The following is a 56,186-nucleotide window of genomic DNA, read 5'->3' on the forward strand; positions in this document are numbered from 1 at the left end:
TGCCGGCGGTCGGCGCGCCGGAGCCGGTGACCAGCGACGTACCGACACCGTAAACGTCGACCGGTGCGGCGCCGAGCGCGGCGATGGCAAACTCGTCGAGGTCGCCGGAGAGCACGATTTTGGTGTCTTTGGCGCCAAGTTCGTCGAGCTGGCGGCGGGTTTGCATGGCGAGTACGCCCAGGTCGCCGGAGTCGATGCGGACCGCGCCGAGCTGCGGGCCGGCCGCCTCGATGGCCGCCTTCACGCCGGCGTTGATGTCGTACGTGTCGACCAGCAACGTGGTGCCGGCGCCGAGAGTCTTGATCTGTGCGGCGAAAGCCTCACCCTCGCGGTCGTGCAACAGGGTGAAGGCGTGCGCCGCGGTGCCCGCGGTCGGCACACCGTATCGGCGGCCGGCCTCCAGGTTGCTGGTCGCCGAGAAACCGGCCAGGTAGGCAGCACGAGCGGCGGCCACGGCCGAATGCTCGCCGGTGCGCCGCGACCCCATCTCGATCAGCGCGCGGTCGCTGGCCGCGTTGACCATCCGCGCCGCCGCCGATGCGACCGCGGAGTCGTAGTTGAGCACCGACAACGCGAGCGTCTCCAGGATGACCGCCTCGGCGAACGTGCCGCGTACGGTCAGGATCGGCGAGCCGGGGAAGTAGAGCTCACCTTCGGCGTAGCCGTCGATGTCGCCGCTGAACTCGTAGCTGGCCAGCCAGTCCAGCATCGGCTGCGCCACGATGCCGCACCGCTCCAGAAACTCCAGCTCCGCCGCGCCGAACCGGAAGCGTTGCAGCTCCTCCAGCAGCCGTCCGGTGCCGGCGACCACGCCAAACCGGCGGCTCTCGGGCAGCCGCCTGGCGAACACCTCGAAAACGCAGTCCCGGTCGGCCGTGCCGTCGGCCAGCGCGGCGGCCACCATGGTCAGCTCGTACTGGTCGGTCAGCAGCGCGGACGTGCTCGGATCGGTCACGTCGCACAGACTAGCGAGCGGTCCGGTCCCCGCGCTGGTCATGTGGCCAGCGGCATGTCAGCGTGGTCGCCATGTACGAGCCGATGGCGACGCATCTGGAGACCGAGCGGCTGACCCTGCGTCCCTGGTCGGAGAGGGACGCCGGCGACTACCGCGCGTTGGTCGCCGAACGGGGTGACGGGGTGCCCACGGTCGAGGCGATCCGGGAACGCATCGCGACCCTTCTCGCGACATCGGCGCGCAACGGGATCTCGCTGTTGCCGGTGTGCCGCCGCATCGAAGGCGATGTCATCGGCTATTGCGGCTTGACTGTCGGCCGAGCGACCGTCGAGGAACCAGAGATCGCCTACGAGCTGGTCCGCCGCGCGCATGGTCGTGGCTATGCGACGGAGGCGGCTCGCGTCGTGCTCGACGCCGCGAGCGCCACCGGTCGCGGGCGGTTGTGGGCGACCGTACGCCCGTGGAACGCGCCTTCGCTCCGTGTGCTGGAGAAGCTCGGATTCCAACGCGATCACGTCGACACGGATGAGAAAGGTGAGGTGGTCTGGCTGACGCGTACGCTCAGTCGTGGCTGATGCCGCCGCCGCGGTTCATGACGACGACGCCGAGCACGATGAGGACGATGGCGATCGCCAGCATCACATATGGCATCAAGGCGCTCCTTCGATCGGCTCGCCGCAGGATGCACGCATGGTGGCCATGCGTGCATTCCTACCCGGCGGGACTGGCGGGGGACCGGGCCTCGCGTACGAAGGACAGCACGGCGAAGGAGCCGAAGATGATCAGCGCGTCGAGCAGCACGGCCTGTGTCCAGGATCCGGTCAGGTCACGCAGATAGCCACCGACGGCCGGCGACAGTACGGCGCCCATCTCGCCGATCAGGTTCTGCATGCCGAAAGCCGACCCGCGGTATTTCTCCGGCGCCAGCTCCGCGAGCATGGCGTGGCCGATCGGCTGCAGTGCGTTGAAGAACAGGCTGGCGACGAAAATCAGGACGCCGGCGACGATCGGGTTCGGCTTTGGGCTGAACAGCAGGTATATCCCGAAAACCAGCGTCAACACGCCTTGGATCGCGGTGAAGGCTAGCAACATCGGCTTGCGGCCCCAGCCGCGGCGTGCGGCGTAGTCGGACAACCATCCGCCGGTGGGAAAGCCGAGGATGCCCGCGCCGGCATTGAAAGCCGCGACGACCGCCGCGTAGAGAAACGAGGTTTTCGAGACGTCGGCGATGATCGCGACCGACCAGAAGCTGAAGAACCAGAGATTCCACAGTACGGCGAAATAGGACAGATAGATCATCACCATGCTGCGGTTACGCAACACCGGGCCGATGTCGATGCGGCGAGCGCGCAGGATGACGACGACGAGTACGAGCGCCAGCAGCACCTCAAGGCCAGCGATCGGCAGCTCGGTCAGGCCGATGCCCGTACCGATGAAATACACCGCCATCACCGCGACCAGGCCGACGCCGGCGTTGGCGAGCAGGGCGAGCGTGGCGCGGCCGAGCGGCATCGGCCCTTGGCGGCGGAAATAAAGGAAAAGTCCGAGGCCGACGCCGAGCGTGACGATGCCGAGCAGGAGGAACGGCATCCGCCACGCCTGCGCCTTGCCGAGCGCCGCGATGCCGGCCGCGATCATGCCGGGCGCGAGCAGGATGGCCAGCGTGATGCCGATCGCCAGGCCGGTGATCACCAGTCCCAGCGCGAAACTCAGCCGCCGTGGCGGCACCTGCTTGGCGAGCAGGCTGCGGTCGTTGGAATAGTACGCACCTTCGCCGAGGCCGGTGAGCACCCGCATCGCGACGAACACGGCCAGGCCGGTGATCACGCCGTTGAGCAGGGTCGCCACGCCGGCCCAGACGATGCTGACGACGATGATCGTACGGTGGCCATAACGGTCGCCGAGATAGCCGCCGGGAAACTGGGTGAGCATGTATCCGGCGAAAAACAGGCCACCGATCAGGCCGCCGAGGGTGAACGGCAACCGCGCCTCGGCCATGAATCCGATGTGGTTGTTGATCATCCAGGTGACCACCGGGCCGGTCAGCGACCGGTCGGCGGCACTGAACGTCCAGCCGAGCAGCAGCCAGCACGCGAGGACGTACCAGGACCGGTGGCGGGTCTGCGGCAGTGCGGTCATCGGGCCTCCGCGGTCGTACGAGCCCCGATGGTAAGCGCTTTCGACAGCTGTTTCCCAGTGCCGCAACCGATCCTGGCCAAACGTCCTGCGTTTGCCTGAGCCTCTTACGTCTGGCCGCCGTCCTTGGCGTCCGAGCTGCGGACGAACCCCTTGTCGACCATCCACTGCAACGCGGTCAGCGTCGGGTCCTGCCCCTGCACGGTCACCTTGGTGGTCAGCTTCAGGCTTTCCTCACTGGTCAACGCCTTGGAGATCGGCGCGAACAGGTCGGCGATCTGCGGGTATTTCTGGAAAACCTCGGTGCGTACGACGATGGCCGCGTTGTAGATGGGGAAAAACTGACGGTCGTCGTCGAGCAGTTTCAGTCCGAGGCCGCCGATCCGGCCATCGGTGGTGAAAACCTCGCCGAAGGTGCAGGCCCCCTGGTCCGTACGGTTGTAGACCAGGCCGGTCGCCATCGTCTGGATGTTCTGCGACGGGTTGGGCACCTTGAAGCCGTACGTCTTCTCCACGCCCGGGATGCCGTCCGGCCGCGCGGCGAACTCGCTCTCCACACAGAAAGTCGCCGCCTGCGGGTTTTCCTTGATCAGTCGGCCGATGTCGGAGATCTTGTGCAGGTTGTATTTCTTCTGGTTCTCCGGTGTCACGGCGAAGGCGTACGTGTTGTCCAACGGCGCCGGTGGCAGCCAGGTGATGCCGTTCTTGGCGTCCGCTTTCTTGACCGCCAGCCACTGCTGGTGAGAGTCCTGGATCGGCTTTGCCTGCTGCAGATAGGAAAGCCAGCCGGTGCCGGTGTATTCCCATTCCAGGTCCACGCCACCGGCCAGCAGCGCGCGCCGCTGGCTGTCCGACCCCTTGATGTTCGTACGGTCGATGACGCCGGCGCCGGCGGCCTTCAACGCGATCACCGCGATGGCGCCGATGACGAGCTGCTCGTCGAAGTCCTTCGAACCTACGACGATCGGCTGGCCCTTCAGCGCCGGGATTTCCTTGATGGAGGCCGGCTGTACGTTGGCCACGTACGCCGATCCGGTCTGCAGACCGCAACCGGTCAGCGCCAGGGTCGCGGCCAGCACCAGTGCGACCGGTGCCGCGAGGACGCGCAAAGCCGGTGATCGCAGTCCGGTGACAGGTCGCATGTCACAGCCCCTTCGGTGTCAGGAAACGCTCGACGATGCCGCCGATCCAGTCGATGAACAGCGCCAGCAACACCGCCAGCACGCCACCGGTGAACAGCAGGATCGGCCGTTGCAACGTGATGCCGACGCTGATCAGGTCGCCGAGGCCGCCGGCGCTGACGAAGGTGCCGAGGGTCGCCACGCCGACGACCAGCACCAGCGTCGTACGCAGGCCGGCCAGGATGTACGGCACGGCCAGCGGCAGCTCGACCCGGGTCAGCACGCGCCACGGCGTCATGCCGATGCCGCGGGCCGCCTCGATCAGAGCGGGGTCCAGCGCGTCGATGCCGGTGATGGTGTTGCGCAGCACCGGCAGGATGCCGTAGAGGACGCAGGCTGTGACGGTGAGCCAGAAGCCGAAGAAGCCGGCCTGCACGAACAGCACGGCCAGCAGCACCAGCAGGCCGATCACCGGGATGGCCTGGCCGAGGTTGGCGATCAGCGTGATCGGCGCGGCCAGGAAACGCAGCGGCCGGCGGGTCAGGAGGATGCCGAGCGGGATGCCGATCACGATGACCAGCGCCGCCGAGGTGATGGTCAGCAGGACGTGCTGCCAGGTCAGCCAGCCGATCTTGGCGCCGGTGATGTACTGCAGCTCGATGGCGTCCTTCGGGATGGCGAAGGCGTACACCAGATACGCCACACCGAGCACCAGCAGCGCGACCGGCGTGAACAGCAGCCGCCGGCCGCTCTGCCGGCGCGGCTCCTCGCCTCTGGCGACCTCGGCCGAGACGTCGGATGGGTCGAGAGTGGTGACAGCCATCAGCTCTCGCCTTCTCCGCTGTGGTTCTCCTGCGCCTCGCGGATCTCGGTGATCTTGTTCATGATCTGGTCGATCCGTACGATCCCGACGTACTCGCCGCGCTCGCCGGTGACCGCCGCATAGCCGCCGCCTTCGGTGAGGATCGCGTCGAGCGCGTCGACCAGCGTCGAGCGCCGCGCGACCGTGTCGCCGACGTGGTGGCCGCCGGAGCGGATGCTGCCGGTGGCGTTGGCGAGGTTACGCGCGTGCACCCACTCGGCCGGACGCTTGTTCTTGTCCAGCAACAAAAGATAGCGCTCGGAGCCGATCAGTTTGCGTGCCTCGGCGGCATCGACGCCGACCTGCGCGGTCGGCACCGTACCGAGCTCCAGGTCGCTGACCCGGCGCAGGCCGAGCTGCCGGATCGTCGCGCCACCGCCGACGAAACCGGCGACGGTGTCGTCGGCCGGCGCGGCCAGGATCGCCTCCGGCGTGTCGTACTGCAGGATCTTGGACTGGTTGCCGAGCACCGCGATCCGGTCGCCGAGCTTGATGGCCTCGTCGAAGTCGTGCGTGACGAACACGATCGTCTTGCCCAGCTGGCTCTGCAGGTTGAGCAGCTCGTCCTGCAGGTTGCCGCGGGTGATCGGGTCGACCGCGCCGAACGGCTCGTCCATCAGCAGCACCGGCGGGTCGGCGGCGAGCGCGCGCGCCACGCCGACGCGCTGCTGCTGACCACCGGAGAGCTGACGCGGATAGCGGTGCCGGAAGGTGTCCGGGTCCAGGCCGGTCAGGTCGAGCATCTCGTCGACCCTGGCCCTGATCCGCTGCTTGTCCCAGCGCAGCATCGTCGGCACCTGCGCGACGTTTTGCGCGATGGTCATGTGCGGGAACAGGCCGACCTGCTGGATCGCGTATCCGATCCGGCGGCGCAGCTCGGCGGCCTCCAGGCGGGTCACGTCCTGGTCCCCGAGCATGATCTTGCCGGAGGTCGGCTCGATCAGCCGGTTGATCATCTTCATGGTGGTCGTCTTGCCGCAGCCGGACGGCCCGACGAAGACGACGATCTCACCGGCGTTGACGTGCATGGAGAAGTCGTCGACGGCCGGTTGTTGCTGACCGGCGTACCGCTTCGTGACGTGCTCGAGCTCGATCGGCGCGCCGTGTACGGCACGGCCGCCGTCGTTCTTGCGCTCCACGACGGTGGACTCAGACACGGATCCCCCTTGAGATGGTCAGCCGGCCGATGATGATCAGCACGATGTCGAACAGGATGGCCAGGATGGCGACGCCGAGCGTGCCGGCGAGCGCCTCGCTGACCGCGTTGGTGGCGCCGATCCGGTTCAGGCCGCCGAGGATCTGGTTTCCCAGGCCGGGACCGGCGGCGAAGGCGGCCAGCGCGGCGATCCCCATGGTCATCTGCGTGCTCACCCGGATGCCGGCGAGGATCGCCGGCCAGGCCAGCGGCAGCTCGACCAGCGCCAGTACGCGCCACCGCGGCATGCCGATGCCCTGTGCGGCCTCGGTCATCGCCGGGTCGACACCGCGCAGGCCGACGACCGTGTTGCGGACGATCGGCAGCAGCGCGTAGAGCACCAACGCGGTGACCGTCGGCCGTACGCCCAACCCGAGGAACGGGATCAGCAGGCCGAGCAACGCGAACGAGGGGAAGGTCAGGATCGTGCTGGTGCTGGCCACCGCGATGTTGGTCAGCCGCTCGCTGCGGTAGACCAGGATGCCGATCGCGACGGCGATGACGATGGCCAGCAGCATGCTCTGCGCGACCGCGCTGGCATGCATGGTGCTGTCGAAGATGAGCTGTTGGGAGCGGGATGTCAGATAACCCCAGAATTCCCCCAGAAAACCGCTCATCGGAGTTTTTCCATTGTCCGTATGCGCATATGCACCACCTCTGCTCGGTCGGGGGGTGTTTCGCACCCTAACGGCGTTGGTCCACCTTGTCGTGTCGAGTTGACCGCAAAACCAGTCGTAACCGGACATAGCAGGTGGCGAACCGGCGCTGCCGCACCGAGCGGCGGGTGGCACGATGGATCCGATGGCTACGTTTCCGCGGACAACCGCAACCGTTCCCGGCGCGCCGGCCGGTGCCACCGCGACCGCCGAGCCGGACGCCGTGGTCTTCGAGGACACCACCGCCGAGGCCGACCCGCCGTGGCTCACCATCGTGTGGAACGATCCGGTCAACCTGATGTCCTACGTGACGTACGTGTTCCAGAAGGTTTTCGGCTATTCCAAGCAGAAAGCGACCCGGTTGATGCTGGACGTCCACCAGAAGGGACGCGCCGTCGTGTCGCGCGGCAGCCACGACGAGATGGAGGCCGACGTGGCGAAGCTGCACGCGTACGGCCTGTGGGCCACCGTCTCGCGGGACAGCTGAGTGCTGGGTTTCCACCGCTCCGGTGAGCGGATCGTCGCGTACTTCGACGGCATCGAGGCCGAGGTGTTCCGGCACTTCGCCGGCCAGATGCTGATGCTGCTCGGCGCCGACCCGGACGACCCGGCGGCCAGTGGGGTGCCGGACCCGTTCGAGCAGCTGGCCGGGCTCGGCGAGGTGACCGAGCCGCCGGAGGACCCGGCGCTGCACCGGCTGCTGCCGGACGCGTACAAGGACGACCCGGAGGCCTCCGGCCGCGCGCGTGCCTTCACCGAGGACGCGCTGCGCGCCGGCAAGGTCGAGCGGATGCGGATGTTGTACGACGGCCTGCCCGAGGACGGCGGCGAGGTGTCGCTGACCGACGAGCAGGCCGACGGCTGGCTGCGTGCGCTGACCGACCTGCGGCTGGTGTTGGCCGTACGCCTGGAGATCGAGGACGACGAGACGGCCGAGGAACGGCTGGAGGACGCCTTCGCCTCCGCCGACCAGGCAGTCGCCGGCACCGCCGCCATGTACCAGTACGCCGGCCTGCTGTCCGAGACGCTGGTGTCGGCCCTGATGGGGACGACTCCCGACTTCTCCGACGACGACCTCTGACCCTCTGTCACGTACGGCGTGGTCGCATGGCCACCATGCGTGCGTCCAGCGCACGCATGGTGGCCATGCGACCAACCCGTACGTGACGGTGTGTGTCACACGAGGGAGAGGGAGCAGGGGTGGGCCTGTAGCCTTGCGTGTTGTGCTGAAGCTGACGCGGCAGGTGTACGACGCGATCGTCGCGCACGCTCGTAAGGACCACCCCGACGAGGCGTGTGGGCTGGTCACCGGGCCGGCCGGCAGCGACCTGGCCGAGCGGGTGATCCCGATGCTCAACGCCGAGCGGTCGCCGACCTTCTACCGGTTCGACGACAACGAGTGGAACAGGGTCTATCAGCAGATCGACGACCGCGACGACGAGATCACCGTGGTCTACCACTCGCACACGGCGACCGAGGCCTATCCGTCGCGTACGGACGTGAGCTATGCCGACGGCTATGCGCAGCTGCTGCCCAACCCGCACTATGTGCTGGTCAGCACGCGTGACGCGGAGACCGTCGAGTTCCGCTCGTACCGGATCGTGGCCGGCGAGGTCACCGAGGAAGACGTCGAGATCACGGAATCATCCGACACCTGAGTGTTGTTGCCGCCTGTTAAGTAGTCCGAAAACCGAGGAGAACGACCGGCCATGGCCATCGAGGTACGCATCCCGACCATCCTGCGCACGTACACCGGCGGCGCGAAGACCGTCAGCGGCTCGGGCGACACGCTCGACGCGCTGCTGACCGACCTCGACGGCCAGCACGCCGGCCTGCGCGGCCGGCTGATCACCGAGTCCGGTGACCTGCACCGCTTCGTCAACATCTACGTCAACGACGAGGACGTACGGTTCACCGGCGCGCTGGAGACCAAGCTCAGCGACGGCGACTCGGTCACCATCCTGCCGGCCGTCGCCGGCGGCTGAGCTCGCGATGGCGCGCTACGAGTCGCTGATCGCGGCCCTCGGCGACACGCCGCTGGTCGGCCTGCCGCGGCTGTCGCCGAGCGCGGACGTACGACTGTGGGCCAAGCTCGAGGACCGCAACCCGACCGGCTCGATCAAGGACCGCGCGGCGCTGTTCATGATCGAGGCCGCCGAGCGCGACGGCCGGCTCCGCCCCGGTGCGACGATCCTGGAGCCGACCAGCGGAAACACCGGCATCGCGCTGGCCATGGTGGCGCGACTGAAGGGTTACCGGCTGGTCTGCGTGATGCCGGAGAACACCTCCGAGGAGCGCCGGCAGCTGCTCACCATGTACGGAGCGGAGATCATCGCGTCGCCGGCCGCCGGTGGCTCCAACCAGGCCGTCGCGATGGCCAAGGAGATCGCCGGCGACCATCCGGACTGGGTGATGCTCTACCAGTACGGCAACGAGGCCAACGCGCGCGCTCACTATGAGACGACGGGTCCGGAGCTGCTGCGTGACCTGCCGACGCTCACGCATTTCGTGGCCGGTCTGGGGACGACCGGCACGCTGATGGGCACCGGCCGGTTCCTGCGCGAGAAGCTCCCGGACGTGCAGATCATCGCCGCCGAGCCGCGCTATGGCGAGGCCGTCTACGGCCTGCGCAACGTCGACGAGGGGTTCGTCCCCGAGTTGTACGACGCGTCCGTACTCACCAGGCGGTTCTCCGTCGGTGGCCGGGACGCGCTGCTGCGTACGCGGCAGTTGATCGAGGTCGAGGGCATCTTCGCCGGCATCTCGACCGGCTGCGTGCTGCATGCCGCCCTGTCGATCGCATACCAGGCGGCGAAGGAGGGCCAGAAGGCCGACATCGCCTTCGTGGTGGCCGACGCCGGCTGGAAATACTTGTCCACTGGCGCGTACGCCGGGACGATCGCCGAGGCCGAGGCCGCCCTCGAAGGCCAACTCTGGGCCTAGCTTTTGCCGCAACGCCGCGTTACTGGCGCCAGCTGCCGGTAACGAGGCGTTGCGGCATTTTTCAGCAGGTGGTGCCGCGCGGTGGAAGGTGCCCGGTGGTGAGGTAGCTGTCGACATGCGCGATCACGCAGGTGTTACCGGTCGCGTAGAGCTCGTGACCCGCGCCGTCGTATCGGACGGTGGAGCTGCCGGGCACGCGTCCGACGATGCGTGCGGCCACCGCGTAATCGCTCCAACTTCCGACGCCGAGCAGCGGCGCCAGACCGGCCGGCAGCGGCGCCGGCGGTGCGCTGACGCCGACCGGCCAGCCGCTGCAGTACACCTGCCAGGTCAGCTGCGCCGCGCCTGCGAAGTTCGGGTCGATCCGGTTCAGCCGCGCCCTTTCGCTGGCATACCGCGCATAGTCCGGCCGCGGCCAGTCGCGGCATTCCGAGGTCGGATAGCCGTTCGGATACGGGTGTGCCGGATCGACGACGAAGCCGGACGGATCGCCGGCCGTGGTCCGCTGGATGGCGGTGGCCAGCCTCGTCCAGTCTGCCGGGCCGGCGGCGAACTTGACCGCGTCGCTGGCCAGTTCCTGAAGCGTGCTGCCGTCGAAGTGCGACCCGTTGGGGCCTGGCAACGGCTTGCGGTCGGCGTCGCGTACGGCTCGCTGCCACTGGCCCGCGATGTCCTGGCCGTGCATGGCGCAGGTCGCGGTTTTCCCGCACCAGCCGGTGAACCGCTGCCACGCCGGCAGGATGTCGGCGGTCGCCGCCTCTGTCGAGCGCCAGTAGTCGGCGCTGTGGTCGAGCGGTCCGTCGAGCACCATCGTGCGTACGCGGTTGGGAAACTTTTGCGCGTACACCTGGCCGTAGACGCTGCCGTACGAGCCCATGTAAAGGTTCAACTGGCCGGCCCCGAGCGCTGTCCGGATCGCTTCCATGTCGTGGACGTTGCTCGCGCTGTCCATGTGGTCGAGGATGTCCGGGTCCTGCGCGCGGCAGGCGTCGGCGACGGTGCGACTGTTGGCCTGTGCTTGGCGGAATTCCTTCGCGTCGCGAGGAAGTGGCGGCGTTCGGCGCAGCTCGACGGGGACCTTGGACAGGCAGCTGAGATCGAGCGACGGTTTGCTCAGCCCGGGATAGCCGCGTGGATCCCAGGTGACGACGTTCATTTTGTGTCGCAGTTTCTCGAACGGGAACGGGTCGATGGTCGTCTCGTAGTCACGCATGAACGAGATGCCGGCTGCGCCGGGGCCGCCGAAGTTGACCAGTACGGTGCCGGCGTCGGGGTCGTCGGCTTTGAGTCGTCCGAGCATGAGGGTGACCTTGCGGCCGTTGGGGTTGGACCAGTCCAGCGGTACGGTCAGCGGCGCGCATTGCATGCCGATCTTGCCGCCACCGCCAGGACAGTCGCCCCAGTCCAGCGACTGGTTCCGTACGGGTGTCACGAGTGCCGCGGCGAGCGCGGCGATGGCGAGGATTGTCTTCATGCGATGGCCTCAGCAGGTTGTCGTCGCTGGTGGCAGCGAGCCGGTGATGAAATAGGTGTCGACGTGGTCGATCACGCAGGCGTTGCCCGTCGCGTAGAGCTCGTGGCCGTAGCCGTCGTGATAGATCATCCGGCTGCCGGGCAGTTGCCGGATGATCCGATTGGTGGCCGGAAAGTCGCCCCAGGCGCCGACGCCGAGCACCGGTGGCAGGCCGGCTGGCAGCGGCCGCGGCGGATTGACCACCGATCCCGGCCAGCCGACGCAGCTCAGCGCGAACGGGATCATCGTGCCGGCCGCGCCGAGGTTGGGGTCGATCCGGTCCAGCCGTGCCGAGAGCGTGGCGTACTGCCGATAGTCGAGCCTGGGCCACTCATGGCATTCCGACACCGGATAACTGCTGATCGGGTACGGATGCGCCGGATCGGCCGCGAAGCCGGAGCCGTCGCCGGCCGTGCCATCCTTGATCGCCTTGGCGAATGGTGCCCATTCGGCGGGGCCGCCGCCGCGGATCATGACACCGGTGGCGACCTCCTGGAGCGTGGAGCCGTCGAAGGCAGCGGTCGGTGACACCGGCAGCGCGTGGCGGTTGGCCCGCGCGATCAGACTCCGCCAGGTGGCCGACACGTTCCGCCCATGCAGCGCGCATGCCGTGTCGGCGGCGCACCAGTCGGCGAACCGATTCCAGCGGACCAGGTTGTCACCGGCGATTCGCTGCTGGGTCGACGCGTAGTCGGTGGTGTGGTCGCCCGTGCTGTCCAGCACCATCCGGCGGACTCGCATCGGATATTCGCGCGCGTACGACTGGCCGTAGACGCCGCCGTACGACCCCATGTAGAGGTCGATGTTGTCAATATGCAAGGCGTCGCGGATCGCGTCCATGTCACGAACGTTGGCCGCGGTGTGCATGTTGTCGAACAGTCCTGGGTCCTGCGGCCGACATGCGTCGGCGAGCGCCCGGCTGGTGGCCTGCTGCTTGCCGAATTCGGCCTGGTTGCGTGGCAAAGCCGGCATGCGCCGCGTCGTGTCTGGCAGTCGGGTGACGCACGACGAATCGAGCGACGGTTTGCTCAGCCCGGGATAGCCGCGTGGATCCCAGGTGACGACGTTCATTTTGTGTCGCAGTTTCTCGAACGGGAACGGGTCGATGGTCGTCTCGTAGTCACGCATGAACGAGATGCCGGCTGCGCCGGGGCCGCCGAAGTTGACCAGTACGGTGCCGGCGTCGGGGTCGTCGGCTTTGAGTCGTCCGAGCATGAGGGTGACCTTGCGGCCGTTGGGGTTGGACCAGTCCAGCGGTACGGTCAGCGGCGCGCATTGCATGCCGATCTTGCCGTCACCGCCAGGACAGTCGCCCCAGTCCAGCGACGAAACGCTCGTCGTCGGCGTCAAGACCGCCGCGGTGAGCGCCGCGGCGGCGAGAAGTTTGATTATCACGGCAACCAAGCTGCCGCACCGATCGTCGGGGCACATCGGAGCGCGAGCGGACGTCCGCCTCTGACCGTGGTCGGAGAAACCTCCGCCCCACGTCAGAGGCGGCAGCTGACCTCGGCGGATATCGTCGCCTGGTGACCGAACCGACCGGCCGCTCGCTGCGGATGCGCGAGCTGGTTGCTATCGACGCCGCGGTCGCGCTGGCGTACGCGCTGCTTTCGCCACTGTCGCCTGGCCCGCGGCCGGCCAGCTGGCTGACCTGGGTGGTGGTCGCCGCCCTGGCCGTCGCGATGGCGGCGCGGCGGCTCGCGCCGGTGCCGGTTTTCCTTGCCACCTTTACGGTTTCCATCGGCGCCCACTTGGTCGGCGCGATCACCGACCCGTTCTTGGCGGCGGCGTACGTGCTCTATCTGGTGGCCGTGAATCGTCCTGGTCGGCACCGATGGCTGACCGTGACGGTTGCCGCGCTCAGCTTCGTCGGTCTGGTGTTGGCGCTGATCAGCGGGGGTAGGGCGGTCGTCATCCAGATCGCCTGGGTGGTGCTCGGCGGGGTCGCGCTGGGGATGGCGTGGACGCTCGGCCGGCTGGTACGCGACCGGCGGCTGGCTCGGCGGCGCGCGGCCGAGCAGCTGGCTGAGCACGCGGTCGTGGACGAGCGACTGCGGATCGCGCGAGAGCTGCACGACATCGTGGCGCACAGCATCGGCGTGATCGCGGTGAAGGCCGGTGTCGCCAACCACGTGATGCGCGTACGACCGGAGGAGGCCGAACACGCGTTGCGGGACATCGAGACGACCAGCCGCAGCGCGTTGACCGAGATGCGGCAGCTGCTCGGCCTGCTCCGCGGCCCCGATCCGGTGGAGCTGCCGAAGCTGTCCGCGCTGCCGGCGCTGGTCGAGCGTGCCGAGGCGGCCGGCGTACGCGTGCGGCTGGCGGTCGACGGCGTGGCGGAGCTGCCGGAGGGGTTGGAGCTGACCGTCTATCGGATCGTGCAGGAGGCGCTGACCAACGTCGCCAAGCACGCGGCGCCGACGTCATGCCAGGTCACGGTGGCTGGCGACGGCCGGCAGGTGCGGGTTTCGGTGACCGATGACGGCGTACGTGCCGGGCTCGGCGAGGATGGCCACGGGTTGGTGGGGATGCGTGAGCGCGTACTCATGTATGGCGGCACGTTCGCGGCCGGTCCACGTCCGGAAGGCGGCTTCTCGGTGAGCGCGCGGCTGCCGGTGCCGGCATGATCCGGGTCCTCGTGGCCGACGACCAGGCCCTGTTGCGCGGCAGTTTTCGCGTACTCATCGACACAGCGGGGGATCTGGTCTCGGTCGGCGAGGCGGTGACCGGCGCGGAGGCGGTGGCGCTCGCGCGGCAGGACCGGCCGGACGTCGTACTGATGGACGTACGCATGCCGGAGATGGACGGCATCGAGGCGACCAGGCTGATCTGCGCCGAGCTGCCGGACGTGCGCGTGCTGATCCTGACGATGTTCGACCTGGACGCGTCGGTGTTCGCGGCGCTGCACGCCGGCGCGAGCGGCTTTCTGCTCAAGGACACGCCGCCGGCCGAGCTGCTGGAGGCCATCCGCGTGGTCGCCGCCGGCGACTGCCTGCTGGCACCGAGCGTCACGCGGCGCTTGATCGCCGAGTTCGTACGGATGCCCGCCCGGCAGGTCGCTGGTCTGTCCGGTGTCACCGACCGCGAACGCGAGGTCTTGGCGCTGATCGCACGCGGCCTGTCCAACACCGAGATCGCCACCCAACTGGGCGTCGGCATCGGCACGGTGAAGACGCACGTCGGCCACCTCCTGGCCAAGCTCGCCGCCCGCGACCGAGCCCAACTCGTCATCACCGCGTACGAAACCGGCCTGGTCACCCCCAAGGCGCGCCACTAACTACCCGCTACAGCTCGAAACTGTCGTACCCTCCTGCCAATCTGGGCCCCCACCCAGATCGGGCGGGGGGTGGGTTCGCGTGGCAACTTACCTAAGTTCGGAGTTGATCTTGAGCGGCGCCGCGTAGCGCGGATGTAGCGCTAAATGTCACTTTTGCGCGGTTGGTTTTTGGTCGCATGGCCACCATGCGTGCGTCAAACGCACGCATGGTGGCCATGCGACCATCCGGTCGGCGGCCGGCTGGGGGAGTTATGCGGCGAAGACGAAGCCGAAGTAGATGAGCAGGATGAGGCTCGAGGCGCCGAGCAGGATGTAGGGCACCTTGTCGCGGGTGATGGTGACCAGGGCGGCGATCGCCAGGGCGATGCCGAGGAGCCCGCAGATCGGGGTCATGACGAGTACGGCCGTCATGCCGCCGCGGCCGCTGAGCTGCAGCATGACCATCGCGGCAGCGGTCACCAGGCCGACGAGGGTCACCGCGAGGGCCCACAACGTGACGCCGATCAGCTTGAGCGGCTCCGGTCGTACGTCGTCGTCACCGAGCAGAGGATGGACGGCCGGTGGTGTGATCGGCGCCGGCGTGACCCGAGCGGTGCCGGCGGCTGGAGCGGCGAACTTCTCGGCTCTGTCCGGCTTGACCAGACTGACCTTCGACTCGGCGTCCTGTGTGCTGTCGAGGGGCGCAGAAGGGGAACTTTCGGTCGAGAGGTACGTCATAGTCCTCATTGTGCCTGTGTTCGGGCTGAACACCAGTTAGGCACACATGACGGCGGTCACGACGGATAGCCAGCGGGTGGTGGCCGTCGCGTACGCTCGCCAGGTGGCGTCATCCGACCTGCCGATCGGAGTGTTCGACTCCGGTGTCGGCGGACTCACCGTTGCGCGTGCCGTGCTGGACCAGTTGCCGCACGAGCAGATCACCTACGTCGGCGACACCGCCCACGGGCCGTACGGTCCGCGCAAGATCGCCGAGGTCCGCGCGTACGCGCTGTCCGCGATGGACGCACTGGTCGAGTCCGGCGTGAAGACGCTGGTGATCGCCTGCAACTCGGCGAGCGCGGCCTGCCTGGCCGACGCGCGCGAGCGCTACGACGTGCCGGTCGTCGAGGTCGTGCTGCCGGCGGTACGCCGCGCGGTCGCCGCGACGCGAAGCGGCCGGGTCGGCCTGATCGCGACCAGGATGACCGTCGCCAGCGGCGCATACCAGGACATGTTCGCCGCCGCGCCCAACGTCACGCTGACCAGCGCGGCCTGCCCGGCGTTCGTCGACTTCGTCGAGCGCGGGGTGACCAGCGGCCGGCAGATCCTCGGCATGGCACAGTCGTATCTGGAGCCGCTGCAGCGCGCCGAGGTCGACACGCTGGTCCTCGGCTGTACGCACTATCCGCTGCTCGCCGGCGTGGTCGGCCTGGTGATGGGAGACGGCGTCACGCTGGTCTCCAGCGCCGAGGAGAGCGCCAAGGACGTCTATCGCGTGCTGACCGAGCGCGACCTGCTGCGGCCCGAGTCGGCGCCGGCGCCACGCCACCGGTTCCTCGCGACCGGCGACGTCGAGCTGTTCCACCGCGTCGGCCGGCGCTTCCTCGGCCCGGCGATCGGCTCGGTCGGCCACTTCGACGCGCTCGCGAAGGCCGCCTCGTGAGGCTCACCGTGCTCGGATGCGCCGGCAGCTATCCCGGCCCCGACTCGCCGTGCTCCTCCTACCTCCTGCAGGCCGACGGCTTCTCGCTGCTGGTCGACCTCGGCAACGGCGCGCTCACCAACCTGCAGCGGCTGCACGGACTCTTCGACGTCGACGCGGTCATCGTCAGCCACCTGCATCCGGACCACTGGGTCGACCTGTGTCCCTACATGGTGGTCCGCAAGTACGCGCGCCGCCACGACCAGCCGACGCTGGAGCCGCTGCCGGTGTACGGACCGGCCGGCACGCAGGAGCGGCTCGGCGCGACCTGGGGTGACCCGACCGCGAGCAGCGGCGTCTTCGACCACCACGTGCTGACGCCCGGCACGGTCAAGATCGGGCCGTTCGAGGTGACCGCCGCGCTGATGAACCATCCGGTCGAGACGTACGGCCTGCGGATCGAGCACGACGGCCACGCGCTCGCATACTCCGCCGACACCGGACCGACCGACGCGCTGGTCGACCTCGCCTCCGGCGCCGACACGCTGCTGTCCGAGGCGGCCTTCCTCGATGAGCCTGGCAACACGCCGGACCTGCATCTTTCCGGCCGGCAGGCGGCCGAGCACGCGACCGCCGCCGGCGTACGGCGGCTGCTGCTGACCCACCTGGTCGCGTGGAACGACACCCAGCGCACATACGCGGAGGCACGCGCGTCCTTCGACGGCGCGTTGGACGTCGTACGCTGCGGCTCAATCTACGACATCTAGGACACGAGGCGGCGGCGAAGGCCGCGTGGCAGGATCGTCGTCATGTCAATCAGTGGCGAGGACATCGAAGTCGAGGAGACCAAGCTTCCCGGCATCGGCCTCCGGCACGATTTCATGACCCGCCGGGGCCGCCGGGTCGGTGTCGTGTCGCACCGCAACGGCCGCCGCGACCTGGTGCTCTATGACCCCGACGACCCGGACGCCTGCATCTCGACGCTGGTGCTCAGCAGCGACGAGGCCGACACGCTGGCCGAGTTTCTCGGCGCGCGGCGGATCACCGAGCGGCTGGCCAACCTCAACGAGCAGGTGTCCAGCCTGCACACCGACCGGCTGCGCGTGGCCAACGGTTCGCGTTACGACGGCCTGCGGCTCGGTGACACCCACGCGCGTACGCGCACCGGCTCCTCGATCGTCGCGGTGGTGCGCAAACCGGAGGCGTTCCCGTCACCGGATCCCGACTTCGTGCTGCACGGCGGTGACGTGCTGATCGTGGTCGGTACGGCAGAAGGCATCGCCGGCCTGGCCGAAATCCTCGCGGAGTAACCGCGTGCACGACGGCATAATCCTGGTCGAACTGGGAGCGGTGATCTTCGGCCTTGCCGTGCTCGGCAGGGTCGCCGGCCGGTTCGGACTGTCCCCGATCCCGCTCTATCTGCTCGCCGGCCTGGCCTTCGGCAAGGGCGGCATCGCGCCGCTGTCCACCAGCGAGTCGTTCGTGGAGGTCGGCGCGCAGATCGGCGTCATCCTGCTGCTTTTGTTGCTGGGCTTGGAATACACCGCCAGCGAGCTGGTCACCAACCTGCGCCAGCAGGCACCGGCCGGCGTGATGGACATCGTGCTCAACGCCGCGCCAGGCGTGGCCATCGGCCTCATTCTCGGCTGGTCGGTGCCGGCCGTGGTGGCGATGGGTGGTGTCACGTACGCGACCTCCTCCGGCATCACCGCGAAGCTGCTGACCGACCTCGGCCGGCTCGGCAACCGCGAGACGCCGATCGTCCTTTCGCTGCTGGTGCTGGAAGATCTCACGATGGCGGCGTATCTGCCGATCCTCGCCGCGGTGGTCGCCGGCGCCGGCCTGGTCAGCGGCGCGATCTCGCTCGGCATCGCGCTGCTCGCGGTCGGCGCGGCGTTGGTGATCGCGTTGCGTTTCGGCCGGGTGATCAACAAGCTGGTTTTCTCGGGTGACAACGAGGTCCTGCTGCTCGGCGTCTTCGGCCTGGCGCTGCTGGTGGCCGGTTTCGCCACCGAGCTGCAGATTTCCGACGCGGTCGGCGCTTTCCTGGTCGGCATCGCGCTGTCCGGCAAGGTGGCCGAAAACGCCCGCGCGTTGCTGACTCCGCTGCGCGACCTGTTCGCCGCGGTGTTCTTCGTGTTCTTCGGCCTGAGTACGGACCCGACCAAGATCCCGGCCGTGCTGCCGGCGGCGATCGCGCTCGCCGTCGTCACCGTGCTCACCAAGGTCGTGGTCGGCTGGTGGGCCGCGCGCCGCGCCGGCGTCGGTCCGCGCGGCCGCGTACGCGCCGGCACGATCATCGTCTCGCGCGGCGAGTTCAACATCGTCGTCGCCGGCCTGGCCGGTGGCGCCGCTGTCGAGCCAGGTCTCGCGCCGCTGGCCGCGGCGTACGTGATGCTGATGGCCGTCATCGGTCCGCTGATCGCACGGCTCGGTGACCCGCTCGCGAAAGCCGCCGGCCGGATGGTCGAGCGGCGCGAGGCGCGTACGAAGGCGGAAGCGGCCGTGGAGACCAACTGACCCGCTGTTCGCCCCTGTTCGTCTGGGGGCCACCGGCATGACACGCCAAACATGACTCCGCGTCACCAGTCGCCAAGCGTTCAACAGCGTGTCGAGGACGCGACACGCGTACGTGGCCGGATTTGCGACATTCGCCGTCACCGTTGGACACATGCGAGTGGCGATCGTGACCGAGTCCTACCTGCCGGATGCCAACGGTGTCTCGCACTCGGTGCAACGAGTGGTGGAGCACCTGAACCGGCAGGGCCACCAGCCGCTGGTCGTCGCTCCGGAGCCGGCGAGCAACGAGCCGATCCAGCAGCAGTGCGTGGTCGTACGCGTCCCGTCGGTGCCGATGCCGGGCTACGCGTCTTTCCGCATTGGCCTGCCAAGCCGCAAGCTCGAGGCCGCGCTGGTCGCACACCGCACGGACGTCGTCCACCTCGCCTCGCCGTTCGCGCTCGGCGCGCATGGCGCGTTCGTCGCCGAGCGGCTCGGCCTGCCGTCGGTGGCGGTCTACCAGACCGACGTTGCCGGTTTCGCCGGCTTCTATCGGCTTGGCGTCGGCCGCGCGGCTGCCTGGCGCTGGCTGCGCCGCGTACACGCCGCCGCCGGCCGCACGCTCGCGCCGTCCACGCCGGCGGTCAAAGACCTGCGCGACCACGGTGTGCCGCGCGTACACCTGTGGCCGCGAGGCGTCGACGGCGAGCGGTTCGCGCCGAGGCATCGCAGCGAGCCGCTGCACGACACGTATGCGCCCGGCGGTGAGCTGCTGGTCGGCTATGTCGGCCGGCTCGCGCCGGAGAAGCACCTGGAGCTGCTCGAACCGGTCACGCGGATGCCCGGCGTACGGGTCGTGATCGTCGGCGACGGGCCGGCGCGCAAGGCGCTGGAAAACCGGATGCCAACCGCGGTCTTCCGCGGCGAGCTGCATGGTGCCGAGCTGTCGGCGGCGTACGCGAGCCTCGATCTTTTCGTGCACACCGGTGCGTACGAGACGTTCTGCCAGTCGGTCCAGGAAGCGCTCGCGTCCGGCGTTCCGACCGTCGCGCCGGCCGCCGGCGGACCGCTCGACCTGGTCAGGCCGGGTCAGACCGGTCTGCTCGTACGGCCGGATGACGCGACCGCGATCGAGGAGGCGGTCGGCCACCTGCTGCACCACCGCGATCAGCTGACCGAGTTTGCCGCTGCTGCGCGCGAGTCCGTGCTCCATCGCACCTGGTCGTCGATCAATGCCGCGCTGATCGAGCACTACGACGCGGTGCGCTTTGGTGATCAGGAAGTGCGTGCGGCATGACGGCGGAGGAGCCCGACGGGCATCGGCCGGCCCGGATCGTACGGCTGGCGAGCTTCGTCGGTCCGGCGTCCGGGGGACTGCGGACGGCCTTGCGAGAGTGCGGTCGCGGCTACATCGCCGCTGGTCACGAGCCGGTCCTGATCGTGCCGGCCGGCCGCGCGAGCGACACCGAGACCGACTATGGCCGAGTGATCACCGTGCCGTCGCCGGTGGTGCCGGGGACCGGTGGCTGCCGGCTGATGGTCTCGCGTGGGCGCATACGTCGGCGGCTTGCGGCGCTGCGGCCTGACCGCGTCGAGGTGCACGATCGCGTGGCGCTGCGCTGGGTTGGTGCGTGGGCTCGCGCGCGCGGCATTCGGTCGGTTGTCGTGTCGCATGAGCGGTTGGACGCGGCGCTGAAGCCATGGATTGCCAACCGGTCCGTACGCCTCGCCGACCGGCTCAACCGGCGGACGGCGCGCGCCTTCGACACGGTCGTCACCACTACGAGCTGGTGCGATGCCGAGTTTTCGCGGCTCGGCGTCACCAACCTGCGGCGCGTACCACTTGGCGTCGACCTCACGCACTTCCACCCAAGCCACTACGACGCGGCGCTGCGCGATCGGCTGGCCAGTCACGGTGAGCTGTTGGTGGTGCAGTGCGCGCAGCGTGCGGCCTACGCGATTGAGGCGCTGCGCAACCGAGGCGTACGCGTGGCGCCTGTTGCCGCTGGCGGCGACCTCGCTCGGCTGTTGGCGACCGCGGATGTGGTGATGGCACCCGCGTACGCGTCGGCCGCGCTGGAGGCACTGGCCTGCGGCACGCCGGTCGTCGCGCCGGACGACGGTGCGCTCCGCGAGGTGCTCGGCGACGCCGGCGTGGTCGTACGCGGACTGGACGACGTCATCGCCGAGGGCGAGGCCTTCGCGGACGGGTTGTTGCAGATCGCCGCCTTGCCGCCGGCCGCGCGGAGACTGGCGGCGCGCCGGCAGGCCGAGCGGTTCGGCTGGCCGGCGGCGGTGCGCGCGATGTTGCGGGCACACGGGTTGTCGATCGACGTGGAAGTTTCGTAGGAGGAACAATGCGGTTTGTGGCCCTCGGAGACAGCACCACCGTGGGGCTCGGCGACCCGCTGCCTGGCGGTGGCTGGCGCGGCTGGGCCAACCTGCTGGCCACGGCGATGGACGCGACCTTCGTCAACGTCGCCGTCAACGGCGCCACCTGCGCCGATGTCAGCGGCCGGCAGCTGGAGAGCGCGCTCGTCCAGCGGCCGCAGATCGCGTCGGTGCTGGTCGGAGTGAACGACACGCTGCGCGGCAACTTCCGTCCGGAGGTGTCCGCGCGGCACCTGGAGCGTACGGTCGCCGAGCTGCGCCGCGCCGGTGCCGTCGTACTCACCGCTCGGATGCCGGACCCCGGCAAAATGCTGTCGCTGCCGTCCGCCCTCGCCCGCCCCCTCGCCCGCCGGATCGCCGAGGTCAACGCCGCCGTCGACGAAATCGCGCGCCGCTATGGCACCGTACATTTGGACCTCGCCGGCGACCCGCGCGCGTACAAGCGCCCGCTCTGGAGCGTCGACCGCCTGCATCCGTCGGAAGTCGGCCACCGCCACATCGCCGTCGAATACGCCACCGCCCTGACCGCCCGCGGCATCGCCGTACCCGGCCACCTCACCACCGACCCTTCCGGCGGCGCCCTGGTCACCCGCCGCGGCCAGATCTGGTGGCTGGCGACCCGGGGGACCGCCTGGATCATCGCGCGTAGCCACGACCTCGTGCCACAGCTGGCCGGGTTGGCCGTCCGCGAGATCTGGTCCGACGTACGGCTGCGGTTTGGTGGCCGGCCGAGTCCGGCCGCTCCCAGCTGCGTGGCTGAGTGGCTGTCGCCGATGCCTACGGAGTTGGCTCCCGGCGATGACGACCTGGCGGCCTCTCCGAATGCGGCTTGACTTGGTGTTGGTCGGGTCGAGGTGGTCGGGTTTCTGTTTGTTGGGTTTTTTTTTTGGGGGGTGTCCCTATGAATTTGTCAAGCCGCCGTAGCGACTGTGGCTGGTTGGGGGTGCCGGAACTGGGTTTTGTTGCGGAGCATGGCGTAGAGGACGTCGCAGCGTCGGCGGGCGAGGCAGATGAGGGCGGCGTTGTGTTTCTTGCCTTCGGCGCGTTTGCGGTCGTAGTAGGCGCGGCTGATGGGGTCGTGCAGGGCGGCGAACGCGGAAAGGAAGAACGCGCGCTTGAGCTTGCGGTTACCGCTTCGAGCGGGGTGTTCGCCCTTGATAGAGGAGCCCGAGGCGCGGGTGACTGGGGCGATGCCGGCGTAGGCGGCCAGGTGCGCGGAGGAGGCGAACGCCGAGGCGTCACCGATTTCCAGGAGGATGCGGGCGGCGGTCCTGACCGCGATGCCAGGCATCGAGGTCAGGACCGCGGCAAGAGGGTGTGCATCGAGAATCTCCTCGACCTCGTGTTTGACCTGTTCGCGTTGCGCCAGAACGGTTTTCAGGCTGTCAGCCAGGCGGGGCAGCACGGTGTCGGCGGCGGTGGTGCCGGGAACAATGACGGTCTGTTCGTCCAGCGCGGCCCAGATCGCGGTGACGAGTTTCTCGCCGATGCGGGGCGCGTGGGTGGTGGCGATCGCGGTCAGCGTGCGTCGTCCGGCCCTGCGAATGCCGGTGGGGCCGCCGCACCGGGACAGGATTTCCAGGACCGCCGGGTGCGCGATCTTCGGTCCGATCGCGCCTTCCAGGGCGGGGTGGATGCCGGTCAGCAGGCCGCGGATGCGGTTGCCGATGCGGGTGGCCTCGCCGGCCAGATCGTCATCGAATCCGACCAGGACTTCCAGTTCGGCCAGCGTGTCGTCGCCGACGTCGACCTGTCGCAGCGTGTGCGGCAGGGATCGGGCGGCGTCGGCGATGATGAACGCGTCGCGGGCGTCGGTCTTGGCGTGGCCGGGATACAGATCCGCGATACGGCGCATGGCCAGGCCGGGCAGATACGCCACCTGGTGCCCGCAGGCGCGGGCGACCGCCACCGGCAGGGCGCCGATGGTGGCGGGCTGATCCACCACGACCAGCAACCGGCCATGTCGGGCGAGTTTGTCGAACACCGCCCGCAGCTTGGGTTCACTGTTGGGCAGCGGCGCATCGTGCAGCCGCTTACCAGCCGGGTCCAGACCAACGGCGTGGTGTTCTCCTTTGCCGACGTCCAAGCCGAGGAACACGCCATATTCGCTGTTCATCCACCGTGTCTTTCGTCGCGTCGCAGGCGGTCGCCAGTCAGGCATCGACGGCCGGCACCCACGTTACGACGAGACCTACCCGACGGCGGCCGTGTCCCTATCAGCGGTCCCTCGATGCCACCAGGCTCGGTGACACCACCCCCCGGATCATGCGAACGACTGGGGACGTTAGTCATGCCGAACCTGGCGACCACAACTCCCTTGATCAGGAGCCACGAAAAAGGTAACGGGGGGTCGCCTTCGCGGCGGGCGCTCCTGCGCGGAGGGCGACCTCAAGGGGAGGGGCGCGCGGGGTTTCGCTGTTGGTCCGGTTGGGTGCCGCGGGTGCGGTTGTGTTTGTGGTGTGGACCAGGAGTGTGGCTGGTCGCCGGAGCTGCGGTGGCGTCTCGGTGGGTGGCGTGAAGGTCCAGTATGCGGGACGCGACGGCGTGTGGAGCGCTAAATGTCCGGCTTGTGAGGGTCGCGGATGGCATGAATGTCGAGTTACTTGCGTTGGACGCAAGGAACAAGGCTTTCACGCCACAGTGATCCCCGGACGCTGTGACGGGTGTGACTACTGAGGCTAGTAGTGCTGTTGTGGCTACCAGGCTGCACCAAATGTCTATTTCGATGTCTTGTTAAACAAGTGTTACGCAGCCGATCCGCCTCACCCGCATTGCCAGCCACAGTAGCCACATCAGCACCACCCGGACGCTGTGACGGCGTCCATGCCGACGGTTGCTTCCCACACGTGACCGAGCAAGCCCAGGAGACCCAGCCCCGCACGAAATCGCAACAAACAGGAGACGCACCACCTCCCCAACGCAACAACCAGAAATCCCACCCTCCAGACACAACAGTCAGACGCACCTGTGATTCAGGCGATGAGGACATCCCGACCACGCCCGCACATTGATACGTTCGACCGGTGACGCAGCCGCATCCGGTGGATGAGCATTTTCGGACCGTCGTGCGTACGTTGCCGGCCACGCCGGCGGTTGGGCGCAGCCAGCCGATACGTGACGACACCGGGCTGACTGGTGACCAACTGCTGCAGCTCTTCGACGCGCAGTTGGCCAGTCGCCACCTTGACCTCGCCGCGCGGGAGCTTGGCGCGAGCCGGAACGGGTTCTATTCGATCGGCTCGTCCGGTCACGAGGCCAATGCCGGTGTCGCGGCGGCGCTGCGGGTGACGGATCCGGCGCTGCTGCACTATCGTTCCGGCGCCTTCTATCTTGCCCGCAACCAGCAGAAACGCAAACTTGAAGACGGCATCCGCGACGTGCTGCTCGGCGTCGTCGCGGCGGCGGATGAGCCGATTGCCGGTGGTCGGCACAAGGTGTTTGGCAATGCGGAGCTGGCGATCATTCCGCAGACGTCGACGATCGGCTCGCATCCGCCGCGGGCGCTTGGGGTCGCGCTGGCGATCGAGCGCGCGCGCAAGCTCGGCGTCGATTCGCCGTGGCCGGCGGATGCGATCGCCGTGTGCAGCATCGGTGACGCGTCGTCCAACCACTCGACAACGGTCGGCGCGCTCAACGCGGTCGCGTACACCCGCCATCAAGGCATGCCGGTGCCGCTGCTGATCGTCTGCGAGGACAACGGCATCGGCATCAGCGTGCGTACGCCGGCCGGCTGGGTCGAGGCGGCCAACGCCGGCCGGCCGAGTGTCCGGTACGTCTGCGCCGACGGACTCGACGTGGTCGCAACGCACCAGGCCGCCGCGGAAGCGGCCGACTGGATACGCACGCGCCGCGCGCCGGTTTTCCTGCATCTGAAGACGATCCGGCTGATGGGTCACGCCGGCTCGGACGTGGAGTCGGGCTATCGTACGTCCGCCGAGCTGGCCGCCGACCTCGACCGCGACCCGCTGCTTTCCACCGCTCGCACGCTTTCCGCCGCCGGTGTGCTGTCGCCGGAGGAGATCGTCCAGCGATACGAGGATATTCGCGCGATCGTACGCGACATCGCCAGCGAGGCGGTGAAAAAGCCGAAGCTGACGACCGCCGCCGCGGTGATCGCGCCACTCGCGCCGCGCCATCCGTCGTGGGTCGCGGCCGAGGCAGCACAACCGTCGCAGCCGGAGTCGGACGAGCCGCTGACGCTCGCGCAGTCGATCAACCGCGCGCTGGCGGATGTCCTTGCGACACGCCAAAACACGCTCGTCTTCGGTGAGGACGTGGGACGCAAGGGTGGCGTCTACGGAGTCACGCGCGGCCTGCAGAAGCAGTTTGGCTCGGCGCGGGTTTTCGACACATTGCTGGACGAGCAGTCGATCCTCGGCTTGGCGCTCGGCGCCGGCATCTCCGGTTTCGTTGGCATTCCAGAGATCCAGTATCTGGCCTATCTGCACAACGCCGCCGACCAGATCCGTGGCGAGGCCGCCACCCTGCAGTTTTTCTCCAATGGACAGTACAAAAACCCGATGGTCGTGCGGATCGCCGGCTATGGATACCAGAAAGGCTTCGGCGGTCATTTCCACAACGACAACGGCGTCGCCGCATTGCGCGACATCCCGGGTCTGGTGATCGCCTCGCCGAGCCGCGGCGACGACGCGGCGGCGATGCTGCGTACGTGTGTCGCGTCGGCGGCGGTCGACGGCTCGGTCAGTGTTTTCCTTGAGCCGATCGCGCTTTACCACACGCGAGACCTGCATGTCGAAGGCGACGGCGAGTGGATGACGGCCTATCCATCGGCCGGCAGCCACGTGCCGCTCGGCAGCGCGCGGACGTACGGCGACGGCACCGACCTGACGATCATCACCTTCGGCAACGGCGCGCCGATGAGCCTGCGCGTCGCCAAAAAGCTTGCCGATAGCGGCAAAAACGCGCGCGTGGTCGACCTGCGGTGGCTCGCGCCGCTGCCGGTCGGCGACATCGTCGCGGCGGCCGAAGCCACCGGTCGCGTGCTCGTCGTGGACGAGACGCGCCGCACCGGCGGTGTCTCCGAGAGCGTCGTGACGGCCCTGGTGGACGCCGGTTTCACCGGCCGGATCGGCCGCGTGGCCAGCGAGGACAGCTTCATCCCGCTCGGCGCCGCGGCCAACCTCGTGCTGCTGTCGGAGGACACCATCGAGCGGGCCGCGGCGCGGCTGGTCAGCTGACCCGCACGCGTACGTCGTTGACGATCTGCTGGTCCTGGCCCGCTCGGTCGGCGCCGCCGGAGGCGGTCATCACCAGCTGCCGGTCCAGCGGACCGCCCTGTTTGCTGTGGAAAAACCGGCTGACCGCCAGCACATAGCGGCCGGTGCCGATCGACGTGGTGACGTTTTTCGCCTCCGCGAAGGTCGACTGGCTGTCCGGCGCGATCCAGCGCTGGCCGAAGGTCTCGATGTCGGCGCGCTGCTGCCGCTGCTGCGCCGCCGCGCAACCGCTCGGACACGCGCGGAACGTCAGCCGTACTCGCGGCCGCTGGTCGCCCTGGAACTGGTCGTCGATGCACGACACGACCGTCGTCGTCGCGTCGCTGGAGAGCAGCAGGCAACCCCATGAATCCGGTACGCGGAAGGAAAACGGCACGCCGCGCAAGCTGATCGTGCGGGTCTTGTCGGCGCTGGTGAACTTCTTCCACGACGCCGGCCAGCCGCCCTTGGTCGGCGGCTCCGGCGCCGGCGACACACTCGGCGCCGGCTGGCTCGGCGTCGCCGACGGCGTGCCTGACGGCATCGGATGATCCATCGGCGCACCCCAGCGCGCGTCGCTCGGATCGGTGCTTGGGTCGCCGGAGCCGCTTTGCGTGAGCAGGACCGCGCCAAACGCGCCACCGGCCAGGCAAAGTACGACGACCAGGCCGATGATGATCATCAGTGGCAGCACCGGCCGGCTGGCCGGCTTGTCGGTCGCAATCCCGGCGAACGGATCGGGTGGCACCAGGTCGGCCTCCGACATCGGCACCGGCGCGGCCAGCTTGATCGTCGGGTCGAAGTCGCGTACGAGCTGGTCGGCGCCGGTCGGGTTGCCCAGCGCGGTGGCGACCCAGGGCCGGTCGGCCTTCGGCTCGGCGGCGAGTACGCCGACGCCGTCCTCCTCGCCGGTCGCCACGATCCGGACCAGCTCGGCGAACCGCTTCCGGTCCTCCGGCAGCGCCTTCTCGGTCAGCCGCGCCACGATGGCGTGCCGGCCGCCGGCGTCCTTGGCCAGGAAGATCTCGCCGAGGTCGCCGGCACCGAGGCGGTTGGTCAGCTGGTATGACCCGACGCGCAGGTCGGAGCTCCGGTTCGTCGTCACGAAGGCGACCGTACGGCCGAGCCGCCGCGGCCGCCGCCCGGGGCCGGACATCTGGCATGAATCCAGGATGGTCAGAGCTTGAGCGCGAAGTGGTGCAGGTCCTTGGGCCGGCTGCCGTAGGTGCCACCCCACTCCAGGCCGGCCTGCAGCGTGAGCGCCTTGATCAGCGCGAGCATCGGATCGCCGGCGACACCCGCCGTGTGCGCGAAGAACCCCTTGGTCGGATCGCGGTGGCTGCCCTCGCTCAACGCATGCGCCTTGTTGACCGCGGCTCGCTCGGCCTGCCGCTTCTTCATCTCGGCCTGCCCGGCCGCGTCCAGCCGGCCGGCGGCGTTGGCGGCCTCCATCTCTGCCAGCTCGGAGAAATACCGCCCGAGCGCGTCGGAGGCGTGTGCGTACGTCCGATAAGCACGCTCGATGTCGGCCTCGGTCGACTTGCGGCCGACGCCGGACGTGGTCTTCCAGAACGACGGCTTGCCGGCCTCGGCGGCCACTCGTTCGATGAGGTCGGCGACCTTGTTGTTCCTTCCGATATAAGGATTTCGCGCGTAGTTCAGGTGCAACGCGAGTCCGAGCGCGTGATCGCTCAGCCTGCCCGGCTTGCCGGTCACCGCGCGTGGCTGGAACTTTCCTTCGAAGACAACGGGTACGTTCGCCGCCAACACGGCGTCGATCAGCGGCTGGCAGACATCCTGGATGGCGGTGAGTGTGGCGCTCAACCGGGGATCCATGCCCTGCAATGTGAAGCCGCAGAACGGCACGCCAAACTGCAGGGTGTTGAGCCAGTCGACCGGACTGGCATGCAGCCGCTTCTCGTAGAGCCCGCGTACGGCCACATACTGCTTGAAACCGCGGCCGAAGGCCTTTTGCACCTTCGCGTCGAGCTTTCCCCACTCCGCGGCCATGTCCGGGTGCGAGACCGCCGGCCCAACCGCCGCCGAGCCACCGACCGGTTTCGCCGGCGCGGTGGACGGATTGCCGCCGCTTCTCGCTTTGAGCGCGTCGGTGATCGGGTTGAACAGCACGTCGGCGGGATTGGCCAGGCCGTCTTTTGGCTTGGCTGAAGCCTTCTGGCCGCCGACGATGCTCTCGTGGTTGGTGCCGTCGAGCTCGATGACGAGGAACAGGTCGCGTGCTTTGGCGTCCCACGGTCCAAGGCTCGGCGCCTTGTCGAACCATCCTTTGATCGCGTCGCGCAGGACACCGTAGCGCGTCGCGTACAAGCCGTTTTTGCTGTAGTACGCGCGAATTTTCGGCACGCCATCGAGTGCCGCCTGCTTGTCCGCGTCGGCCGCGGAGCCGGTGAGGATCGGCCGCAGCCGGTCGAGCTGCGTCTTGACCCAGGTCGTCCACCAGGTCAGCGACCGCGGACCGATCGCCTCCAACAGCACGACCTCGGCGACGTGGTGATGGCCTTTGGCCGCCATCGCCTTGGACAACAGGTTTTTCACCGACGTGCCACCGCCGCTGTGCCCGGACAACACGATTTTTCCCAACGCCGTGCCCTTTTTCAGCTCACCCTCGGTTTGCAGCCGGGTCAGGATGTCGTTGACGTACGCGTCCGCGTTGTACGTCGCGTTGAAGGAGGACTCGCCGACGCCGACCGGCAGGATGCCGATGAGCTGCGGATCGGCGGCCGCGTCCAACTGCTGTGCGACCCGGTCCAGCGCGACATCGCGCACGGTCGCGTCTTTCTTGCTCTGCCGCCACGACGCGTAGGGCCGAGCGGCCAGGTCGCCGGTGTTTCCGTGGAAATGCAACAGAACGTCGACGGTCGTCGGTTTGACGGCGGCTGGTACGAGCGCGATCGCCTTGCCAGCTGTGCCCTGCTCGTCGGTCTTCCTGTTCTCGACCTCGGTGCCGGCGGCCTTGTTGCCGAGCGCCAGGCCCTCGAGCGGGATGCGCCGGACGCCGGTGCCTTTCACCGCCTGCGGCCCGGCGTTCCAGGCCTTGCCGTCGGTCGTACCGGCGCCGGCGGTGGCGCTCGCGTCGGTCCAGCCGAGCCGCCGTTGCACGGCCGCCAGCCGCATGAGCTGGCCGACCGCGCGGTTGCCGGCCGTACGCTGCAGCCGCGCGAGCCCGCTCGGCTGCCGGGCGGCCGGCAGCTCGATCCGCCGCGGGCCGCCCGATCTCGTTGCCCTTGTCCGCATGGTTGCTCCTCCAGGTCTCGTCTGATCTGGAGGCGTGACATCGCCGTGCCATCTGCCCGATCGGGCCGTCACGAACAGGCCACTGACCAATCGCGGCGATCTGACAGATGTCAGTTGTGGTGGCCGAAGTCGCTCATTATCGTGCGTTTCCTTCCAAGAAAAGCTAAACCGGCTGGACGGAGTGGGGCGATGACCGGAATCTCGCGGCGTGGTGTGCTCGCCGGACTGACGGCCGCTCCACTGGCCGGTGTGCTGCGCGGGTTGCCGGCGGCGACGGTGACGGTGTGGGTGCCGGCGGCGCTGGACAAGGTGCGGCGGGAACGTGTGCAGCCAGGCACTCCGCCGGCCGCGTTGCGGTTCAGCAGTGCCGGCAACGAGCGCCATTTCGGCCAGCTCGTCGTACGGACCGATGCCGCGGCGACCGTGACGGCGACGGCCTCCGACCTCACCGGACCTGGCGGCGCCACGCTGCCGGCGTCCGCGGTCGCGTTCTTCCAACAGCGCTATGTCAACGTCACTATCAGGCAAAACAGCAAGTACACGACCGGTTGGTGGCCGGACGCGGTGGTGCCGGGGAACGCCGTCGCGGCCGGGCCGGACGGCAATGCCGCGTTCCTGGTGACCGTCACCGTGCCGGCCGGTCAGCCGGCTGGCGCGTACTCCGGCTCGATCACGCTCAACGGCGTGACCGTGCCCGTCGAGCTGACCGTGTGGGGCTTCGCGATCCCGGTCGCGCCGACGACGACCGGCGCCTTCGCGCCGTGGTATCAGCAGGCCGCGCTGGCCGAGGGTGTGCGGTGGGGGACGCCGGAGTTCAAGGCCAGGATGGACGCCTACTACGACTACCAGCTCGATCACCGGCTGGTCCCCAACGGTCCGCCGCTGATCGGCGACCCCGGCCCCGGACCGGCCTACACACCGGGACCCGGACCGGATCCTGACCCGGACGCCTATATCGCGCAGATCGCCGCGTACGTCCGTGACCCGCGCGTCAGCTCGTTCCAGGTCCCCGGATATGCCAGCGGCGACCAGAACAGCAGCATCCACATCGACACCGACAAGCTCGGCAAGGTCATCGCGTACCTGCGCCAGCAGGGCCTGTTGAGCAAGGCCTACTTCTATGTCGGCGACGAGCCCGGCAGCGACCAGGCCGAGGACACCCTGATCGGCGCTTACCGGACACTGCACCAGGTCGCGCCGGAGGTGCCGACGATCATGACGCTGACGCACCGGCCGCGGCAGTCGCTGATCGACGAGAACAACGCCTGGGTCTTCGAGCAGCACACCGTGCCGATGCTCGACGAGCCGAGGGCTGTCGACACACTGAAGGCACGCGGCGACCTGCTGTGGACGTATGTCTGCATCGGCGACACCTGGCCGTATCCAGGCGTCATGATCGACGACTCGCTGGTCGGCTCGCGGCTGCTGCCGTGGTTTCAGCATTCGCAGGGCTACACCGGCCTGCTCTACTGGTCGACCACGGCGTTTGGCAGCTGGGACGGGCAGCATTACAACCCGCGTGAGGTGTACGCGGTGCCGTACTCGTGCAACGAGTCCGCCGGCGACGGTTTCCTGCTGTATCCCGGAAAACCGGCCGGTGTGGCCGGGCCGGTCGGGTCGCTGCGGCTGCACGCGGTCGAGGCCGGCATGCAGGACCGCGAGCATCTTTTCCTGTTCGAGCGGCGAAGCATGGCCATCGCGCAGCAGCTCGGTGTGGCCGGCCGGGTCGCTGTCGGCGATCTGCTCAAGCCGTATTTCGACGTGCTTTATCAGTGGCTGGAACGATATCAGGACGACCCCGCCCTGTTCGACGACATCCGCACCGAGGTCGGTGTGCAGGTCGACCGGCTGGTCAATGGCGAGCCGGCGGTCGTCATCGTTGGTCCGGCGCCGCGTGCGTACCACGTGCCGGTCACGGTGTATGTCCGCAGTGGCGTTGCTGTGACGATCGCCGGTGTGGCATCGACGCCGGTGGAGCGTACGGCCAAGGCCGACGTCCACCGCACGCTGTTGCCTTTGCCTGCCGGCTATCAGAAAGTCGTCGTCACGGCCGGCGCGGACACGTTGACGCGCTCTGTCCAGGTCGCGCCGATCGGTTTGCCGCACGCTGTACGGATCAACTCCTTCGAGACCGACGCCGACGCGGCGCGATATGTCGATGGTGGTGCGGTGGTCGCGCGCTCGACCGCGCATCCGGCGACCGGAAAGTCGAGCCTGCGGATCACTTTTCCGGCCGGCGTCGACTGGCCCGGCCTCTATTTCCGCGGCGAGGAGAACGTCGGCCGGCGGGACTGGAGCCGGTTTCGCGAGGTCGCTTTCGAGGCGTACAACGACTCCGACCAGGTGCTCGCGCTGAACGGCAAGTTCTACAACCCGGTCGAGGCCGACGACAATCACGCCGTCTACCTCGCGCCGCGGCAGTGGCAGACCGTACGGTTCAAGCTGTGGCACGTGCCGCGCAACATCTATGACCCGACGCAGGGAAACTTCGACCTCAGCACGCTGACCTCGTTTCAGATCTACACCGGCCGGCGGCAGACGCCGGTGTCGCTCTACATCGACGACCTGCGGCTGGAGTCGGACAGCGTCGTGCTGGAAAACCCTGGCACGTCGATGCGGCTGGAAGACGACGGCGTGCTCACGTACGCGCTGCGGAAGGCCGACGGGTCGATCGGTTTTGGCTGGCGCGACGGCGACACCTGGACGCAGTCGGTCGTCCCGGGATCGGTGGCCGGTGCGGTGGCGACGGTGCTGGACCTGCGCGGCCGCCTGAACGTGCTCGGCCAGGACGTTTGGCGTCGGTCGACGGGGACCGGCTGGCAGAGCCTCGCCGCACCGGACGTACGCCTGGCCGGTGCGCCGGCGGCCGCGATCGACGCCACCGGGCGGCTGACTTTTCTGGCTCGTACGCCGGAAAACGGCCTGGTCGTCGGGTGGCTGGACAGCCCGGTGTCCGATAGCTGGCACACCGCGCTGGTGCCCGGCGCGGCCGCGCTCGGCGATCCGGGTGTCGGCCTGGACATCAGCGGCAAGCTGTGTTTTTTCGTCCAGACGACCGGAAACCAGCTCCTGCACGGCTGGCAGGACACGCCGGGATCGGCGCTCTGGCACACCGCGATCATCCAGCAGAACGGCACCGGCGCCGCCGTACCGGTCGCCGGCCGCATCGGCGTCGGGCAGGCCGCGCCGGGTCGCCTTTGTTTCGTCGCGCGCGACCCGTCCGGCAAGCTCTCGCACGGCTGGCAGAGCGCGCCGGGCCAGGGACCGTGGCTGTGGACGACGATCGAACCGGTCACCGATGTCGACGATGACGGCAACCACGTCACGTCCACCGTCGCCGGCAACCCGGTGTGCTCGCTGGACTCCGGTGGCCGGCTGACCTACTTCGTGCGTACGTCCGACGGTCGCGTCCTGCACGGCTGGCAGGACCACCCCGACAATGGCCCGTGGCATGCGACGCTGATCCGTACCGCCGGCACATACGCGCACGTATCCGACGATGTCGCCGTCTCACAGGACGCCGACGGCCGGCTGGTCTTCACCGGCCTGGCGTCGGATGGCTCCGTCACCACCGGCTGGCAGGACGCCCCAGGCACCGGCCCCTGGCACCTGTCCAGCACCTGACCATCTACCCGCTACGGCGAGAAACTGTCGTACCCCCGTGTCAATCTGGGCCCCCACCCAAATCGGGCGGGGGGTGGGTTCGCGTGGAAACTTACATAAGTTAGAAGTTGATCTTGGTCGCGACGCTTCGGGGACCCTGCGGGCCTGATCGGGTAATACTTGGTTGATAAGACATCAAGCCGGGCAATTGGCACCCCCTGACGTCGAGCCCGGCCTGGCGAGCAGTCACAACGGCATTACTGGCCTCAGCAGTCACACCCACCGCAGGGGCTGGCGGTCACGCAGGCGTGAAAGCCTTGCTTCGTGCATCTAGCGCCAATAACTCGACATCCACGCCTCCGATAAACCCCACAACACAGACATTTAGCGTTACGCGCGCCTGTGGATTCCATCTAATGGACCCTTTCGCCATCTACCGGGACGCCATGACACCTTCCGAGCCGGTCCGCGCAGCCGATGGCCGGAAAGACATCACCCGGTCGCTGCGCCACCAGCCGATGACCTGGATGGGCAGCTCACGGAGCAGGGCCAGCCGTCGGGCGTCCAGTGGCGCGGAACACCAACCCAGAGGTCAAAACTCAAGTCCAGCGCACGTAGCGAGTCCCCGCGGCCAGCCTCACGCACGTAAGGGGTCCCTGCGGCATCCCGTCGCGCGGACCCACGCCGCGGGACGTCGGACGGGTGCGGAAATGGCCGGTAACGGCATCATCTAGGCTCCGTGAGCATGACGCCAGCCGCTGGTCGTCCGGATGGACGGCGTGCCGACCAACTCCGTCCCGTCACCATCACCAGACACTGGCTGGACCACGCCGAAGGCTCGGTGCTGGTGGAGTTCGGCCGCACCCGCGTGCTCTGCGCGGCGAGCGTGACAGAAGGCGTGCCGAGGTGGCGCAAAGGCAGCGGTCTGGGGTGGGTGACCGCCGAGTACGCGATGCTGCCGCGCTCCACGCACACCCGCGGCGACCGGGAGAGCGTCAAGGGCCGGGTCGGCGGGCGTACGCACGAGATCAGCCGGCTGGTCGGCCGCAGCCTGCGCGCCGCGATCGACCTGGCCGCGCTCGGCGAGAACACCATCCAGCTCGACTGTGACGTGCTGCAGGCGGACGGCGGCACGCGTACGGCGGCGATCACCGGCGCGTACGTGGCGCTGGCCGACGCCGTCGACTGGCTCGCCAACCGCGGCGCGCTGGCCAGCGAGCCGGCCAAGGCCCTGCCCAATTCGGTGGCGGCGGTCAGCGTCGGCGTGATCGACGGCGAGCCGCGGCTGGATCTCAACTACGACGAGGACGTGACCGCCGAGGTCGACATGAACGTGGTGTGCACCGGCGCCGGCGAGTTCGTCGAGGTGCAGGGCACCGCCGAGCACGGCGTCTTCGACCGCGCCAGGCTGGACGCGCTGCTCGACCTCGCGGTGGTGGGTACGACCGAGCTGACCCGGCTGCAACGAGAGGCGCGCGCGTGACCCGGCTGCTGGTGGCCACTCGCAACCGCAAGAAGCTGGACGAGCTGCACCGCATCCTGGTCTCCATCGATCTCGGCGCCGTCGAGTTGCTGACGCTTGCCGACGTACCGGAGTATGAGGAGGTCCCGGAGACCGGCGCGACCTTCGAGGAGAACGCTCTGCTCAAGGCTCGCGAAGGTGCCAGGCACACCGGGTTGGTCACCGTTGCCGACGACTCCGGCTTGGCGGTCGACGCGCTCAACGGCATGCCGGGCGTGCTGTCGGCACGCTGGTCCGGCGGCCACGGCGACGACGCGGCCAACCTCGACCTGCTGCTGGCGCAGATCTCCGACGTACCGGCTGAGCGGCGCGGAGCGGCGTTCGTCTGCGCTGCGGCGTTGGTCACACCGGACGGGGGTGAGGAGGTCGTGGTGGGCCGCGTGGACGGTACGCTCACCTCCGAGCCACGGGGGGACGGCGGGTTCGGGTACGATCCGATCTTCGTGCCGACCGGACACAGCCGCACCACCGCCGAGATGCCGGCGGAGGAGAAAGACCAGCTGAGCCACCGGGGCCGCGCGCTGCGAGCGCTCGCCGGTCCGCTGACAACGGCGTTAGCGACATCTACGGGAGCCAACTGACTCATGAGCAACAAAGTCCTCGGCGACACCGAGCTGCAGTCCGACGTACTGGAGGACCTGAACGCGGCCGGCAACTACCGGCGCTGGCTCTGCTCGCTCGGCCTGCCGTACTTCGGCGACGACGTGCTGGAGATCGGCTCCGGGATGGGCTATTACGCCTCCGACTGGGCCGACATGGGCGTGCCGAAGCTGACCGCCAGCGAGGCCGACCCGGCTCGGCTGCGCGACCTGCACAGCCGCTTCGACGGCGACCCGCGGGTGCAGGTGCGCGAGCTCACCGTGCCGATCGACGAGACCGGCGACTACTCCGCGGTCGTCGCGTACAACGTGCTGGAGCACATCCCCGAGCAGGTCGAGGCACTGAAGGCCTTCTCCGGCCTGGTGCGGCCCGGCGGCGCGGTCGTGCTGGTGGTGCCGGCGTTCCAGTTCGCGATGAGCAGGTTCGACCTGGAGATCGGCCACCAGCGCCGCTACACCAAGCGCAGCATGGCCGAGGCGCTGACCGCGGCCGGCCTGGAGATCGAGCGCTGCCACTACATCAACATGTGGGGCCTGCTGGCCTGGTACGGAGCGGTCAAGCTGCTCAACCGGCGTCCACAGGAGAGCGCGATGCTCACCGCCTACGACAAGCTCTACGTGCCGGTCGAGCGCCGGATCGAGTCCAAGGTCCGGGTGCCGTTCGGCCAGTCCGTCTTCGCGGTCGCACGCGCTCGTTAGGGCGCGGGTCTCTCCTTACGCTCGTTAGCCGCAGGGCCTCCCTACTTGCGCCAGCCGCGCGCGGGGAGGCCCTGCGGCGTCTCAGTCTCAGCGCACGCGAGGCGTACGACCGCGCCGATAGCGCCGCCTGGTGTTGCGCCGCCGCGGCGCGGCGACCCACCGGCTGTTGCTGATCTGGGTCCGCCGGCGCTGGCGCATCTGCAGCGGATAATCGCCTGGCGTGGAGCCGTGCTGCTCGCTGGAAAACCGGGTCATCAGCAGCACCGACGTGAGCGTCACGACGAAGCCGAGGACGGCCAGCCAGGTCAGGCCGGGACGGATCTTGTCGCCGAGCAGCACGACGCCGAAGAAGGCCGCGGGGACGGCGGTCGCCGCCTCCATGGAGGCCACCGCGGCGGTCGTCGCGCCGCGTTGCATGGCGGCCGCCAGCAGCACCTGTCCGATGATCGAGTTGACGACGACGATGTAGAGCAGCGGGTCGCCGACGAACTGCAGGATGGTGTCGTGGCCGGCCAGCGGCCGTGAGGCGATGGCGGCGGCGCTGAAGCCGAGGCCGGACAGCGAGCCGAGCGCGACCGCGCCCTCGGATCCGCGCAGCCGCGACGCCGGCCGGCCGAGCAGCGCGATGCCGACCGCCGTACCGGCGAGCAGGACCACCTCGAAGACGTTGAGCGGCTCGGACGGCGACGGGCCGGCGGAGATGACCAGCGCGACCAGCCCGAAGGCCAGGCCACCGAGCAGCACGACCTCGACGCTGGGCAGCCGCCACTTGAGGATCATCACGCCGAGCAGCGTGGTCAGGCCGAGGCCACCGGCCGCCGCCGACTGTACGAGGAACAGCGGCAGGTCCGCGCGCGCGAAGAAGGCGAAGACGAAGCCGAGAAACTGGCAGAGGATGCCGGCGAGGTAGGTGCGGTGGGTCGCCAGCCGGAACAGCATTCGCGCCCCGACCCTGGTGCTGCCGCGCTCGCTGGTCGCGGCGATCGCCTGGAGGAAGTTGGCGAAGCCGTAGAAGACGACGGCCAGCGCCAGAAACCCCCATCCCGCGGACACCCCGTGCACCCTACTTGGCCACCGTCTTTCCCGCTGGACGACCCCGCTGGCGTGGCGTACGCCGTTCGGCTGGAGTCCTCGGCCATACGGCCATAACCTCGCGGTCGGCGCAACCCGGGACGGACCGGGCGCGTCTGTCAGGTATGCGGCACGGATTCGGCCCGGGACGGGGTCAGGCTCGCGAGCACCTCGGCATGCAACGGGCCGTTGGTGGCGACCGCGCTGCCGCCGGCCGGTCCGGAGTTGCCGGCCAGGTCGGTGAACCGGCCGCCGGCCTCGGTGACGATCGGCACCAGCGCGGCCAGGTCCCACAGCGAGACGTCCGGCTCGGCGGCGATGTCCACCGCGCCTTCGGCGAGCAGCACGTACGAGTAGAAGTCGCCGTAGGCGCGCGTCCGCCACACCCGCCGGGTGAGCCCGAGGAAGGCGTCCTCGCGGTCCGACCAGTCGCCGATGCTGGAATAGGACAGCGACGCGTCGGAGAGTTTCGTCACCCCGGAGACCGCGATCGCGGTGGCCGACGACCGCTGGCGGCCGGCGTACGCGCCGCCACCCTTGGCGGCCCACCAGCGCTGCTTCAGCGCCGGAGCCGACACCAGGCCGACGACCGGCTCGTCACCTTCCAGCAGCGCGATCAGCGTGGCCCACACCGGCACGCCGCGTACGTAGTTGGCGGTGCCGTCGATCGGGTCGACGACCCACCGGCGCAGGCCGCCGCTGCCGCTCGCTTTTCCTCTACGTTCCCCGAATTCCTCGCCGAGCAGCGCGTCCCGAGGGCGGGTCCGGGAGAGCGTGCCGGCGATCGCCTGCTCGACCGCGGTGTCCGCGTCGGACACCGGCGTCATGTCCGGCTTGCTGTCGACTCGTAAGTCCAACGCCTTGAACCGGCTCATGGAGATCGAGTCGGCCGTGTCGGCCAGCACATGAGCCAACGCGAGGTCGTCGGTAAAAGTCGCCATGTCCGCACCGTACCGGTTTCTTAAGGGCAATCTGGGTGGAACCTGAGAGCTTGCTTAAGCGTCTCTAGCACAGGTATGGCCACCGCAGGCCATTGGGGATCAGGAGTTCACACACCGTGGGATTGATGTCGCGTTCGTTGCTCGTGGTGCTGGCAGTGCTGTTTGTCGGCATAACCGCGGTGACGGTGATCACCTGGGATCGGGGCCGGCTGAAGCTGCCACGACGGATTATCGGCCTGGCGCTGGCGCAGGTGATGCTGATCGGCCTGGCGGCGGCCTGGATCAACCGGCAGGAATACTTCTTCACCTCCTGGGAGGACCTGCTCGGCATTTCCTCCGGCGAGCAGGGGCCGAGCGTTGCGCAGCAAGGCAAACCGGTGCCGTCGCCGGGTAAAAACCAGCTCAGCGCGCCGGCGGCATTTGCCAAGAAAATGGCCAGCCTGTCCGACAACGGCACCCACAGTGTGGTGCAGAACACCTATGTGCCAGGCGAAAAGTCACACATCTCGCTGCCGATGGCGGTGTACGTGCCGGCCGCGTACTTCCAGAAGGCAAACGAGCACCGTGCGTTTCCGGTGGTGCAGCTTTTCTCCGGATATCCGGGATCGCTGCAGACCTGGCTGATCGGCATGAAGTTGCAGTCCACATTGGACTCGCTGATCGCGGAGGGAAAGATCCCGCCGGTGATCGCCGAGGTCGCCGGCCAGTATCCGTCGCCGCCGCGGGACAGTGAGTGTGTCAACGCGGCCGGTGGCGACCAGGTCGACACGTTTCTCACCACCGACGTGCCGGCCTATCTCAAACAGGCGTTCCGTACCGCACCCAACCGGGCCGGCTGGGCCACCATGGGGGTGTCCACCGGCGGCTTCTGCTCGGCCAACCTGGCGTTGCGGCATCCGACCGAGTACGCGGCGTCGGTCAGCATCGGCGGCTATTTCGACGCGATCATCGACGACACCACCGGCGACCTCTACGGCGGCTCGGCGGCGTTGCGGGCGGCCAACTCGCCGGTGCACACGGCGCAGCTGCACAACCGGCCGGCGATGAGTTTCTATTTGTTTGCCATCAAAGACGACCCGAGCTCATACCCGTCGACGAAGCGGTTCATCGCGGCGGTCCACGCACCTGACGGCCTGACGTACGTGATCCAGCCAAAAGGTGGACACAACGACGACGTGTGGCACAACGCGTCGTTGCCGGCGTGGGAATGGCTCGGGAAGATATTGAGAGCCTGAGGACAGGCGAATAATGCAGCCAAACGACATGATATTCGTCGCCTTGCTCGCGCTGGTGACGATCGCGATAATCGTGCTCGCGGTGTTGACCTGGAAACGCGGGAAATGGCAGCTGGGCCGCCGGCTCGGCCTGGTTTTCCTGGCGCAGATCATGGTCCTGCTGACGCTGGCCGGATATGTCAACGCCGACCAGGGTTTCTACACCACCTGGGGTGACCTTTTCGGCGTACCGTCGACGGACAACCAGGCGCACGAGGTGTTCAACCGGCCGGTGCAGAGCACCGAGAACGGCACCGGCCCGGACAAGCTGCGGCGCGAGGTGACCGGGCTCGGCGGCCGGATCCTCACCAGTCTGGTGGACCGCAACGAGGCGACCAAGAGCCGGATCGTGGAGACGATGCTGCGCGGCAAGCGCACCCGCTATGACCTCAGCGCGCTGGTCTATCTGCCGGGCTCCTACTTCAACAAGTCCGAGCGCAAACGCAAGTATCCGGTGGTCGAGTTGTTGGCCGGATATCCTGGTTCGCCGTACGCGTGGGTCAACACGCTCGGGATGAAGCAGTATCTGGACGCCGAGATCAAGGCCGGTCGCGCGCCGGCGATGATCGTCGTGATGCCGCGGCAGGACCCGAACTATCCGCAGGACAGCGAATGTGTCAACGCGGTCGGCGGCGCGCAGGCGGCGACCTACCTCGGTGAGGACGTGCCGGACGCGGTCGCCAAGCTCTATCGCGCGCGGACCGACCGGCACAGCTGGGCCCTGATGGGTTACTCCACCGGCGGTTTCTGCGCGGCCAACCTGGCTTTGCTCTTTCCGAAGCGGTTTTCCGCGGCGGCCAGCCTGTCCGGCTATTTCACCGCCATCACCGACAACACGACCGGCGACCTGTATCGCGGCAACGCGGCCGCGCAGCAGGCCAACAGCCCGCTGTGGTCGGTGGCCAACCGGCCGCATCCGCCGCTGTCGTTCTTCCTCTTCGCGGCCGTGGACAGCGTCGACGACACCAACCAGGCGGTCACCTTCTCCAAGGCGGTGAAGGCGCCGGACGGCGTACGGCTGACCCAGGCGGCCAGTGGCGGACACACGCGGATCGGCTGGAACGCGGTGCAGCCACAGGCCTGGGACTGGCTGGGAAACGCGATCGCATAGGCTCAGGCATCGTGCGATGGCAGGTGCGTGGTGAGCGGACGGTTTATGCCGGTGGTTGGCTCGATGTCACCATCGCCGACGTACGGTTGCCGGACGGCCGGCAGATCGACCACCACGTCATCGTCTATCCGTATCCGGCCGTCGGTGTGGTCGTGACGCGGCCGTCCGACGGTGCCGTGCTGCTGCTGTGGCGGCATCGCTTCACCACCGACTCGTGGAGCTGGGAAGTGCCGGCCGGCCGGATGGAGGAAGGCGAGACGCCGGAGCAGGCCGGTGAGCGCGAGACGCTGGAGGAGACCGGCTGGCGGCCGGGTCCGCTGCGGTCGCTGATCACCTACCACCCCTTCAACGGCACCGCGCGGCAGACGTTCCACATCCTGCGCGCCGATGAGGCCGACTATGTCGGTGAGCCGGTGGACGCGTACGAGTCGGACCGGATCGAGTGGGTGCCGGCGGCCGACCTGGCGCGGCACATCCACGAGGGCCGGGTCAACAACGGCCTGTCGCTGACGGCGTTGCTGCACCATCTCGCGTTTCCGGAGTCGTGATGTCCGAGCCGCTGACGGCGTTGTCGGTGATCCGCCTGCTCGCCGAGCCCAACCGGCTGCGCGCACTGTCCGCGGTCGCGCTCGGCGCCACCCGCGTCACCGCCGTCGCCGATGCCGCCGGACTGACCGCCAAGGAGGCGTCACGCGCGGTCGGAGCTCTGGTCGCCGGCGGCCTGCTGTCCACTGTGGACGGTGAGCTGGCGGTCGCCGCCGGCGCGCTGCGCCAACTCGCGCAGGACGCCACCGAGGTCTCCGAAGCCGACGACTTCGGCGCCACCGACCCCGCCGTCGTCTCCGCGTTGCGCACCTTCATCGTCAACGGCCGCCTGGTCTCCATGCCGGCCGCTCGCGCCAAGCGGTTGGCCGTACTGGAGCACATCGCGCTCGCCTTCGAACCCGGCGTGCGCTATCCCGAACGCGAGGTCGACGCGATCCTGCGCGCCTGGCACGACGACCACGCGGCCCTGCGCCGCTACCTGGTCGACGAGTCCCTGCTCGCCCGCGAAGCCGGCGTCTACTGGCGCATCGGCGGCCACCACCCTGTCTAACCGTTTACCCGCTACAGCCCGAAACTGTCGTACCCACCTGCCAATCTGGGCCCCCACCCAGACGGGTGGGGGGTGGGTTGAGAGGTTTTTTTAGAACGGCAGAAGTCGATCTTGAAATCCTGGCGACGGTGCCGCTTATCGTGCGTCCAATGCGCGCATGGTGGCCATGCGTGCATCTGACGGGTGGAGGGGGAGGTGGTTGGGGTTTCTCGTTGTTGCGTTGGGTAAGTGGTTGCGTCTCTCGTTTGTTGCGTAGGTGGGTGGGTGGTTTTTCGCCTGCGCGGCGGGCGCGCCTACGCGGCGAGCGACCTCAAGGGAGGGGCGCGGGAACGCCAATCGGTGTGCATAGGGGTGCGGGTGGCGGTTTGCGGGCGGGGTCGGGTCTTCCGAGCAAGCCAGCCGCATTAGTAACAACAGTATTGTTCGCCTCATTAGTCACGCCAGTCACAGCCTCTGGTGATCGCGAGGGCATGAAAGCCTTGTTTCTTGCGTCTGACGCTAGTAACTCGGCACTCATGCCATCGGCGAACTTCTCAAGGCGGACTTTTAGCGCCACATCTGCCATGCATCTCACATAGTGGGCTCTCTCGCCACGTACCGGGACGCCATGGCCGCTCCGGCTGCGGATCACCCACAAACAAGCCGCATCGCGGCGTGCGGCCCAACCTACGCGGCGCGGGATGCCAGTAGGCGCCGGTACGACGCGAGGCGCCGCGGCTGAGCGCCACCGGCATCCACGTACGCGTCCAGAGCACAGCCATCAGCCGCCGACAGATGAGCGCATCCCGGCGGACAGTCGGCGGCCCCCGGTTCCAGATCGGAAAACGCCGCCAACAGGCTGGCCGCCGACACATGCGCGAGACCGAAGGACCGGACGCCAGGCGTGTCGATCACCCAGCCGCCGGCTGGCAGCGCCAGCGCGACCGCGGAGGTGGACGTGTGCCGGCCCTTGCCGACCCCGCTCACCACGCCGATCGCCCGGTCCGTGCCAGGCACCAGAGCGTTCACCAGAGTCGACTTGCCGACGCCGGAATGGCCCATAAGTACGCTCATCCGGTCGGTCAGCTCGGCGGCCAGCGCATCCGGCGGCTGGTCGTGGCGGCACGTGACGACCGGCAGCTCCAGGTCGGAGTAGACGCCGACGATCTCGTCAGGCGAGGCCAGATCCGCCTTCGTGAGACACAGCAACGGGTCGATGCCGGCGTCGTACGCGGCGGCGAGGCAGCGGTCGATGAAGCCGGTACGTGGCGGCGGATCGGCAAGCGCGCTGACGATCACCAGCTGGTCGGCGTTGGCGACCACGACCCGCTCGTACGGATCGTCGTCGTCCGCCGTACGCCGCAGGACCGACGACCGCGGCTCGATCCGTACGATGCGCGCCAACGCGTCGGGATTGCCGGTCACGTCGCCGACGACGCCGACGCGGTCGCCGACGACGACAGACTTGCGTCCGAGCTCACGTGCTCGCATGGCGATGACGGTGGCGCCGTCGACGCGCAGCGTGTAGCGGCCGCGGTCGACGCCGATCACCAGGCCGCTGGCAGCGTCGGCATGCGCCGGACGCGTGCGCGTACGCGGTCGCGAGGAGCGGCCGGGGCGGGTGCGGACGTCGTCTTCGTCCAGGTATCGCGCACCCCGGCTGCGTCCGGTCACGACGCGAGCATCCCGGTCCAGAGCTCGGTGAATTCCGGCAATGTCTTGGAGGTCGTGGCGACGTTCTCGATCCGTATCCCCTCAACGGCCAGACCGATGATCGCCGCAGCGGTCGCCACCCGGTGGTCGGCGTACGTGCCGAAAACGCCTCCGTGCAGCGGTTTCGGCGTGATCTTCAGGCCGTCGGCGGTCTCCTCGACGCCGCCGCCGAGGTTGTTGATCTCCACGCGCAGCGCGGCGAGGCGGTCCGTCTCGTGGCCGCGGATGTGCGCGACTCCGCGCAGCGTCGAAGGCCCGTCGGCAAGCGCCGCCAGCGCCGCGATCGCCGGCGTCAGCTCGCTGACGTCGTGCAGGTCGGCGTCGATGCCGTGGATCGGTCCGCCGGTCACCGTCAACCCGGTCGAGTCGAGCGAGACGGTGGCCCCCATCTCGGTGAGCAGACCGCGCAGCGCGTCGCCAGGCTGGTCGGTCGTTGTCGGCCAGCCGGCCACGCGTACGGTCCCGCCGGTCACCAGCGCTGCGGCCAGGAACGGCGCGGCGTTGGACAGGTCCGGCTCGATGTCCACGGCGCCGACCTCCAGCGGCCCTGGCGCGACCTCCCAGACGTTTGGCTGGCTGTCGTCGACCTGAGCGCCGGCGGAGCGCAGCATTTGTACGGTCATCGCGATGTGCGGCGCCGACGGCAGGATCTGGCCGGTGTGCCGCAGCAGGATGCCTTTCTCGTACCGCGGCGCCGCCAACAGCAGGCCCGACAGGAACTGGCTCGAGTCGCTCGCGTCGATCGCCACCTCGCGGCCGGTCACCGCGCCGCGTCCGGTCACGGTGAGCGGCAACGCGCCGAGGCAGCCGTCGTCGATGTCGACGCCGAGCTGGCGCAGGCCGTCGATGAGCATCCCCATCGGCCGCTTCTCGACGCCTTGGTCGCCGAAGAACCGGACCGGGCCGGTGCCGAGCGCGGCCACCGGCGGCAGGAAGCGCATGACCGTGCCCGACAGGCCGACGTCGACCCGTCCGCCGCCGCTGATCGGGCCGCCGGTCACGCGCCAGTCGGCGCCTGTGTCGTCGACCTCGACGCCGAGCGTACGCAGGCCGCCGACCATCAGAGCCGAGTCGCGTGCTCGCATGGCGCCACGTAGCACCGCCGGACGCTCTGAGAGCGCCGCCAGGACCAGGGCCCGGTTGGTCGCGGACTTGGAGCCCGGCAGCCGTACGTCGGCGTCCACGGGGCCGCTCGCGGTCGGCGCCGGCCAGGGGTCGGTGAGTGCGCTCGTCACGCCGCTCAGTCTGCCAGCTTCCTGCCGGGTCGACCCCTGCCAGGCCGTGTTGCTGCCTGTGGCGCGCGGGTCGTCCAAATGATCACCATTGTCCGGTCGGCCAGCCGCCGTGGAGTCGAGGCTGCCTCCAACCGGAGGATGCACGCATGGCCACCATGCGTGCGTTCAGCGTCCGCATGGCCACCATGCGTGCGTTCAGCGTCCGCATGGCCACCATGCGTGCGTTCAGCGTCCGCATGGCCACCATGCGTGCATCCGGCGCCTCGCCGACGACAATTTTTGTCACGCGCGCGGCCTCTCAACCCACCCCCCACCCGACTCTGGGTGGGGGTTGAGATTGGCAGGTGGGTACGACAGTTTCTCGCCGTAGCGGGTAGTTCGGTGACGTGGTCGTGTCGGTCGGGGACCGTAGGGTGGGGTCATGTGCGGGAGATACGCGACGACGCGGTCGGCGGACGAGTTGAGCACGCTTTTCGATGCGGCGTTGGCCGACATGGCTCGCGAGCGGCTCCGGGTCTCCTACAACGTGGCCCCGACCGATCCGGTGCCGATCGTGCGGATGTCACATCGCGACCGCGACAACCCCAAGCGGGTGCTCGACGTCGTGCGGTGGGGTCTGGTGCCGGGGTGGGCCAAGGACCTGCGTACGGGTGCCAAGTTCATCAACGCGCGCGCCGACTCGCTCGACAACAAGCCGGCGTTTCGCACCGCGTACGCGCGACGGCGCGCAATCGTGCCGGCGGACGGCTGGTACGAGTGGAAGCCGCTGGAGGACCAGCCGGGCAAGCAGGCCTTCTACATGACGCCGAAGGACGGCTCGGTGCTCGCCTTCGCCGGCCTGTGGGAGGTCTGGGGGAGCGGCGACGAGCGCGTGCTGAGCTGCAGCGTCGTCACCACCGACGCGGTCGGTCACCTCGCCCAGGTGCACGACCGGATGCCGCTGATCCTCACGCCGGACCGGTGGAGCGGCTGGCTCGCCGCCGAGGACGGCCTGCTGACCCCGCCGCCGGCGAAGGTCCTCGACGCGATCGAGCTGCGGCCGGTCGGCTCGGCGGTCGGCAACGTGAAGAACAACTATCCGGAGCTGCGCGACGAGGTGCCGCAGGAGCCGGAGCAGCTGACGCTGGGGTCGTGATCACAGCGGGAAGATAGCTGCCGGGCGCGGCGTTCTGCTCACCGTAAGGACCGAGCAGGAGGAGGACGTACGCGCATGATGGCAGCCCCAGAGCGCACGACGGACAACTTGCTGTTGGACACCGTCGAGTGGCCGGTCGTCGTGCCGGCCGGTCCGGGCAGGGCCGCGCCTGGCAGCGTATCCTCAGCGGGACATGGTGTGCGACAGCCCGGAGATGCCCTGGTGACCGACGAAACCGCTGTGGAGCGCAATGCTCGCTTCGAGCGGGACGCACTTCCGTTCCTGGACCAGCTCTACGCGGCCGCGATGCGGATGACCCGCAACCCGGCCGACGCCGAGGACCTGGTCCAGGAGACGTACGTGAAGGCGTTCGCCGCGTTCCACCAGTTCCAGGAAGGTACGAACCTCAAGGCCTGGCTCTACCGGATCCTGACCAACACCTTCATCAACTCCTACCGCAAGCGCCAGCGGCAGCCCCAGCAGTCGCCGACCGAGCAGATCGAGGACTGGCAGCTGGCCGCCGCCGAGGCGCACAGCTCCTCCGGCCTGCGCTCGGCCGAGACCGAGGCGCTGGACCACCTCCCCGACTCGGACGTGAAGGAAGCGCTGCAGGCGCTGCCGGAGGAGTTCCGGCTCGCCGTCTACCTGGCCGACGTCGAGGGCTTCTCGTACAAGGAGATTGCCGACATCATGGAGACCCCGATCGGGACCGTGATGTCGCGCCTGCACCGCGGTCGCCGCAACCTGCGCCGGATGCTTGAGCGGTACGCCGCCGAGCGCGGCATCCAGGGCTCCGAGGCCGGTGCCGACCGGGTCGCGTCCGGAGAGGTGTCGTGATGGACAGCGAAAGTTCGCGGGGCCGCGCCGACCGGCTGGTCCAGAAGCTGGACGACATCTGCGGCGGCGACCCGAGTTTCGACGGCATCAAGCCGGAGTGCCGGTCGGTGCTGGAAGAGGTTTATCTCTACCTTGACGCCGAGACCGACGACGCCTCGCGGTCGCGGATCCGCGAGCACCTGGATGACTGCTCGCCGTGCCTGCGCGAGTTCGGCATCGAGCAGGAGGTCAAGGCGCTGGTGTCGCGCTGCTGCGGCGGCGACCGCGCGCCGGAAAGCCTGAAAGTGCGGTTGAAACTCAAGCTGCGCGAGGTCGTGATCGAGGCCGACCGCCGCGAATACCGCGCGGAATAACGAAAACCCGGGCAAGGCCCGGGTTTTCGGCTAGATTGTCGGAGCCTGTACGCCCGGCGGAGTCGGCACCTGCTTCCAGCTGATGCCGTCCTGCGACACCATCCAGATGTTCTTCGGACTTCCCACGTCGCTCCAGCGAAACGAGACGTACGTTCCGGTCGCCGTACGCACCGGAAGCTCGGTGGGACACGGTGCTGCCAGTGGCGTGAACGTCTTTCCGTTGTCTGTGCTGCGGGCCAAGGGCAGCGTGTTCGTCGTACCACCACCGGTCAGAAACGAACCGTCGGCCAGGGCCAGGGCGTTGGACAGTTCGCCGTTCTGCGCCGGGATCATCCGGGCCACGGCCGTCGCCTTCTGCCAGGTCGCACCACCGTCCGCAGTGTGGAACAGCATCGACTTGCCCTTCGGGCCGACCGTGATGCCGACCGCGTAGCCGTTGCGTCCGTCGTCGCTGTCCACCGAGACGAGCGGCTCGGTGTCGGACATCTCGGTGAAGTCGGTGCCCTTGCCGGCGTCCTGGGGCAGCACGTGGAACGGCACCCACGTCACACCGCGGTCATGGCTGACCACCGTGCCGCCGCGGCACTCCAACCAGATCGAGCCGTCCGCGGGTTGACCGGTGTACGTTGTGTAACAGTTCTTCGGCGCGGATGACATGCCGTGCATGCCACCGTCGGCGGGATTGATGACGATCGGCACTGGTTCGGTCGTATTGGAATGCTCTCTGGCGACCTGTGGGATCTGGTTTGCTGAAAGCACCACCCAGCCGTCCGGAACTTTCTCCACTGGCGCACCAAAATCCGGCCGCTGTGTCCAACTGCTGCCGCCGTCATGACTGATCAGAGACTCGACGACGATCGTGTCCTGATCCAGGACCAGGAGGCTCATCTGCAGTGTGGCCACCCCGGTCGTCGGATCCGTCGGCACCGTGATCGGCAGCCCGTGGGTCGTCCAGGTCTGTCCGCCGTCGGACGTGCGAGCCAACAGAAGCTTTCCGCTCCCGGCCTGAGCCTGAATCAGCGCGTAGCTGATCGTATTGTCGACCGGAGCGGTTTGCAGGGCTCTGGATCCGGCGGGAAACGGTTGGTCGTACTCGGGGCCGGTCAGCGGGTCGTGCTTGTTTTCGTTGTGCGTCAAGGCATACGCACCGCTGGAAACCAACGCGATGACAGCCACGACCGCGGCAGCGCCGACCGCGGCCTGCGTACGGTTGCGCCGCCGCGCGTTGCGCGCGATTTCCTCGATCGGCATGGGCGGCGCCATCCGCTGGTCGATTTCCGCGCGTACGTTGGCGAAGTCGAGGTCATTCATCCGTCTCTCCAAGAATCTCGGCCAGGGCCGCGCGTCCTCTCGACAGCCGCGCTTTCACGGTGCCGGTGGGAATCCCGAGGGTTTTGCTGATGTCTTCGACGGAGAGGTCAGCCAGATAGAACATGCCGAGCGTCTCGCGACTCGCTGGCGGCAGCTGTTTCATCGCGGCGAGTACGGCAATCCGGTCGAGGCCCGGCGCGGCGACCGCCTCCGGCGGTCTTTCCTTGCGCAGAAACCGGTCCATCCACACACGCCGGCGAAACCGCCGTCTGGCGAGGTTGAGCGCGACGGTACGCAGCCAGGCTTCCGGGTCGTCGGCGTCGCGCACCTTGTGCGGCCGGGACATCGCGATGGTGAACGCGTCGTGCACGATGTCCTGCGCCTCGCCGAGGTGGCCGGTCAGGCCGTACACGCTGCGGACCAGCCGCTGGTAGGCGACCCGATAGAGCTCCTCCACCGCCGCCCGGCCGCTGTTCACTCGCACAGTGTCGGCTATCGGCAGGTCCGCCGCGGTTGCTTCCATGCGGGGACAGAGACCTGGCTCCGCGACGGGGTTGCGTCGAAACGCCGCAGGGCCTCCCTACGTGCACCCCATGCACGTAGGGAGGCCCTGCGGACCGAAGGTCAGGAGTTGGGCCTGCGGCCGTGGTTGGCCTTCTTGTTCTTGCGCGCCTTCTTCTTGCGGGCCTTCTTCGCCACGTCGTCCTCCCTTCTCCGAGCGTTCCCACCAGGGTCCCATGCCGGCCGTACGGCGTGTATCGGGCCGGCCATGCCGGGACGCATGATTGGATGCAAGCCGGGTGAGCACGAGTAGGAGTGGTGCGATGGCTGAGCAGATCCGGGCCGGGATGGGCGACCACCTTCAGGATGGCGGCCCGATCGCCGTGCTGTCCTGACGTGTCCACCCTCCGCGAGCTGGTCAAGCAGCACTCCACGCTGACCGACGACGACATCGACCACCTGCACCGGCTGGCGGCCGACTGGCAGCTGCTGGCCGACCTGTCCTTCGCCGACCTGCTGCTGTGGGTCTCCACGACGGACGCCTACCTGGAGCCGGCGTACCTCTGCGTCGCGCACATCCGGCCGACCACCGGTCCCACCGCGTACCTGCACGACCAGGTCGGCCGGCTGCTGTCGGTGGAGGCCTCCGCGCATCTGGTGACCGCGGCGACCGCCGGCCGGATCTGGCGGGAGGGCGATCCGGAGTGGATCGACGACATCCCGGCCCGGCACGAGGCGATCCCGGTACGCAACGGCGACAAGGTCGTCGCGGTGCTCGGCCGCGACACCAACCTGGCCGCCACGCGCGCGCCCAGCCAGCTGGAGCTGGCCTACCTGCGCAGCGCCGACGACCTGTGCCGGATGGTCGCCGACGGCTCGTTCCCGCCGCGGCAGCCGGTGCTGGCCGAGGACACGTCCCTGCCACGCGCCGGCGACGGCGTGATCCGGCTCGGCCCGGACGGCCGGGTCGACTACGCCAGTCCCAACGCGCAGTCCGCGTATCGCCGGCTCGGCTTCTCCGGCGACCTGCAGGGGATGGAGCTCGGCCCGCTCACCCACGACCTCGCCGACGACCCGCTGGAAGGCGCTGAGGCCAACGAGCGCATCCTCGCCGCGCTGGCCGGCGCCTCACCCGACCGGATGGAGGTCGAGGCACACAGCGCCGTCGTGCTGCTGCGTGCGCTGCCGCTGCGGCCGGACGGCGAGAACATCGGCGCGCTCGTGCTGGCCTGTGAGGTCACCGAGGTACGCCGTCGCGACCGCGCCCTGCTGACCAAGGACGCGACCATCCGGGAGATCCACCACCGGGTGAAGAACAACCTGCAGACCGTCGCCGCGCTGCTGCGGCTGCAGTCCCGCCGGGTTACCTCGCCGGACGCGCGGGTGGCGCTGCAGGAGTCGGTACGCCGGGTGTCGTCGATCGCGTTGGTGCACGAGACGCTGTCGCTGTCGCTGGACGAGACCGTCGACTTCGACAGCATCGTCAACAAGATCTCCGCGATGGTCGGCGAGGTCGCCGGCACCGAGACGACCGTACGGCTGCGCAAGGAAGGCACCTTCGGCGTGCTCGCCTCGCCGATCGCGACACCGCTGGCGATGGTCGTGACCGAGTTGCTGCAAAACGCGCTCGAGCACGCGTATCTGCCCGGCCAGAGCGGCGACGTCACGCTGGTCGCCGAACGCGAGGGGGAGACGCTGCGGGTCCAGGTGCTGGACTCCGGCCGCGGCCTGCCGGAGGGGTTCAGCCTGCAGGCGTCCACCCGGCTGGGGCTGCAGATCGTCCGCACGCTGGTGACCAGTGAGCTCGGCGGGTCGATCGAACTGCGGCCGCGGCCGACCGGCGGCACCGAGGCCGCGGTCGTCGTGCCGTTCACCAACAAGGCGGCGCAGACCGAAGTCGAAGTTCTTTGAGAAAATCGTCAAATGTGACGCTGAGTGAGCGAAATTATCGCTGGTCATAACGTAAATGCGCGGCACACATAGGCGTTTCGGCGTACCGACAAAGCGAACGACCCGGACCGCCATTGGTCCGGGTCGTTCGATCTGTTCTTGTCGAGCCGGGAAACTCGATGCGCGCTCAGGCGGAGTGCACGCGGGGACGGGCTCCGCGCCGCTTCAGCGCGCGCCTCTCGTCCTCGCTCATGCCGCCCCACACACCCGCGTCCTGACCGGACTCCAATGCCCACTCCAGGCACATCTCGGTCACCGGGCAGCGCCGACACACTGCTTTAGCTTCTTCGACCTGCAGCAACGCAGGACCGCTGGTGCCAATCGGGAAGAAAAGCTCGGGGTCCTCGTCACGGCAGAGGGCGCGGTGGCGCCAGTCCATTGCCTTCTCTCCTCAACGTCATTGTTGGGCGGTATGTCACGCACGTGGCCGTGCGTAGGTCCTTCGGGTAGTGCATGGAGCCTTGCCGGCTGACCGGAAAGGCCGTACCGCCTTGCTTGTGAATGCTTTCACGAAGCCAGGCGATGTCAAGGGCCTTGACGCACCCAATTCGGCTCGTGACCGAATTCACCGGTGCTTCCCCAGTAGTCATACCAGGGACCCTGCCCATTACGCCATACTTCGTCATGCATTGGTAGCAGTGCGTTATCGGACTTTCGGTCAACGCATAGGTCGTACGTTTGCACACCGACTGTCGTTCTGCAGATCGCCAGAAAGTGCGCGAGGGTTACACCACGACGTTGAGCGCGTGCGGATGAGCCTCGAACGCGACCTCGTCGGACTCGCCAAGGTAGTCGCCATCCAGCTGAAACGCCAGAGGCCGGCGTGAGATAATCCTGAAACTCTCCTGATCGCGCAGCCGGTAGGTGCTGCGGCCGGTGGGCTTGCGGTGCATGAGCAGCAGTTGCGCGGCGGCGACCGCGGTACGGCCGGGATGCAGGCCACGCATAGCGAAGATGTCCAGGCCGGTGTCGAAGGACGCGGTGTCGGTGAAGCTGACGGGATACGGGCCGAAGTAGGTCCACGGCACGGTGTTCTGCACGACGACCATGGACAACCCCTCGACCACCGCGCCGCCGGGCCGGACCAGGCTGATCATCGGCTCTGAGCGGTCGGTGGCGGTCAGATACTGCGAGAAGGTCGACCGCACATAGAGCGCGACGCTCGCCGTCTCACCGCGTACGCGGGCCCGCTCGACCCGCCGGATGATCTCCGCGTCCAGGCCGAGGCCGGCGCAGAAGGTGAACCACCGGTCGTTGGCTTTGCCGAGGCCGATCGACCTGCTCCGCCGCTCGCGCAGCGCCTCCAACACGATCGAGGTCGCCTCGACCGGGTCGTTGGGCAGGCCGAGCGCGCGGGCGAAGACGTTGCCGGAGCCACCCGGTACGACCGCGAGCGCCGGCACCTTGTCGCTGACGCCGTCGGCCAGCAGACCGTTGACGAGCTCGTTGACCGTGCCGTCGCCGCCGAGCGCGATGACGACCTCGACGCCGTCCAGCCGGGCCTGCTTGGCCAGCTCCGCGCCGTGGCCGCGGCGGCTGGTCGTCGCCACCTCGAGGTCGACCTCGGAACGCAGTGCGCGGATGAGTACGTCACGAGTGCCGGACGTCGTGGTGGTGGCACCTGGATTCGCCACCAACAACGCGCGCACGATCGGATTTTACCCGTCGGTAGGCTGGTTACCGTGGTGGAACGGATCACGTTGACGGAGCATCTGCGTACGCTGCCGGGAACGCTCATCGCGGTCATCGCCCTGCTGGAGCTGGAGGCGGTCGCGCTGGTCGGCGTCGCCGTCTGGTCGGTGATCGACACGTTCACGCTGCCGGCGCAGTCGCTGGCCTGGGCCGTCACGATGGACGTCGTGTTGGTCGCCGCCGCGGCGCTCTGCGCGTGGCTCGGCTGGCTGCTGCTCAACCTGCGCGCCGGCGCGCGTAATCCGTCGGTCGCGTTGCATTTGTTGGCGTTGCCGATCGGCTATTACATGGTGACCGGTGGCCTACCGGTTATCGGCGCGATTCTTTTCGCATTGTGTGTCGCCGGCGTCGTTTTGTTGGTCTGGCCGTCGACCACGAAAGCATTGGGGATCAAGTAAAAATCAGTCCGCGAGGCCGGCGCGGAGCATGCTGAGCGTACGCGTCAACAACCGCGACACGTGCATTTGCGAAATGCCGATCTCGGCGGCGATCTCCGACTGTGTCATGCCGCGGAAGAACCGCAGGACGACGATGCGGCGCTCGCGGTCAGGAAGCTGGTCGAGCAGCGGTCGCAGTGCCTCGCGGCGCTCGACCTCCTCCAGCGCCTCGTCGGTCGTACGGATCGCGGCGAAGACCGCGGAGCTCTCCAGGCTCGGCGAGGTGACGACGGCGTCCAGCGAGACGGTCGAGTACGCGTGTGCGCATTCCAGGCAGTCGAGGGCCTGCTCCTCGGTGAGGCCGGTGGCCGCGGAGAGCTCGGCGACCGTCGGCGAGCGACCGAGCCGTTGGAACAGCTCCGTACTCGCGCGGGACAGCGCGGCCTGTTGCTCCTGCAGTCGGCGCGGCACGCGGATCGTGGACGCGCGGTCGCGGAAGTGCCGCTTGAGCTCGCCGATGATCGTCGGCGTCGCGAAGGTGGTGAACTCGACCTCGCGGGTCGGGTCGAACCGGTCGATCGCCTTGATCAGGCCGATGGTGGCGACCTGGACGAGGTCGGCCGGCGACTCGCCGCGGTGCCGGAACCGGCGGGTCAGGAACTGCACCAGCGCCATATGCCGGTGGACGAGCTCGTCGCGCGCCCGGCGGTGCTCGGCGCTGCCCGCAGGCGCCGCCTGCAACGCGGCGAACAGTGCCGACGCGTCATGCGCGCCGACCCGGGACTCGGCGCGGCGCTGGCGGGGCGGTCCGGCCGGTGGCGCACCGGCGGCGGTCTGGCTCGGCGTCGGCGCGGTCATCGGCGGGCCTGCCGGCGCTTGAGCAGCCGGATGCTGAGCTGGCCGTCGGCCAGCGCGGAGTCGACGTCGCCGGCCAGCGCGGACAGCACCATCCAGGCGAAGGTGTCGCGGCTCGGCTCGCGGGTCGCGGAGCTGGCCACCGAGACCTGCACGCCGATGGCCTCCGCGGACAGCTCGAAGACACACTGCAGGTCGCTGCCGTGCTGGGCCTCCGGCAGCAGCATCGCGCAGGCCTCGTCGACGGCGATCCGCAGGTCTTCGATGTCGTCGAGGGTGAAGTCCAGCCGGGCCGCGAGGCCCGCGGTGGCCGTACGCAGCACCGAGAGATAGGCGCCGGAGGCCGGCAGCCGCAGGGAAACAATGTCCGTCCCGCCTGACCCCGCCGCGTCCGCCACGCTGCCAGGTCCCCCCTTCTGAGCCGGGATGCCGCCGTATCCGTTGGCGCGGCCCAGCAGTGGCTGTGCCGGGGACGGCGTCGTCGGATCCTCGGCCGGCGTGTCGATGGCGTTTCCACCTGACATCGGGTTCACCGGCCGGTCGTCGGGGTCGTGCTGGACGGCGTCACAGGCCAGAGCGTAGTGGTCACGATGCCGTCCGTCAGCTTCCCGACCAGATCGCCAGAAAAACCCCAGGTCAGCATATTTGACCGCATATCGCTCACCACCTCAGTCGTCCGCCGCCAGCAGGTTCCAGTGTCGCAAAGCCGGACGACCGTGCTCGTCGCCGAGTACGCAGACCGCCGCCGTGCCGAGCATCAGCGAGCCGCCGCAGGCCGGCTCCAGGCCGATCCAGCGCGCGCCGAGCACGCGGAGGAGGTGTCCGTGCGCGACCGCGACCGCCACGCCGTCGGCCGCGGCGAGCCGGGCCAGCACCGCGTCGGCGCGCGCGCCGACCTGTTCCAGTGTCTCGCCGTCCGGCAGCGGATGGGTCCACACGGTGAAGCCGGGCACGTCGGCGGCGATCTGCGGTGTCGTGAGCCCTTCGTACGCGCCGTAGTCCATCTCCCGGAGGTCGTCGTCCACCCGCGGCGCCGGCAGGCCGGCGAGCTCCGCCGTCCGCCGGGCACGGGCCATCGGACTGGACAGCACCAGCGCCGGTTGGCGGCCGTCGAGCAGCCGGTCGAGCAGTGGCCGCAGCCGCGCCGCCTGCCGCTCGCCGGCGGCGGCGAGCGGCACGTCCGTACGGCCGGTGTGCCGGCCGGTGGCCGACCACTCGGTCTGGCCGTGCCGGATCAGCAGCGCTTGCTCCACGCGGCGAACCTACCCGCAAAAAACCGCACCCGACCAAGTGGGTCGGGTGCGGCCGAAAGTTGCGCGGTGGATCAGGCTTTCTTCGTCTCCGCGAAGATTTCCGCGATCTGGTCGATCTTGGCCAGCAGTTCGTCGGCGACCTTGGCGTCCAGCGCACCCTTGGTGCCGGTGGCGCCGGCCAGTTTGGTGGCCTCGTTGAACAGCTGGTGCAGCTGCGGGTATTTCTCGAAGTGCGGCGGCTTGAAGTAGTCGGTCCAGAGCACCCAGAGGTGGTGCTTGACCAGCTCGGACCGCTGCTCCTTGATGATGATCGCGCGGGTGCGGAAGTCGGGGTCGTCGTTGTCGGCGACCTTGCCGATGATCGCCTTGATCGACTCGGCCTCGATCCGGGCCTGCGCCGGGTCGTACACACCGCATGGCAGGTCGCAGTGCGCCGACGCCGTGATGCTTGGGGTAAACCAGCGGAACAACCGCATTACTAGCCCTCCCAGAAAGGCTGCCTGAACAAAGCAGCGAAAATGCTGCGTCAATTGACCTCGAAAACGACCCTACTCCGGTCTGTTCCAGCCGGCTGATCCGGAAGGTTAAAGGAAAAGTTCTCGTAGGAGCCTATATATTGCTACTGCAACTAGTTCGCATTAAAGGCCCGTCGATGGCGCCGACGTTGCGGGACGGCGACGCCGTCGTCGTACGCCTCGGCGCCCGCGTCCGGCCGGGACAGGTGGTGGTCGGCCGGTTCGACGGCGTGGCCGGTCTGGTGGTGAAACGGGCCGTACGCGCGGTCGGCGAACGCTGGTGGCTGGAGTCCGACAACGAGTTCGTCACCGACGACTCGCGGCGCTATGGACCGGCGGTGGTCGAGGGTCGCGTACTCGTCCGCTATCTGCCGCTGCGGTCGTTGCGCCGCGTCCGATGAGTCGGTGGGCCCTGTGAAGTGGCACACCTGGCGCGATTCCGCTCGGTCGGCGCGGGTACGCGTGTGTCACAATTTGAGACAGCACCTCGGGTGACCCCCGGCAGCAGGTGGAGTTCGCGCACGACAGCGCTGGAGCACCGCCGACGCCTTACCGCCGCGCACCGCGCTTTCCCCGCACGAGGTAACCCCCGGCACCGTGGCTGCTGTGGCGCATTTGTCCACTCGACTGCCAAGGAGACCCGCATGGTCGCCGAACCGCTCACCTCACCGTCCACACTGGACGACGACCCGATTTTCGCCTTGCACCGGGGCGGAAAGATGGCCGTCACGCTGACCGCTCCGCTGACCGACCGGGACGACCTGTCGATGGCGTACACGCCAGGCGTCGCGCAGGTCTGCCGCGCCATCGCCGCCGAGCCGAGCCTTTTCGACTCCTACACCTGGGCCACCCGCGCGGTCGCGGTGGTCACCGACGGCACCGCCGTGCTGGGGCTGGGCGACATCGGACCGCAGGCCGCGA

Annotated in this window: 57 protein-coding genes (2 of these 57 running past the window's edge); 31 read left to right on the forward strand and 26 right to left on the reverse strand. The window is 68.6% G+C overall.

Translation table 11 applies throughout. The features are described 5' to 3' along the window. Positions 1-997 carry the 5' portion of a nicotinate phosphoribosyltransferase gene (locus GNX95_RS22190; protein ID WP_163509310.1) on the reverse strand. The gene continues 344 nt to the left of window position 1, outside the view, so the window shows 997 of its 1,341 coding nt (coding positions 1-997); it begins with the start codon at positions 995-997; its stop codon lies beyond the left edge, outside the window. A 29-nt stretch (positions 998-1,026) separates the two neighbouring features. Here GNX95_RS22190 and GNX95_RS22195 point away from each other — a divergent pair, with 29 nt between their 5' ends. Then, on the forward strand, positions 1,027-1,530 hold the full coding sequence (locus GNX95_RS22195) for a GNAT family N-acetyltransferase (RefSeq protein WP_222853814.1): 504 nt from the start codon (positions 1,027-1,029) through the stop codon (positions 1,528-1,530). A 136-nt stretch (positions 1,531-1,666) separates the two neighbouring features. On the opposite strand, the gene GNX95_RS22200 is transcribed toward GNX95_RS22195, so the two are convergent. The 5 genes from GNX95_RS22200 to GNX95_RS22220 all read right to left on the reverse strand — a co-directional run bounded on the left by GNX95_RS22200 (position 1,667) and on the right by GNX95_RS22220 (position 6,886). Continuing rightward, positions 1,667-3,094, reverse strand: a complete 1,428-nt coding sequence (locus tag GNX95_RS22200; RefSeq protein WP_163509311.1) for an MFS transporter — start codon at positions 3,092-3,094, stop codon at positions 1,667-1,669. Positions 3,095-3,198: 104 nt separating this feature from the next. Continuing rightward, positions 3,199-4,233 (reverse strand): glycine betaine ABC transporter substrate-binding protein, encoded by a 1,035-nt coding sequence (locus tag GNX95_RS22205; protein ID WP_163509312.1) that lies wholly within the window; start codon positions 4,231-4,233, stop codon positions 3,199-3,201. Position 4,234: 1 nt separating this feature from the next. Next, positions 4,235-5,035 carry an ABC transporter permease gene (locus GNX95_RS22210; protein WP_163509313.1) on the reverse strand — a complete coding sequence of 267 codons (801 nt, stop codon included), beginning with the start codon at positions 5,033-5,035 and terminating at the stop codon, positions 4,235-4,237. Continuing rightward, positions 5,035-6,231, reverse strand: a complete 1,197-nt coding sequence (locus GNX95_RS22215; protein WP_425483909.1) for an ABC transporter ATP-binding protein — start codon at positions 6,229-6,231, stop codon at positions 5,035-5,037. Before GNX95_RS22215 ends, GNX95_RS22210 begins: the two co-directional genes overlap by 1 nt. Further along, positions 6,224-6,886: an ABC transporter permease gene (locus GNX95_RS22220; protein WP_163509314.1), complete on the reverse strand. Its 663-nt coding sequence runs from the start codon at positions 6,884-6,886 to the stop codon at positions 6,224-6,226. The genes GNX95_RS22215 and GNX95_RS22220 overlap by 8 nt, the downstream gene beginning before the upstream one ends. Before the next feature lie 175 nt (positions 6,887-7,061). Between GNX95_RS22220 and clpS the strand changes: the two genes are divergently transcribed. The 5 genes from clpS (at position 7,062) to GNX95_RS22245 (ending at position 9,868) form a co-directional block, all read left to right on the forward strand. Further along, complete coding sequence (gene clpS, locus GNX95_RS22225) at positions 7,062-7,412, forward strand: ATP-dependent Clp protease adapter ClpS (RefSeq protein WP_163509315.1); 351 nt, start codon at positions 7,062-7,064, stop codon at positions 7,410-7,412. Next, positions 7,413-8,006 carry a DUF2017 domain-containing protein gene (locus tag GNX95_RS22230; RefSeq protein ID WP_163509316.1) on the forward strand — a complete coding sequence of 198 codons (594 nt, stop codon included), beginning with the start codon at positions 7,413-7,415 and terminating at the stop codon, positions 8,004-8,006. 142 nt (positions 8,007-8,148) lie between these two features. Beyond that, positions 8,149-8,583 carry a M67 family metallopeptidase gene (locus tag GNX95_RS22235; RefSeq protein WP_163509317.1) on the forward strand — a complete coding sequence of 145 codons (435 nt, stop codon included), beginning with the start codon at positions 8,149-8,151 and terminating at the stop codon, positions 8,581-8,583. Positions 8,584-8,634: 51 nt separating this feature from the next. Further along, on the forward strand, positions 8,635-8,910 hold the full coding sequence (locus tag GNX95_RS22240; RefSeq protein WP_163509318.1) for a MoaD/ThiS family protein: 276 nt from the start codon (positions 8,635-8,637) through the stop codon (positions 8,908-8,910). Positions 8,911-8,917: 7 nt separating this feature from the next. Beyond that, complete coding sequence (locus GNX95_RS22245) at positions 8,918-9,868, forward strand: PLP-dependent cysteine synthase family protein (RefSeq protein ID WP_163509319.1); 951 nt, start codon at positions 8,918-8,920, stop codon at positions 9,866-9,868. Positions 9,869-9,929: 61 nt separating this feature from the next. On the opposite strand, the gene GNX95_RS22250 is transcribed toward GNX95_RS22245, so the two are convergent. Both GNX95_RS22250 and GNX95_RS22255 read right to left on the reverse strand, forming a co-directional pair. Next, complete coding sequence (locus tag GNX95_RS22250; RefSeq protein ID WP_163509320.1) at positions 9,930-11,342, reverse strand: alpha/beta hydrolase; 1,413 nt, start codon at positions 11,340-11,342, stop codon at positions 9,930-9,932. 9 nt (positions 11,343-11,351) lie between these two features. Continuing rightward, on the reverse strand, positions 11,352-12,776 hold the full coding sequence (locus GNX95_RS22255) for an alpha/beta hydrolase (RefSeq protein ID WP_163509321.1): 1,425 nt from the start codon (positions 12,774-12,776) through the stop codon (positions 11,352-11,354). 131 nt (positions 12,777-12,907) lie between these two features. Here GNX95_RS22255 and GNX95_RS22260 point away from each other — a divergent pair, with 131 nt between their 5' ends. Next, the gene (locus GNX95_RS22260; protein WP_222853815.1) at positions 12,908-14,011 is read left to right on the forward strand and encodes a sensor histidine kinase; all 1,104 of its coding nucleotides are present in this window, start codon (positions 12,908-12,910) and stop codon (positions 14,009-14,011) included. Next, positions 14,008-14,661 carry a response regulator gene (locus tag GNX95_RS22265; RefSeq protein WP_163509322.1) on the forward strand — a complete coding sequence of 218 codons (654 nt, stop codon included), beginning with the start codon at positions 14,008-14,010 and terminating at the stop codon, positions 14,659-14,661. The genes GNX95_RS22260 and GNX95_RS22265 overlap by 4 nt, the downstream gene beginning before the upstream one ends. 249 nt (positions 14,662-14,910) lie before the next feature. Here GNX95_RS22265 and GNX95_RS22270 read toward each other — a convergent pair whose 3' ends face one another. Next, positions 14,911-15,378: a hypothetical protein gene (locus tag GNX95_RS22270; RefSeq protein ID WP_163509323.1), complete on the reverse strand. Its 468-nt coding sequence runs from the start codon at positions 15,376-15,378 to the stop codon at positions 14,911-14,913. A 103-nt stretch (positions 15,379-15,481) separates the two neighbouring features. Between GNX95_RS22270 and murI the strand changes: the two genes are divergently transcribed. The 7 genes from murI (at position 15,482) to GNX95_RS22305 (ending at position 22,005) form a co-directional block, all read left to right on the forward strand. Continuing rightward, a complete protein-coding gene (gene murI / locus GNX95_RS22275; protein WP_246281705.1) occupies positions 15,482-16,303 on the forward strand; it encodes a glutamate racemase in 822 nt (273 codons plus the stop codon). Next, positions 16,300-17,049, forward strand: a complete 750-nt coding sequence (locus tag GNX95_RS22280; protein ID WP_163509325.1) for an MBL fold metallo-hydrolase — start codon at positions 16,300-16,302, stop codon at positions 17,047-17,049. The genes murI and GNX95_RS22280 overlap by 4 nt, the downstream gene beginning before the upstream one ends. 42 nt (positions 17,050-17,091) lie before the next feature. Further along, complete coding sequence (locus GNX95_RS22285) at positions 17,092-17,592, forward strand: cation:proton antiporter regulatory subunit (RefSeq protein WP_163509326.1); 501 nt, start codon at positions 17,092-17,094, stop codon at positions 17,590-17,592. A 4-nt stretch (positions 17,593-17,596) separates the two neighbouring features. Next, complete coding sequence (locus GNX95_RS22290; RefSeq protein ID WP_163509327.1) at positions 17,597-18,802, forward strand: cation:proton antiporter; 1,206 nt, start codon at positions 17,597-17,599, stop codon at positions 18,800-18,802. A 151-nt stretch (positions 18,803-18,953) separates the two neighbouring features. Further along, entirely contained in the window at positions 18,954-20,078 is a 1,125-nt protein-coding gene (locus GNX95_RS22295; protein ID WP_163509328.1) for a glycosyltransferase family 4 protein, read from the forward strand. After that, positions 20,075-21,130, forward strand: a complete 1,056-nt coding sequence (locus tag GNX95_RS22300) for a glycosyltransferase (protein WP_163509329.1) — start codon at positions 20,075-20,077, stop codon at positions 21,128-21,130. Before GNX95_RS22295 ends, GNX95_RS22300 begins: the two co-directional genes overlap by 4 nt. A gap of 8 nt (positions 21,131-21,138) precedes the next feature. Further along, the gene (locus tag GNX95_RS22305) at positions 21,139-22,005 is read left to right on the forward strand and encodes an SGNH/GDSL hydrolase family protein (protein ID WP_163509330.1); all 867 of its coding nucleotides are present in this window, start codon (positions 21,139-21,141) and stop codon (positions 22,003-22,005) included. Positions 22,006-22,082: 77 nt separating this feature from the next. Here the strand turns inward: GNX95_RS22305 and GNX95_RS22310 are convergent, their stop codons facing one another. Beyond that, positions 22,083-23,288: an IS110 family RNA-guided transposase gene (locus GNX95_RS22310; protein ID WP_163504697.1), complete on the reverse strand. Its 1,206-nt coding sequence runs from the start codon at positions 23,286-23,288 to the stop codon at positions 22,083-22,085. A gap of 907 nt (positions 23,289-24,195) precedes the next feature. Between GNX95_RS22310 and GNX95_RS22315 the strand changes: the two genes are divergently transcribed. After that, positions 24,196-26,370, forward strand: coding sequence for a thiamine pyrophosphate-dependent enzyme (locus GNX95_RS22315; RefSeq protein ID WP_163509331.1), 2,175 nt, complete (start codon positions 24,196-24,198; stop codon positions 26,368-26,370). Here the strand turns inward: GNX95_RS22315 and GNX95_RS22320 are convergent. Together GNX95_RS22320 and GNX95_RS22325 are read right to left on the reverse strand one after the other, a co-directional pair. Further along, positions 26,363-27,493, reverse strand: a complete 1,131-nt coding sequence (locus tag GNX95_RS22320; protein ID WP_163509332.1) for a hypothetical protein — start codon at positions 27,491-27,493, stop codon at positions 26,363-26,365. The genes GNX95_RS22315 and GNX95_RS22320 overlap by 8 nt on opposite strands. Before the next feature lie 71 nt (positions 27,494-27,564). Continuing rightward, positions 27,565-29,643, reverse strand: coding sequence for a M15 family metallopeptidase (locus GNX95_RS22325; RefSeq protein WP_163509333.1), 2,079 nt, complete (start codon positions 29,641-29,643; stop codon positions 27,565-27,567). A 189-nt stretch (positions 29,644-29,832) separates the two neighbouring features. Here GNX95_RS22325 and GNX95_RS22330 point away from each other — a divergent pair, with 189 nt between their 5' ends. The 4 genes from GNX95_RS22330 (at position 29,833) to GNX95_RS22345 (ending at position 36,066) form a co-directional block, all read left to right on the forward strand. Further along, the gene (locus GNX95_RS22330; protein ID WP_163509334.1) at positions 29,833-33,267 is read left to right on the forward strand and encodes a DUF8189 domain-containing protein; all 3,435 of its coding nucleotides are present in this window, start codon (positions 29,833-29,835) and stop codon (positions 33,265-33,267) included. A 724-nt stretch (positions 33,268-33,991) separates the two neighbouring features. After that, positions 33,992-34,729 carry a ribonuclease PH gene (gene rph / locus GNX95_RS22335; protein WP_163509335.1) on the forward strand — a complete coding sequence of 246 codons (738 nt, stop codon included), beginning with the start codon at positions 33,992-33,994 and terminating at the stop codon, positions 34,727-34,729. After that, on the forward strand, positions 34,726-35,349 hold the full coding sequence (rdgB, locus tag GNX95_RS22340; protein WP_163509336.1) for an RdgB/HAM1 family non-canonical purine NTP pyrophosphatase: 624 nt from the start codon (positions 34,726-34,728) through the stop codon (positions 35,347-35,349). The genes rph and rdgB overlap by 4 nt, the downstream gene beginning before the upstream one ends. A gap of 3 nt (positions 35,350-35,352) precedes the next feature. After that, positions 35,353-36,066 (forward strand): class I SAM-dependent methyltransferase, encoded by a 714-nt coding sequence (locus GNX95_RS22345; protein WP_163509337.1) that lies wholly within the window; start codon positions 35,353-35,355, stop codon positions 36,064-36,066. 87 nt (positions 36,067-36,153) lie between these two features. On the opposite strand, the gene GNX95_RS22350 is transcribed toward GNX95_RS22345, so the two are convergent. Then, a complete protein-coding gene (locus GNX95_RS22350; RefSeq protein ID WP_187369675.1) occupies positions 36,154-37,119 on the reverse strand; it encodes a hypothetical protein in 966 nt (321 codons plus the stop codon). 137 nt (positions 37,120-37,256) lie between these two features. Next, entirely contained in the window at positions 37,257-38,078 is an 822-nt protein-coding gene (gene hisN, locus GNX95_RS22355) for a histidinol-phosphatase (protein ID WP_163509338.1), read from the reverse strand. A gap of 125 nt (positions 38,079-38,203) precedes the next feature. Between hisN and GNX95_RS22360 the strand changes: the two genes are divergently transcribed. From GNX95_RS22360 to GNX95_RS22375, 4 genes are read left to right on the forward strand one after another with little or no spacing between them, the layout of a single operon-like run. Continuing rightward, positions 38,204-39,313 carry an alpha/beta hydrolase gene (locus GNX95_RS22360; RefSeq protein ID WP_163509339.1) on the forward strand — a complete coding sequence of 370 codons (1,110 nt, stop codon included), beginning with the start codon at positions 38,204-38,206 and terminating at the stop codon, positions 39,311-39,313. A 13-nt stretch (positions 39,314-39,326) separates the two neighbouring features. Continuing rightward, positions 39,327-40,463, forward strand: coding sequence for an alpha/beta hydrolase (locus GNX95_RS22365; protein ID WP_163509340.1), 1,137 nt, complete (start codon positions 39,327-39,329; stop codon positions 40,461-40,463). A gap of 11 nt (positions 40,464-40,474) precedes the next feature. Further along, on the forward strand, positions 40,475-41,011 hold the full coding sequence (locus tag GNX95_RS22370; RefSeq protein WP_163509341.1) for an NUDIX domain-containing protein: 537 nt from the start codon (positions 40,475-40,477) through the stop codon (positions 41,009-41,011). Then, complete coding sequence (locus GNX95_RS22375; RefSeq protein WP_163509342.1) at positions 41,011-41,559, forward strand: DUF2087 domain-containing protein; 549 nt, start codon at positions 41,011-41,013, stop codon at positions 41,557-41,559. Before GNX95_RS22370 ends, GNX95_RS22375 begins: the two co-directional genes overlap by 1 nt. Before the next feature lie 666 nt (positions 41,560-42,225). On the opposite strand, the gene rsgA is transcribed toward GNX95_RS22375, so the two are convergent. The 3 genes from rsgA to GNX95_RS22390 form a co-directional block, all read right to left on the reverse strand. Next, a complete protein-coding gene (gene rsgA, locus GNX95_RS22380; protein WP_222853816.1) occupies positions 42,226-43,212 on the reverse strand; it encodes a ribosome small subunit-dependent GTPase A in 987 nt (328 codons plus the stop codon). Continuing rightward, positions 43,209-44,486, reverse strand: coding sequence for a 3-phosphoshikimate 1-carboxyvinyltransferase (aroA, locus tag GNX95_RS22385; RefSeq protein WP_163509343.1), 1,278 nt, complete (start codon positions 44,484-44,486; stop codon positions 43,209-43,211). The genes rsgA and aroA overlap by 4 nt, the downstream gene beginning before the upstream one ends. An 82-nt stretch (positions 44,487-44,568) precedes the next feature. Further along, positions 44,569-44,772 carry a hypothetical protein gene (locus GNX95_RS22390; RefSeq protein WP_163509344.1) on the reverse strand — a complete coding sequence of 68 codons (204 nt, stop codon included), beginning with the start codon at positions 44,770-44,772 and terminating at the stop codon, positions 44,569-44,571. Positions 44,773-44,907: 135 nt separating this feature from the next. Here GNX95_RS22390 and GNX95_RS22395 point away from each other — a divergent pair, with 135 nt between their 5' ends. The 3 genes from GNX95_RS22395 to rsrA all read left to right on the forward strand — a co-directional run bounded on the left by GNX95_RS22395 (position 44,908) and on the right by rsrA (position 46,811). Then, positions 44,908-45,621 carry an SOS response-associated peptidase gene (locus GNX95_RS22395; RefSeq protein WP_163509345.1) on the forward strand — a complete coding sequence of 238 codons (714 nt, stop codon included), beginning with the start codon at positions 44,908-44,910 and terminating at the stop codon, positions 45,619-45,621. A gap of 75 nt (positions 45,622-45,696) precedes the next feature. Then, positions 45,697-46,458, forward strand: coding sequence for a sigma-70 family RNA polymerase sigma factor (locus GNX95_RS22400; RefSeq protein WP_163509346.1), 762 nt, complete (start codon positions 45,697-45,699; stop codon positions 46,456-46,458). Further along, the gene (rsrA, locus tag GNX95_RS22405; RefSeq protein WP_163509347.1) at positions 46,458-46,811 is read left to right on the forward strand and encodes a mycothiol system anti-sigma-R factor; all 354 of its coding nucleotides are present in this window, start codon (positions 46,458-46,460) and stop codon (positions 46,809-46,811) included. The genes GNX95_RS22400 and rsrA overlap by 1 nt, the downstream gene beginning before the upstream one ends. A 30-nt stretch (positions 46,812-46,841) precedes the next feature. Here the strand turns inward: rsrA and GNX95_RS22410 are convergent, their stop codons facing one another. The 3 genes from GNX95_RS22410 to GNX95_RS22420 all read right to left on the reverse strand — a co-directional run bounded on the left by GNX95_RS22410 (position 46,842) and on the right by GNX95_RS22420 (position 48,893). Next, positions 46,842-48,122, reverse strand: a complete 1,281-nt coding sequence (locus GNX95_RS22410; protein ID WP_163509348.1) for a sialidase family protein — start codon at positions 48,120-48,122, stop codon at positions 46,842-46,844. After that, a complete protein-coding gene (locus GNX95_RS22415; RefSeq protein WP_222853817.1) occupies positions 48,115-48,600 on the reverse strand; it encodes a sigma-70 family RNA polymerase sigma factor in 486 nt (161 codons plus the stop codon). The genes GNX95_RS22410 and GNX95_RS22415 overlap by 8 nt, the downstream gene beginning before the upstream one ends. Positions 48,601-48,746: 146 nt before the next feature. After that, positions 48,747-48,893, reverse strand: coding sequence for a 50S ribosomal protein bL37 (locus tag GNX95_RS22420; RefSeq protein WP_163508081.1), 147 nt, complete (start codon positions 48,891-48,893; stop codon positions 48,747-48,749). Positions 48,894-49,019: 126 nt separating this feature from the next. On the opposite strand from GNX95_RS22420, the gene GNX95_RS22425 reads away from it, so the two are divergent. Continuing rightward, positions 49,020-50,534, forward strand: coding sequence for a sensor histidine kinase (locus tag GNX95_RS22425; protein WP_163509350.1), 1,515 nt, complete (start codon positions 49,020-49,022; stop codon positions 50,532-50,534). Between the two features lie 166 nt (positions 50,535-50,700). Here the strand turns inward: GNX95_RS22425 and GNX95_RS22430 are convergent, their stop codons facing one another. Further along, on the reverse strand, positions 50,701-50,952 hold the full coding sequence (locus GNX95_RS22430; RefSeq protein WP_163509351.1) for a WhiB family transcriptional regulator: 252 nt from the start codon (positions 50,950-50,952) through the stop codon (positions 50,701-50,703). A gap of 346 nt (positions 50,953-51,298) precedes the next feature. Then, positions 51,299-52,222 (reverse strand): diacylglycerol/lipid kinase family protein, encoded by a 924-nt coding sequence (locus tag GNX95_RS22435; protein WP_163509352.1) that lies wholly within the window; start codon positions 52,220-52,222, stop codon positions 51,299-51,301. A 33-nt stretch (positions 52,223-52,255) separates the two neighbouring features. On the opposite strand from GNX95_RS22435, the gene GNX95_RS22440 reads away from it, so the two are divergent. Continuing rightward, on the forward strand, positions 52,256-52,663 hold the full coding sequence (locus GNX95_RS22440) for a hypothetical protein (RefSeq protein ID WP_163509353.1): 408 nt from the start codon (positions 52,256-52,258) through the stop codon (positions 52,661-52,663). A gap of 3 nt (positions 52,664-52,666) precedes the next feature. On the opposite strand, the gene GNX95_RS22445 is transcribed toward GNX95_RS22440, so the two are convergent. From GNX95_RS22445 to sodN, 4 genes are all read right to left on the reverse strand, one after another. After that, on the reverse strand, positions 52,667-53,500 hold the full coding sequence (locus GNX95_RS22445) for a SigB/SigF/SigG family RNA polymerase sigma factor (RefSeq protein ID WP_163509354.1): 834 nt from the start codon (positions 53,498-53,500) through the stop codon (positions 52,667-52,669). Next, positions 53,497-54,021 carry an ATP-binding protein gene (locus GNX95_RS22450; protein ID WP_222853818.1) on the reverse strand — a complete coding sequence of 175 codons (525 nt, stop codon included), beginning with the start codon at positions 54,019-54,021 and terminating at the stop codon, positions 53,497-53,499. Before GNX95_RS22450 ends, GNX95_RS22445 begins: the two co-directional genes overlap by 4 nt. Positions 54,022-54,165: 144 nt before the next feature. Further along, positions 54,166-54,750 (reverse strand): histidine phosphatase family protein, encoded by a 585-nt coding sequence (locus GNX95_RS22455; protein WP_163509355.1) that lies wholly within the window; start codon positions 54,748-54,750, stop codon positions 54,166-54,168. 71 nt (positions 54,751-54,821) lie between these two features. Beyond that, positions 54,822-55,226 (reverse strand): superoxide dismutase, Ni, encoded by a 405-nt coding sequence (gene sodN, locus GNX95_RS22460; RefSeq protein ID WP_163509356.1) that lies wholly within the window; start codon positions 55,224-55,226, stop codon positions 54,822-54,824. 140 nt (positions 55,227-55,366) lie between these two features. Here sodN and GNX95_RS22465 point away from each other — a divergent pair, with 140 nt between their 5' ends. Further along, positions 55,367-55,666 (forward strand): S24 family peptidase, encoded by a 300-nt coding sequence (locus GNX95_RS22465; RefSeq protein ID WP_281356936.1) that lies wholly within the window; start codon positions 55,367-55,369, stop codon positions 55,664-55,666. 243 nt (positions 55,667-55,909) lie between these two features. Next, positions 55,910-56,186, forward strand: the start of a protein-coding gene (locus tag GNX95_RS22470) for an NAD(P)-dependent malic enzyme (protein ID WP_163509358.1). It continues 911 nt past the right edge of the window; 277 of the gene's 1,188 nt are visible here — the first part of the coding sequence; it begins with the start codon at positions 55,910-55,912; the stop codon falls past the right edge of the window.

The organism is Fodinicola acaciae (assembly GCF_010993745.1).
GTDB lineage: Bacteria > Actinomycetota > Actinomycetes > Mycobacteriales > HKI-0501 > Fodinicola > Fodinicola acaciae.

Excerpts from the sequence above, each read along its gene's own strand:
- GNX95_RS22195 (WP_222853814.1), top strand. The coding sequence starts at position 1,027 with ATGTACGAGCCGATGGCGACGCATCTGGAGACCGAGCGGCTGACCCTG.
- GNX95_RS22295 (WP_163509328.1), top strand. The coding sequence starts at position 18,954 with ATGCGAGTGGCGATCGTGACCGAGTCCTACCTGCCGGATGCCAACGGT.
- GNX95_RS22410 (WP_163509348.1), bottom strand. The coding sequence starts at position 48,122 with ATGAATGACCTCGACTTCGCCAACGTACGCGCGGAAATCGACCAGCGG.
- rsrA (WP_163509347.1), top strand. The coding sequence starts at position 46,458 with ATGGACAGCGAAAGTTCGCGGGGCCGCGCCGACCGGCTGGTCCAGAAG.
- GNX95_RS22395 (WP_163509345.1), top strand. The coding sequence starts at position 44,908 with ATGTGCGGGAGATACGCGACGACGCGGTCGGCGGACGAGTTGAGCACG.
- GNX95_RS22360 (WP_163509339.1), top strand. The coding sequence starts at position 38,204 with ATGTCGCGTTCGTTGCTCGTGGTGCTGGCAGTGCTGTTTGTCGGCATA.
- GNX95_RS22330 (WP_163509334.1), top strand. The coding sequence starts at position 29,833 with ATGACCGGAATCTCGCGGCGTGGTGTGCTCGCCGGACTGACGGCCGCT.
- GNX95_RS22240 (WP_163509318.1), top strand. The coding sequence starts at position 8,635 with ATGGCCATCGAGGTACGCATCCCGACCATCCTGCGCACGTACACCGGC.
- GNX95_RS22450 (WP_222853818.1), bottom strand. The coding sequence starts at position 54,021 with ATGTCAGGTGGAAACGCCATCGACACGCCGGCCGAGGATCCGACGACG.
- GNX95_RS22430 (WP_163509351.1), bottom strand. The coding sequence starts at position 50,952 with ATGGACTGGCGCCACCGCGCCCTCTGCCGTGACGAGGACCCCGAGCTT.
- GNX95_RS22310 (WP_163504697.1), bottom strand. The coding sequence starts at position 23,288 with ATGAACAGCGAATATGGCGTGTTCCTCGGCTTGGACGTCGGCAAAGGA.
- GNX95_RS22400 (WP_163509346.1), top strand. The coding sequence starts at position 45,697 with ATGATGGCAGCCCCAGAGCGCACGACGGACAACTTGCTGTTGGACACC.
- GNX95_RS22420 (WP_163508081.1), bottom strand. The coding sequence starts at position 48,893 with ATGGCCGGCCCGATACACGCCGTACGGCCGGCATGGGACCCTGGTGGG.
- GNX95_RS22345 (WP_163509337.1), top strand. The coding sequence starts at position 35,353 with ATGAGCAACAAAGTCCTCGGCGACACCGAGCTGCAGTCCGACGTACTG.
- sodN (WP_163509356.1), bottom strand. The coding sequence starts at position 55,226 with ATGCGGTTGTTCCGCTGGTTTACCCCAAGCATCACGGCGTCGGCGCAC.
- GNX95_RS22220 (WP_163509314.1), bottom strand. The coding sequence starts at position 6,886 with ATGAGCGGTTTTCTGGGGGAATTCTGGGGTTATCTGACATCCCGCTCC.
- GNX95_RS22445 (WP_163509354.1), bottom strand. The coding sequence starts at position 53,500 with ATGACCGCGCCGACGCCGAGCCAGACCGCCGCCGGTGCGCCACCGGCC.
- GNX95_RS22250 (WP_163509320.1), bottom strand. The coding sequence starts at position 11,342 with ATGAAGACAATCCTCGCCATCGCCGCGCTCGCCGCGGCACTCGTGACA.
- GNX95_RS22365 (WP_163509340.1), top strand. The coding sequence starts at position 39,327 with ATGCAGCCAAACGACATGATATTCGTCGCCTTGCTCGCGCTGGTGACG.
- rph (WP_163509335.1), top strand. The coding sequence starts at position 33,992 with ATGACGCCAGCCGCTGGTCGTCCGGATGGACGGCGTGCCGACCAACTC.
- GNX95_RS22300 (WP_163509329.1), top strand. The coding sequence starts at position 20,075 with ATGACGGCGGAGGAGCCCGACGGGCATCGGCCGGCCCGGATCGTACGG.
- GNX95_RS22210 (WP_163509313.1), bottom strand. The coding sequence starts at position 5,035 with ATGGCTGTCACCACTCTCGACCCATCCGACGTCTCGGCCGAGGTCGCC.
- GNX95_RS22325 (WP_163509333.1), bottom strand. The coding sequence starts at position 29,643 with ATGCGGACAAGGGCAACGAGATCGGGCGGCCCGCGGCGGATCGAGCTG.
- GNX95_RS22305 (WP_163509330.1), top strand. The coding sequence starts at position 21,139 with ATGCGGTTTGTGGCCCTCGGAGACAGCACCACCGTGGGGCTCGGCGAC.
- GNX95_RS22245 (WP_163509319.1), top strand. The coding sequence starts at position 8,918 with ATGGCGCGCTACGAGTCGCTGATCGCGGCCCTCGGCGACACGCCGCTG.
- hisN (WP_163509338.1), bottom strand. The coding sequence starts at position 38,078 with ATGGCGACTTTTACCGACGACCTCGCGTTGGCTCATGTGCTGGCCGAC.
- GNX95_RS22205 (WP_163509312.1), bottom strand. The coding sequence starts at position 4,233 with ATGCGACCTGTCACCGGACTGCGATCACCGGCTTTGCGCGTCCTCGCG.
- GNX95_RS22285 (WP_163509326.1), top strand. The coding sequence starts at position 17,092 with ATGTCAATCAGTGGCGAGGACATCGAAGTCGAGGAGACCAAGCTTCCC.
- clpS (WP_163509315.1), top strand. The coding sequence starts at position 7,062 with ATGGATCCGATGGCTACGTTTCCGCGGACAACCGCAACCGTTCCCGGC.
- GNX95_RS22375 (WP_163509342.1), top strand. The coding sequence starts at position 41,011 with ATGTCCGAGCCGCTGACGGCGTTGTCGGTGATCCGCCTGCTCGCCGAG.
- GNX95_RS22200 (WP_163509311.1), bottom strand. The coding sequence starts at position 3,094 with ATGACCGCACTGCCGCAGACCCGCCACCGGTCCTGGTACGTCCTCGCG.
- GNX95_RS22265 (WP_163509322.1), top strand. The coding sequence starts at position 14,008 with ATGATCCGGGTCCTCGTGGCCGACGACCAGGCCCTGTTGCGCGGCAGT.
- GNX95_RS22270 (WP_163509323.1), bottom strand. The coding sequence starts at position 15,378 with ATGACGTACCTCTCGACCGAAAGTTCCCCTTCTGCGCCCCTCGACAGC.